We start from the raw sequence: 44,850 nt of genomic DNA, 5'->3' as shown, positions 1-44,850 counted from the left end.
GCGGCCATGCGTTCTGTACTCAGTCACGGGCTCTATCACCCCAGCGCCTACCAAACTGCACGGGCCGGTCTGGCCGCCTCAACGGCGTTCAGACTCTACCGCGCTGGTCTGGTTTAAAGATACAAGCACCGCGCACAAGCAGTTTCTGAGCGGGCTGGCGCGCGCAGAACCGGACTGGTCGCTGGTGCAGTGCCAGCACGCCGCGCAACTGCCGGCACTGCGCTGGAAGCTCGCCAATCTCGAAACCTTCCGCAAGCGCCGTCCCGACGACTTCGCAGCGCAATCCGCCGCCCTCGACACCGGCTTGGGCCAGAGCTGACGAACATCCCGCAGCGCCCCACTTGCCGGGATTGCCCCATGCCGCATTCATCGTGGCACCCGCGCAGCAGCGGCCCTATACCCAAAGGCTTCCGACAAAGGCCAAAGGGCTGAGAAGGGGCAAAGGAAGGGCGCCAAGGGGAAAGGCCCTATCCTGAAAAGGCCAAAAGGCGCCCCTGAGCAGCCCGTCATCCGGGGTTCGCCATGCTCTCGCTGTTCCAGCGCAAACGGGTGCCACCCACCGCCGGCACACCGCCCACCTCCGGCATCGAAACTCCAAAAGGGTCGATGCGGCCGGAGTCGGCCGCATCGCTGCTGGCCACGCCGCGCCGGCAGAAACTGCTGGAACACATCTGGCAGCGCACATCGCTCTCACGCCGACAGTTCGCCACGCTCTACCTCGCCCCACTGGAGCGCTACGCCGAGCTGGTCCAGCAGTTCCCGGCCTCCGAGAACCACCACCACGCCTATCCGGGCGGCATGCTGGACCACGGCCTGGAGATCGTCGCCTATGCGCTGAAGCTGCGGCAGTCATACCTGCTGCCTGCGGGCGTCACGCCGGAGGCACAGGCGGCCCAGGCCGAAGCCTGGACCGCAGGCACGGCCTACGCGGCCTTGCTGCACGACATCGGCAAGATTGCGGTCGATCTGCACGTCGAGCATGCCGACGGCAGCGTCTGGCATCCCTGGCACGGCCCGCTGCGAAAGCCCTACCGCTTCCGTTACCGAAAGGAGCGCGAGTACCGCCTGCACAGCGCCGCCACCGGGCTGCTCTACGTGCGCCTTCTCGATCGGGACATCTTCGACTGGCTCAGCGGCTATCCCGACCTCTGGGCCGCGCTGCTGTACGTGCTGGCCGGCCAGTACGAGCACGCCGGCACGCTCGGCGAACTGGTCGTGCAGGCCGACCAGGCATCGGTCGCCCAGGAACTCGGCGGCGATCCCAGCAAGGCGCTGGCGGCGCCCAAGCATGCGCTGCAACGCAAATTGCTCGACGGCTTGCGCTACCTGCTCAAGGAAGCGTTCAAGCTGAACCAGGCCGGCCCGGCGGACGGTTGGCTGACCCAAGACGCCTTGTGGCTGGTGAGCAAGACCGTCTCCGACAAGCTGCGCGCACATCTGCTGTCGCAGGGCATCGACGGCATTCCGGCGAGCAACACGGCGGTGTTCAACGTGCTGCAGGATCACGGCATCGTGCAACCGACGCCGGATGGCAAGGCGATCTGGAAGGCTACCGTCACCAGCGACGCCGGCTGGTCGCACGCCTTCACCTTCCTGAAACTCTCGCCGGCGATGATCTGGGATGCCGCCGACCGGCCGGCGCCGTTCGCAGGCCGTGTGCAGGTCGAGGAGGAACAGGCGGAGCCGCAGGCGCCGGCGGTGGCCGATGGGCCGCGCGCCGAAGGCATCGAAGCTGCATCCGCGAGCGCGGCGCCGATCGCATCCACAGCCACGGATGCCGGCGTGGCCGCGCTGCTCGACCTGCTGGGCGACACCGCTCCACCCGCGACACCGGAGATCCCGAGTTCCCCTGTTGCCGAGCCCGAGCCGGCCCCTTCGACCATGCCCCCGCCGCAGATGAGCCTCGCGTCTTCCCAGGATCGCGCGGAGCCCTCCGGGGCGCACTTCATGGCCTGGCTGCGTCAGAGCATCCAGACGCGCAAGCTCATCATCAACGACGCCAAGGCCCTGGTGCATACCGTCGCCGGTACGACCTACCTCGTCAGCCCCGGCGTGTTCCAGCGCTACGCGCAGGAGTACCTTCAAGTCGCCGCGCTGGCCAAGCAGGAGAAGCTGGAGGGGTGGCAGTGGGTGCAGAAGCGCTTCGAGAAGTTGGGACAGCACCGCAAGCAGCCGAGCGGGCTGAACATCTGGACCTGCGAAGTCACGGGGCCGCGCAAGTCGCGCCGGCTGCACGGCTACCTGCTCGTCAGCCCGGATGCGCTGTTCCAGGAGACGCCGCCAGACAACCCATACCTGCGGCTCCTCAACGAGGCCGCAAAGCGCGAAGATTCAGCCCTTGGGGCCAAGGACGACGATCAGGCGTAGGCATGCGACCGCTGTGCGGGCCGGCTTCAATCTGCGGATGGGGCCGACTCCGCCAGCTTGGCTTCGGTCAGAGTCATCAAGTGGGCGGAACTGCATTTCAGCGCACGGGCGATCTTGAGGATGAGAGGGAGCGTGGGGACGTGCTCGCCGCGCTCGATCTTGCCCATGTGCGACCGTTCGATGCCGGCCATGTGGGCCAGCGTTTCCTGAGCGATGCCCTGGTTGGTTCTTTCTTCCCGCACGGCAGCCCCAAACGCGATGGCTGGTTCCGCTTCGTAGGTAGTGGTGCCGGTGGGGCGGCCCCTTTGGATCGAACGCTTTGGCATTGCCAAGAGCGTCGAACACGGTCACGATTTAAACCACGTTAAACTTAACTCATCCAACGGCTTCGAGATCAGTTGCCACGAGTTCACCGCCTGGGGGAGCTGGACGTGGAATCGAGTGACATCACCGCCGAAATTCGCATGGCCGTCCTCGGCGAATGGGTGCCTCCCCAGCTCGCCGACGTGCTCGCCCTGCAGCGTGCCGAAGAGCCGGAGACTCATGCCGTCCTGGCCGGCTGGACAGATCCCGATCGAGGCGCGGAGCTGCCGGACGACGGCTTCGACTTCGCCTTGTCTGCGGTTGCCCGGCAGTGGCCTGGCTGGGTATGCGAACCGCTGTGGCATGACACGCTGGCGGTCGCCGTGGCCAAGCGCTCCCACCTGCTGGCCTACCGTGAAGTGCCGTGCGGGGAAGTGCTCAAGCAGCCCTTGATCTGCTCGCAGTCCACGACCGATGAACCATGGCGCATGACCGTGCAGCGTGTGTTCGAAAACGCGCTGCAAGAGCGAGAGCAAACGGTGGAGACATTCGATGTGGCGATGACGCTGGTTGCCGCCGGATACGGGATCGCCATTGCGCCTGCCGCGAGACTGGCGAGCTACCTACGCCGAGGCATCGCCGTGCGGCCGCTGGCCGGCGCACCGACGATCGTGATGGCTTACCTGCTCCGCCGCAACGCTTCCTTGTCGGACACCCAGGCAAGATTCGCCCGCCGCGCGCGCTTGGTGTCCTGACAGACGTGCGGGGATCGCGGTTTCGCCACGATCCCGCATTCCTGCTGCTAGGCGACTCCGACTCGCGGCGGGGTCCATTCGCTTTCCTTCACGGCTGTGCTCACTGCCATGACGAGCTTGTCGAGATTGCCGGCCGTCACGCCCTCCAGTGCCGAATGCCCCCGCAGCATCGAGCGCGGTTGCAGCAGTGCATGGTAGATCTGCCAAGGGTCCGCACCCCTGGTCAGCTTGAGGACGGACTGGATCAGCTCGTGCTTGAGTGGGTCGAGGTGCCAGTCCGGCACCCGCTGGCCGCGGTTGCCCACGTTCAACGCCAGCAAGTTGCCGGCCTTGATCTCGTAGCTGATCCACCTGCGGGACTTGCCCGCCATCTTGGCAAACGCCGCGACGGGAAGGTTGTGCGGCGCTTCGAAGACATCGAACAGCTCCATCCTCTCGCGCTGAATGTCCGAAGGCACCAGCGGCGCGGCCGATCGAGGGGGCGGAACCGCCGGTAGCCGATGTGCGGCGGCAGAAACCAACGGCATGGCGTCACCCGGCTTCGTCACGAGCAGGATTGGCGAAGCGGCAACCGGCGTGGAGGGTGCGCTTGCGGTTTGCTCATTCGGGAACGCGGGCACGCCTTCCAGATGCACGGTGAGCGGCATGCTGGCCGCCTCGACCTGGTTCTGCTCGAAGAGGTCGAGCCGATCGGCCCAGTCCTGCATCATGCGGCGACGCTGCTCCACGTACTCGGCATGGTTGTAGGTCGCGCTGACCTTGTTGGGATCGACATGCGAGAGCTGTGCATCCACCCAGACCTTCGGGTAGCCGATCTCGTTGAGCGCAGTGGACATCGTGCCGCGGATGCCGTGTCCGGTCAGGCGTTCCTGATAGCCCATGCGCTTGAGGGCACCATTGAGCGTGTTCTCGCTGATGCGCTTCTTCAAGTCGCTGTCGTGCCGGAACAGGTAGCGCTGGGCCGGCTTGAACTCATCCAGCAGGTGCCGGACGATCTCCATGGCCTGAATCGACAAAGGCACGATGTAGGGCGGGATGTCCTTCGGCTGCTGCCGCTTCTTGCGCATATCCAACTGGAGTTGCTTCACGACGTCGGGCGGGATGATCCACAACCCACGGTCCAGATCGAATTGATCCGGCATCGCCTGTCGCAGCTCGCCGGTTCGCACGCCGGTCAGCAGCAACAGCCGCAGCCCGAGCTGGGTCTGCCGCCTGCCGCGATAGCTGCGCAGCCGCTGCAACAGCGTCGGCAGCTCGGCCATGCGCAGGAACGGGTTGTGGTTGACGGGTGGCAGCGGCAGCGCCACCACATCGAGATCGGAGGCAGGGTTCTGCTCCAGGCCCGGCACGATCACCAGCGCGTAGCGGAACAGTTGGTTGAACCACGTCCTGACTTTCTCGGCGACGGAGAGCGCCCTGCGCTTCTCGATCTTGGCAATCACCTCCAAGAGGTCGGGACGCTTGATCTCATAGACCGACCGCTTGCCCAAGGCGGGCAGCACATCCTTGTCGAAGATGCGCGGAAGTATCGAAAGGGTCGTCTGCCGGCCTTCCTTGAGGCTGAGCCCGCGATGCTTGAGCCACTTGCGATACACCGCCTCGAAGGTGTTTTCGTCGGCGAGCCGGACAGCAGTGCGCTTCTGCTTGCGGTGAACGCGAGGATTGGTGCCTTTGGCTAGCAGGGCACGCGCTTCGTCGCGTAGGCTGCGGGCCTCGCGAAGCGTCACCTCCGGGTAGGTGCCGAGCGACATCCGCTTCTGCTTGCCCGCCCAGTAGTAGCGGAAGTGCCAAGTCCTGCCCCCTGCAGCCGTGACGGCCAGGGAGAGGCCATCCAAGTCAGGGAGGGTGTATGCCTTGCCTGTTGCCTTGGCCTGTCGAACGGCCAGGTCTGAGAGTGCCATGCTCTTGCTCCTGAACATGAGTCAGGAACCAGATGCTGGTCACGTCGACCTCGCCCCTCCATCAACAATCCGGAATCAGCTGCGCCCGCAAAAATGGACTTGTTTGTGGACTTAAAAGTCCCGGCTGTAGGCGGATCGCAGTGGACCACGGCAGAACGTCAAAGAGAGGAAAAGTCCTTGTGCGGCAACGACTTGCAGACTCTCTTGGACTTCTGCGGAAGTCCTCAGAATGATGCAGTGGAGCGGGCGATGGGAATCGAACCCACGGCATCAGCTTGGGAAGCTGAGGTATTACCATTATACGACGCCCGCTCGTGAGCCCGGGATTGTACGCATCGGCGCGGGCGAGGGCAACGGGGGGCGTGGTAAACTCGCGCCCATGACGACCCACACCACGACTTCCCTGCTGTCCCTCAAGATCAATGGCGAGGCCCGTTCGCTGGCGGCGCCGGCCACGGTGGCTGCGCTCCTCGACGAGATGGGGCTTACCGGCAAGCGGCTGGCGGTGGAGCGGAACGGCGAGATCGTGCCCAAGGGCCTGCACGGCAGCACCCAGCTCGCCGATGGCGATGCGCTCGAGATCGTCGTGGCGGTGGGTGGCGGTTGAGGCCGAGGGCCGTTTTCTGGCGGGCTGTCCGGCCCACTCCTGTTGTTTCCCGATCTGATTTGATGAGGCTGGCGCTTCGATGGACGATTTGCTGACGATTGCAGGCAAGAGCTATTCCTCCCGGCTGCTGGTGGGTACCGGCAAGTACAAGGATTTCGCGCAGACCCGCGAGGCCGTGGACGCGAGCGGGGCGCAGATCGTCACCGTGGCGATCCGCCGCACCAACATCGGGCAGGACCCGAACGCCCCGAGCCTGCTCGACGCGCTGCCCCCTTCGCGCTTCACCTACCTGCCCAACACGGCGGGCTGTTACACCGCCGATGACGCGGTGCGCACCCTGCGCCTCGCCCGCGAGCTGCTGGACGACCACCGGCTGGTGAAGCTTGAAGTGCTGGGCGATCCGCACACCCTGTTCCCCAACATGCCCGAAACCCTCAAGGCCGCCGAGGTGCTGGTGAAGGAGGGCTTCGAGGTGATGGTTTACTGTTCCGACGATCCCATCCAGGCCAAGATGCTGGAAGACATCGGCTGCGTGGCGGTGATGCCGCTCGCCTCGCTGATCGGCTCAGGCATGGGCGTGCTCAACCCCTGGAACGTCCAGCTGGTGCGCGACGCCGTGAAGGTGCCGGTGCTGCTGGACGCGGGCGTAGGCACCGCGTCGGACGCCGCCATCGCCATGGAGCTGGGCTGCGACGGCGTGCTGATGAACACCGCCATCGCCCTGGCGAACGATCCGGTGAAGATGGCCGGCGCCATGAAGAAGGGCGTCGAGGCGGGCCGCGAGGCTTTCCTCGCCGGCCGCATGCCCCGCAAGTACTACACCGCCAGCCCGAGCTCGCCGACCACCGGGATGATCGGCAGCTGACGCGGGAGCGCGATTGATCGACGGCGCGCTGCGGCGCGCCGTTTTCCTTGAATCAACCTGTAGGTCGGGTATTGGCCCGACATCCGCCTACCCTGTAGGTCGGACTTCAGTCCGACAGATCGCGTTGATCTCGCCGACGGATGTCGGACTGAAGTCCGACCTACAGGGATCACCACAAGCCTTGACCGCCATGAGCGACGAACAGCAACTCATCCAGTCCGACGACGAGCCGCAGGGCGGCAGCCGTCTCACCTCCCAGTCGATCCGCAGCTTCGTGCTGCGCCAGGGCCGCATGTCGGATGCCCAGCATCGCTTCCTCGACGAGATGATGCCGAAGGTGGGCGTGCAGTACCGGCCCGAACCCATCGACCTGGCCGACGTCTTCGGCCGCAAGGCGCCCCAGATCGTCGAGATCGGCTTCGGCATGGGCCAATCCACCGCGGTGATCGCCCAGGCCCGGCAGGGGGATGACTTCCTCGGCATCGAGGTGCACGCGCCCGGCGTGGGCAGCCTGTGCAAGCTGATCGACGAGGGCGGCATCACCAACCTGCGCATCGTCCAGCACGACGCGGTCGAGGTGCTGCGCGACATGATCCCGGAAGGCTCGCTCGCCGGCGTGCACATCTACTTCCCCGATCCCTGGCCCAAGAAGCGCCACCACAAGCGCCGGCTGGTGCAGGGGCCCTTCGTCAAGCTGATCGCCAGCCGCCTCGCCCCCGGCGGCTACCTGCACTGCGCGACCGACTGGGAGGAATACGCCCAGCAGATGCTCGAGGTGCTCGGGGCCGAGCCGCTGCTCGCCAACACCGCCGAGGGCTACGCGCCCAAGCCGGATTACCGCCCGCTCACCAAGTTCGAGAACCGCGGCATCAAGCTCGGCCACGGGGTGTGGGATCTGGTCTTCAAGCGGGTGTGACGATGGCCCTCAAGCGACTGCCGGCGGGCGCCTGGCTGATGGGGATTCCGGGCCTGGCGTGCCTGATCGCCGGGCTGTTGCTGCTGGCTGGCTTTGGCGAGGGGCTGCACCCGCTGCTGCAGGAATCCGGCGCTGGGCTGGTGCTGGTTGTATCGGGCGTGGCGCTGGTGGGGAGCGCGGCGTTTCCGCTGGTGCTGGCGGAGCTTGCCGCGAAGGATGGCCAGGACGGCTGAAGCCGTCACGGCCGTTCAGTAGATCTTCGGCTCGCCCGGCGGGCGGGTCTTGAAGCGGCGATGCACCCAGTAATACTGGGCCGGCATCGTGCGCACCTGGTCTTCGATGCAGGCGTTCATCCGGCGCACGTCGGCGTCCACGTCGGTGGTGGGGAAGTCGCTCCACGGTTCGCCCAGCTCCACCACGTAGCCCTGGCCGCCCGGCAGCATGCGGGTGATGCAGGGCATCACCACCGCGCCACCCAGCTTGGTGAGGCGCGGTAAAGCAGACAGCGTCGCCGCCGGCACGCCGAAGAACGGCACGAAGATGGATTCGTGCGGCCCGTTGTCCATGTCCGGCAGGTAGTAGAACGGCCGGATCTCCTTCATCGCCTTAATCGACGCCCGCACGCTCTCGTCCCGGCGCAGCAGCACCTGGCTGCCGAAGCGGCTGCGGCCGTGGTACAGCCAGTGGTCGATCACCGGGTCTTTCTGGCGGGCGTAGATGCTCACGCAGTCGAAGGACATGGCCATCCGCGTGCCGCCCAGATCCAGCCCCAGGAAGTGCGGCGTGAGCAGGATCACCGGCTGGCGGGCTTCCACCAGTTTCTTCAACCGATCTTCGCCGTCGATGCGGATCAGCTTGCGCAGGCGGGCTTCAGGGGCGAACCAGGCCAGCCCGCGCTCGATCATGCTGCGCCCGGCCAGCGCGAAGTGTTCCTTCGCCAGGGCCTTGCGTTCGGCTTCGGAAAGCTCGGGAAAGCACAGCCGCAGGTTGGTGAGGGTGACCTTGCGGCGGGCCGGGATCACCCAGTAAAGCAGCAGCCCGAGGCCGCGGCCGATGGGGGCCTGGACCGACAGCGGCAGCCAGTGGAGCAGCCACAGCAGGGCAACGAGGATTCGACTCATGGTTGGTTTTGAACTGGCGTGGAGGTGGGGGCCGGCGCGCCGTCTTTCGGGCGCTTGTAGCGGTTGTAGCCCCACAGGTATTGGGCGGGATTCTCGCGGATCTGGGCTTCCATCTCGCGGTTGATGGCGGCGGCGCGGGTTTCGGTGTCGCCTTCGAGGGGCGCGAGGGGCGGGCGCAGGCGCAAGTGGAAGCCCTCGCCGCCTGGCAGGCGCTCGGCCCAGGCGAAGATCGTGGACACGCCGGCCACCTCGGACATCCGCGCGGCCAGCGTCATGGTGTAGGCCGGGCGGCCGAAGAAGGGCAGCCAGGCGCCTTCTCCGGCGCCGGGCACCTGGTCGGGCAGCATGCCCACGGCTTCCTTGGCGCGCAGGGCCTTGATGAGCCGGCGCACGCCGCCAACGTCGGCCGGCGCCAGGTGCATGTTGCCGCGGCTGCGGCCGGCGTTGATGACGGGCTGCAGCACGGCCTTCTTGGGCGCGCGGTAGAGCACGGTGATCGGCCGGTGGGTCGAGAAGTACTGGGCGGTGATCTCGAAGCAGCCCAGGTGCGGCGTGATGAACAGGATGCCGCCGCCGCGGGCCTCGGCGGCCTCGACGTGCTCCCAGCCAGTCACGCGGACGACCTTGGCGACGAGTTCGTCCTGGGGGCGCAGCAGCATCCACGGCAGCTCCAGCGCCTGCTTGCCGGTTTCGCCCACGGCGCGGCGCCACACCCGGTCGGCGTCGGCCTTGCCCAGGGCGTGTTCGAGGTTGGCGCGCAGGCGCCGTCGGTAGGTGGGCGACAGGGCGTAGGTCAGCCAGCCGGCGAAAACGCCCAGTTTTTGCAGCGTGCCCAGGGGCAGGCCGGCGAAGAAGGAGAAGATCAGCGACGCCATCGGCAGTGCGGGACGGGTGTGTAGGGAATCGGCTTAATTGACGGCCGGGGGCGCAAAGTTATAATTGTGATTCCGCCGAGTTAATCCGACAACTTGCAGGGCGGAGGAGGTCCACGGCAACGCCGTGTCCCGGGCCAAAAAAATACTGCTAAAGCGTCGCCGCTCAGACGAATCCCCAGAGACGGCAACGGCGCCAGTCCCGGGGATTTTGTTTTTCTAGGAGTGCCTCATGGCCAAAGAATACCTGTTTACCTCGGAATCCGTCTCCGAAGGCCACCCGGACAAGGTTGCCGACCAGATCTCCGACGCCGTCCTCGACGCCATCCTGGCCCAGGACCCGCGCGGCCGCGTGGCCTGCGAGACCCTGGTGTCAACCGGCCTCGTCGTGATCTCCGGCGAGATCACCACCAAGGCCGACATCAACTACATGGACATCGCCCGCGAGACGGTCAAGCGCATCGGCTACGACGATTCCGACATCGGCTTCGACTATAAGAGCTGCGCGGTGCTCACCGCGATCAACCGCCAGTCCTCCGACATCGCCCAGGGCGTGAATGAAGGCGAGGGCCTCGACCTCGACCAGGGCGCCGGCGACCAGGGCCTGATGTTCGGCTACGCGTGCAACGAGACGCCCAGCCTGATGCCCTTCCCGATCTACTACGCCCACCGCATCATGCAGCGCCAGGCCGAAGTGCGTAAGGACGGCCGCCTGCCGTGGCTGCGCCCGGATGCCAAGAGCCAGCTCACCGTGCGCTATGTGGATGGCAAGCCGGTGGCGATCGACACCGTGGTGGTGTCCACCCAGCATCACCCGGACATCGCCCACACCGCGCTCTCCGAGGCGGTGATCGAGGAAGTCATCAAGCCGGTGCTGCCGAAGGACATGCTCACCGCCGACACCCGCTACCTCATCAACCCCACCGGCCGGTTCGTGATCGGCGGCCCGAACGGCGACTGCGGCCTCACAGGGCGCAAGATCATCGTCGATACCTACGGCGGCGCGGCCCACCACGGTGGTGGCGCGTTCTCGGGCAAGGATCCGTCCAAAGTGGACCGTTCCGCCGCCTACGCCGGCCGCTACGTGGCGAAGAACATCGTCGCCGCCGGCCTCGCCGATCGCTGCGAGGTGCAGGTGGCCTACGCCATCGGCGTGGCCCAGCCGGTGAGCCTGATGGTCGAGACCTTCGGCACCGGCAAGGTGTCGGACGAGAAGATCGTCGAGCTGGTGCGTCGCCACTTCGACCTGCGTCCGAAGGGCATCATCGCCAGCCTCAACCTGCTGCGCCCGATTTACTCGCGCACTGCCGCATACGGCCACTTCGGCCGTGACGAGGTGGACTTCACCTGGGAAACCACCGACAAGGCCGCAGCCTTGCGCGCCGACGCGGGGCTGTAAGCCGCGCCGGTTTTCGGCACCAGCAAAAAGGGCGACCCGCGGGTCGCCCTTTTGTTTGCAGCGATGCCGCGCTTACTTGTCGGTGCGGATCGGGCTGTATTCCACCGGCACCCAGGCGTAAGCCTTGCCTTCGGCGCGTACGTGGCCGATGCCCGGGAAGGGCAGGTGCATGCCGGAGACCAGCAGCTTCTCCTTCGCGGCCCAGGCGAAGAGTTTCTTGCGGGCGGCGATGGCGGCTTTCTTGTCGCTGTCGAACTCGATGGCGACTTCCGGGTGGGTGAACTGCACCGCGTGGGCGTGCACCGCGTCGCCGAGGATCAGCAGGCGCTGGCCGCCGGATTCGACGATGTAGCTGGTGTGGCCCGGCGTGTGGCCGTTGGAGGGCACGGCCTTCACGCTGCCGAAGTCGGCTTCGCCGGTGAAGGTCTTGTACTTGCCGAGGGCCTGGTAGGGCGCCACCGATTTGCGGGCGAGCTCGAAGAAGGGCTTGAAGTCCTTGGGCGCGGCGGCGGCGTTGGCTTCGGACAGCCAGAAGTCGCTCTCGGACTTGGCCACGTGGATCTCGGCGTTGGGGAACAGCGGCTTGCCGTCGGCGTCGAGGACGCCGGCCACGTGGTCGGCGTGGAGGTGGGTGAGGAGCACCACGTCCACCTTGTCCGGGCTGTAGCCGGCGGCGCGGAGCTGCTCGCCGATGAAGCCGAGGGTCGGGCCGAAGGCCTTGGCTGCGCCGGCATCCACGAGGATCAGCTTGCCGCCGGCGTTGATCAGGTAGGCGTTGACGGCGGTCTGGACCTTCTCGCCGGCGATGAACTGTCTGGCGAGCAGCTTCTGCACTTCGGCCTTGCTGGCGCCCAGCAGCAGGTTGGCGCCGAGATCCACGTAGCCGTCGTAGAGGGCGGTGATCTCAAGCGTGCCGAGGGCCATGCGGTAGTAGCCGGGCACCTGGGTGCCGATGGCCGGCGCTTCGGCCTGGGCAGCGGAAAAGGGGAGGAAGCTGGCGCCCAGGGCAAAGGCCAGGGCGGTGAGACTGCGTCGGATCATGGGGCGTTCTCCTGTGGGGGAAGGACAGGAGAATACGACAATCGGCCGGGATCTGTGTTGGGAGCCAGGCGTCAGCGGGCGACGTGCACCGCGAGCCACACGGTGTCGGGCCCGGTGGCGGCGACCCGGTGCCGGCAGCCGGCGGGGATCAGCAGCCAGTCGCCGGGGGCGAGCCGCTCGCGGCGGCCGTCATCGAATTCCAGTTCGGCAGAGCCCTGGGCGAGCATCACCCATTCGTCCTCGGCCTGGTCGTACCAGAAGCCGGGCGGGCTGGCGTGGCGGTGCGAGACGATGCGCTCGATGCGCACGTGAGGGCTGGCGAAGAGGGTGTCAAAGCGCTCTTCCGGGCCCGGTGGCGGGAGCGGCGAGAGGAGATTTTCGCGGGACATTGGGGAAAAATGGGCGCCGGGATGGATCTCTGTGGGTATTGGGGGGTGTTTTCTGTTTTTACCCCGGCGCGCCAAGTGCAGCTAGATCGCCTGACCTGCCCTCAGGAAGCAGTTTTGTCAGACGTCGGACCATCGTACGGCAGCGCTGCCGCGGCGCCAATTGTTTATTGCGATGCTCGGTATAGGCTGCGACTATTTATCGCGGCCGGCAGCCTGTACCGGGCCGAAATTACGGCACGACGCGGTCGATGCGCAGCCGGATGCCGCTGGCGCCGGCTTTCTCCGGGCCGACTTCGCCGGACAGGTCGCCCGGCGCGGCAATGGCGTTGCCGCTCTTGGAAACGCGGGCTTCGATGCGCAGCTCGCCGGCGGAGGAGAGCTTGAAGTCGGGGCTCATGGCCATGCTGTCGTCGAGGGTGAAATCCACCGGCAGGTCGGCCACCTTGGCCCGGACCACCGCCAGGGGCATCCGCGGGCCCTGGGCGGCGCGGGCAAAGATGAACACCACGTCGTCGGGGCTGGCCTTGGCTTTGAGTTCCGGGGCCAGCTCGACCTTGCCGCTGACCTTGCTGGCGGCGGGCACGTCGGCCTTGGCTGCCTTTGCGGGCTTCTCGGCTGCACGGGCGGGGGCGCCGGCGCCCATCAGGCTGCGGGCCTTCTCGATGCCGGCGGTGAGGTTCTGGGCGTCCTGGGAATCGGGCGGGACCATCGCCAGCAGCTTCTCCCAGTGCTTGATGGCGTCGGCGTAGCGCTGGCGCGAATAGGCGTCGTAGCCGGCGAGCACCAGCGCCTGCGGGTTGTCGGGCTGGTCGGCGAGCACCTTCAGCAGCAGTTCGCGGCCCTTGCCTTCGATCTTGCCGTTGTTGAGTTCGGCGGAGAGGTCGGCGAGTTCGAGCATCAGCTCGGGGTTGGTTTCCATCGCCGGGCCGGCCTTTTCGAAGGCCTTGGCGGCGTCGTCGAAGCGGCCCATCACCTTGTAGCTGCGGCCCAGCATCACCCAGCCTTCGGGGTTGTCGGGGTTCTGTTCGAGCTTGGTGGCGAGGGTGGCGACCATCTTCTCGACTTCGGCGGCACTGGGCTCGGTGGCCTGTTGGGAGGCGGCCGGGTCGAGGGCGGCGGGGTTGCCGAGGGCGAAATACAGCGCAACGGCGGCCAGCGGCACGCTGACGGCGAGGCCCAGCGCGGTGCGCGGCAGGCGGCGCGGGGCCTCCGTCGGGGCGGCGGGGTCACCGGCCACGTCTTCGAGGACGCGGCGCTCGATCTCGCTGCGGGCGCTGGCGTAGTCGGCCTGGGAGAGGGCGCCGCTGGCGAGATCCCGGTCGAGTTCGGCCAGCTGGTCGCGGTAGATGGCGGTGTTGATGGCCTGGCGGGAGGCGTGGGCGGCGGCCTTGTGGCGCAGCAGCGGCCAGCACAGCACGGCGAGGACGAGGGCGGTGAGCAGCCCGGCGGCAATCCAGAAGGCGGTCATGCGTCGTTCTTCGGGCGTTGGGAGGAGTCGGTGCCGAGGAGGGCTTCGGCGGCGGCGCGCTGGTCGGCGGTCAGGTCGGGGGCATCAACCTTGCCGGCACGCCGGCGCAGGTAGGCGATGAGGCCGACGGCGCCACCGGCGAGCAGCGCGAAGGGGCCGAACCACAGGAGCCAGGTGGTGGGCTTGACCGGCGGGCGGTAGAGCACGAAGTCGCCGTAGCGGGCGACGAGGTAGTCGCGGATGTCGGCGTCGGACTTGCCCTGGTGGATGAGCTTGCGGACTTCCTCGCGCAGGTCGTTGGCGAGCTCGGCGCGGGAGGCGGCGAGGCTTTCGTTCTGGCAGACGAGGCAGCGGAGTTCTTCGGAGATGGTGACGAGGCGGGCCTCGACCACCGGGTCTTCGGCCATCGGCGTGGCGTCGGCGGCGTGGAGGTTGAGGCTGGCGGCGAGGAGCAGGCCGGCGAGGGGCGCGAGCAGGCGGCGGGTCATGGCGTTCGTCATTCGGCGGCCAGCTGCTTGGCGAGCGGCAGGATCTTCTGGCTCAGGGCTTCGGGGGTGATCGGGCCGATCTGCTTGAAGCGGATCACGCCTTTCTTGTCGATCAGATAGGTTTCGGGCACGCCATACACGCCGTAGTCGATGCCGACCCGGCCGTCCATGTCGAGCACCGACAGCAGGTACGGGTTGCCGTGCTGGGCGAGCCAGGCGCCGGCGCGCTGGCGGGTGAGGGCGAGTTCCTGCTCCGGGGCGAGCTTCTTGGCGTCGAGACCACCGTCGCCGCGCACTTCCTTGTAGTTGAGCCCGACCACCGGCAGCTTGCCGTCCTTGGCGAAGGCCACCAGCAGCGGGTGCTCGGCGCGGCACGACACGCACCACGAGGCCCATACGTTGAGCAGCCACACCTGGCCGCGCATGTCGGCGGGGGAGAATTCCTTGGCCGGATCGGCCAGCGTGACGAGGCGGAATTCGGGCGCCGGCTTGCCGACCAGCGGCGAGGGCACCTCGTGGGGATCACGGTTGAGGCCGATGGCGAGGAACACGATCAGCACCAGGAAGATGCCGAGGGGGATCAGGAAACGTTTCACGATGCGGCTCCGGGGGCGAGCTTGGTGGCGGCGCGGGCGGCCGACTTGAGGCGGTAGCGGCGGTCGCTGGCGGCGAAGATGCCGCCCAGGGCCATCAGCACGGCGCCGGCCCAGATCCAGCTGACGAAGGGTTTGTAATACACGCGCACGCTCCAGGCGCCGTCGTCACCTTCGAGCGGGTCGCCCAGCGAGACGTAGATGTCACGCGTGAGGCCCGGGTCGATGAAGGCTTCGGTCATCGGCATGGCGGAGGAGAGGTACTTGCGCTTCTCGGGATGCAGCGGCATCACCAGCTGGCCGTCCTTGAGGAGCTCCAGGTTGCCGCGGGCGGCGGTGTAGTTGGGGCCGGGTGCGCCTTCGACGCCCAGGAAGCGGATCGTGTAGCTGCCCGCCGCGACGGTGTCGCCGGGGGCCATGCGCACGTCGCGCTCGGTTTCGTAGTGCTTGACCATCACGATGCCGACCACGGTGACCGCGATGCCCACGTGGGCCAGGTGCATGCCCCAGAACGACCGCGGCGGCATGCCGGACTTGGCCCGGGCGAGGATCTGCAGCACCGACGAGCCGACGATCCACACCGCCAGGCCGATGCCCAGCGCCACGCCGGCGCTCCAGTTGCCGGCCACGAAGGGCAGGCCGACGCCGGCCACCACGGCCAGCGCGAAGGCGGCCCGCAGGGGGCGGATGATGTCGGCGATATTGGCCTGCTTCCAGCGCGCAACGGGGCCGACGGCCATCAGGAACAGCACCGGCACCATCAGCGGGGCGAACACCGCGTTGAAATACGGGGGGCCGACCGACAGCTTGCCCAGGTTGAGGGCGTCGATCACCAGCGGGTAGAGCGTGCCCAGCAGCACCGCACCGGCGGCGCACAGGAGCAGCAGGTTGTTGATCAGCAGCATGGTCTCCCGCGACACCAGCGCGAAGGCGCCGCCCAGGCTGACCTTGGGCGCCCGCCAGGCAAACAGGGTGAGGGACGAGCCGACCACCACCGCCAGGAACAGCAGGATGAACACCCCGCGCTTCGGGTCGGTGGCGAATGCGTGCACCGAGCTGAGCACGCCGGAGCGGACCAGGAAAGTGCCCAGCAGCGACAGGGAGAACGCGCCGATGGCCAGCAGCACCGTCCAGTTCTTGAAGCTGCCGCGCTTTTCGGTGACCGCCAGGGAGTGGATCAGCGCGGTGCCCACCAGCCAGGGCATGAAGGAGGCGTTCTCGACCGGATCCCAGAACCACCAGCCACCCCAGCCCAGCTCGTAGTAGGCCCAGATCGAGCCGAGGCCGATGCCGAGGGTGAGGAAGACCCACGCGGCGGTGGTCCACGGCCGCGACCAGCGCGCCCAGGCGGCATCCAGCCGGCCCGACAGCAGCGCCGCGATGGCGAAGGCGAAGGCCACCGAGAAGCCCACGTAGCCCATGTAGAGCATCGGCGGATGGAAGATCAGGCCCGGGTCCTGGAGCAGCGGGTTGAGGTCACGGCCGTCGTCGGCGCCGGGCAAGAGGCGCTCGAAGGGGCTGGAGGTGGTGAGGATGAACAGGATGAAGCCGGCGGCGACGAGGCCAAGCACGCCCTCGACCCGCGCCACCATGTCGTCCGGCAGGCTGCGGGAGAAGGCCGCCACGGCCAGCGCCCACAGGGACAGCATCAGCACCCACAGCAGCAGCGAGCCCTCGTGGCCGCCCCACACGCCGGCGATGCGGTACTCGATCGGCAGGCGCGAGTTGGAGTGCTGGGCAACATACAGCACCGAGAAATCATTGTTGATGAAGCTGGCGGTGAGGCAGCCGAAGGCCACCGCGATGAGCAGGAACAGGGTGGCCGACGCGGGCCGCGCCAGCTGCACCCATGCCGCCACGCCCCGCTGGGCGCCGACGAGGGGCAATGTTCCCTGCACGAGGGCCACCAGCAGGGCCAGGACGAGGGCAAAGGAGCCGATTTCGGGGATCATGGTTTCTCCGGGGAGGAGGTACGAGTAAGGGGTGATGCGGTGACCAGGCGAATCGGGAGCGTACGAGGCTTGAGGCCGGCCTCCTCACTCGTTACCCTTCACTCTTCACTGCTTTAAGGTTCGGGAGGCCTCGTGGGCCTTGTCCACCGCGGCCTTGGCCTCGGGCGGCATGTAGTTCTCGTCGTGCTTGGCGAGCACTTCGGTGGCGGTGAACTGGCCGTCCGGCCCCAGGCTGCCCTGGGCGACCACGCCTTTGCCCTCGGAGAAGAGGTCCGGCAGGATGCCCTTGTAGGTGACGGGGATCTCCTTGGCGGTGTCGGTGACCACGAAGCGGGCGGTGATGTCGGTGCGCTGGAGGCTGCCCTCCTTCACCAGCCCGCCGACGCGAAAGGCGCGGCCCTTTGGGGCCTCGCCGCCGGCCACCTGGGTAGGCGTGAAGAAGAACACCAGATTGCTCTGGAAGGCGTTGAGGACGAGGGCCGCGGCGATGCCGAGGGCGGCCAGGCCGCCGACGATGATGGCGAAGCGTTTGTGACGTGGTTTCATCTCAGTCTTGATCGTTGCGGTCGGCCGCAAGTTCCCGGCGCAGGGCACGGCGGGTGTCGGCGACCCGCTTTCGGGCGAGCAGGGTTTCAATCAGCAGGGCGGCGGCGGTCACGCCGAAACTGCCCCACACGTAGAGGCCGTAGCCTCCCATGGCGAAGAATTCGCTGGCGCTGCCCCAGTTCATCGCTGCATCTCCGGCAGTTCGGCCACCCAGGTGGTGTGGCGTTCCCGTTCGAGGATGATGGCCCGCACCCGGTAGAGCGCGATGGCGATGCTGTACATCCAGAAGGCCAGGGCCATCAGCAGCATGCCCCACAGCATGGTGGTGGCCATGGTGGGCGCCTTGGTGAGGGACACCGACGCGCCCTGGTGCAGGGTGTTCCACCACTTCACCGAGAAATAGATGATCGGCACATTGACCACGCCCACCAGCGCCACGATGGCTCCGGCCTTGTCGGCCCGGCGCGGGTCGTCGATGGCGGCGGTGAGGGCGATGTAGCCGATGTACAGGAAGAACAGGATCAGCTCCGACGTGAGCCGCGCATCCCACACCCACCAGGCGCCCCACATGGGCTTGCCCCACAGGGCGCCGGTCCACAGGGAGATGAAGGCGAACAGCGCGCCGGTGGGCGCCAGGGCCGAGCTCATCATGCCCGACAGGCGGGTGTTGAAGGTGATGCCGATGGCGGCCCAGAAGGCCATCACGCAGTAGATGAACATGGACATCCACGAGGCCGGCACGTGGATGAAGATGATGCGGTAGCCCTCGCCCTGCTGGAAATCGGTGGGGGCGACGAAGAAGCTGATCCACAGCCCGGCGGCGCAGAAGGCCGTGGCGAGGGCGGCGAACCAGGGCCAGGCCTTGCCGGCGAGGGGATAGAAGCTGGCCGGCGAGGCGAACTTGAACCAGTTGATGAAGCGCTGACTCATGGGGATGAATCCGAAAAAGGGTGTGGCGGCGCTATTCGAGGGCGATGCGCAGGGCGGCGGTGGCGGCCCACGGGGCAAAGAACACGCCGAGCGCCAAGAGGGCGCCCAGCAGCGACAGGTGTCCGCCCACGCCGAGCCCGGCCATGTCGGCCTCGACCGCGCCGGCCCCGAAGATCAGGGCCGGAATATACAGGGGTAGCACCAGCAGCGACAGCAGCACGCCGCCACCGCGCAGGCCCAGGGTGAGGGCCGCGCCGATCGCCCCGATGAGGGACAGGATCGGCGTGCCCAGCAGCAGCGACAGCATCAGGATGCCCAGCGAGCGGGCGGAGAGATCGAACTGGATGCCCAGCACCGGCGCCAGCAGCACCAGCGGCAGGCCGGCGGTGAGCCAGTGGGCGAGGGTCTTGCCGGCCACCAGCAGGGCCAGCGGCGTGGGCGACAGGGCCATCTGCTCCAGCGTACCGTCGGCGTGGTCGGCGGCGAACAGGCGGTTGAGGGACAGCATCGCCGCCAGCAGCGCCGCCACCCACAGCACGCCGGGCGCGATGCGGCGCAGGAGCGCGGTCTCGGGCCCGATGCCGAGGGGGAACAGGCTGACCACGATCATGAAGAAGAACAGCGCGGTGAACACCTCGCTCTTGCGGCGGGCGGCCAGCAGCAGGTCGCGGCGGACGATGGCGAAGAAAGCGCTCATGCGCCCAGCCTCAGGCTGGAGGGCGTGCCGCCGAGCTGCACCGCCTGGTGGCTGGTGAACAGCAGCATGCCGCCCCGGGACAGGTGCTCGTCGAGGATCTCGCACAGCTGGCTGACGGCGGCCACGTCGAGGGCCACGAAGGGCTCGTCGAGGATCCACAGCCGGGCCTGGCTGCACAGCAGGCGGGCCAGCGCCACGCGGCGCTTCTGGCCCTGGGAGAGCACCCGGGTGGGCAGGTCTTCGCGGCCCTTCAGGCCGATCCGGCGCAGGGCGGTGAGGGCGGTGTGCTCATCCAGCGGACGGCCGGCCACGGCGGCGGCGGTCTGGAGGTTCTCGAGGGCGGAGAGGTCGTCCTTGATGGACGGGGCGTGGCCCAGGTAGAGCAGGCGGGCGTGGTACTCGTCGCGCACCTGGGCGACGGGCTGGCCGTCCCATTCGATGCGTCCGTCCGCCGCCGGCGCCAGCCCCGCGACGATGCGCAGCAGGCTGGTCTTGCCGGCCCCGTTGGGGCCTTCCACCTGCAGCCACTGGCCCGGGGCGACGGCGAAGTCCACAGCGGAAAACAGACGGCGGTCGCCGCGATCGCAGGCAAGACCGTGGGCAGTGAGCATCGGAGGGTTTGAGAGTCGGAGTCGGCGCATTCTGCCCGACCGACCCGGGCGGGTAAACCGGCTCGACCCTCCCTTTCCATGCCCGTTGGCTGGCTCAGGTGCGGAACTGGGCGGCGAGGGCCTGCAGCTTGCTGGCGAGGTGGCCGATCTGGCGGGCTTCGGTGGCCGACTGGCGGGCCATGTCGGCGTCCACTTCGGCGTTCTCGGCCACGGTTTCCATCTGATCGGCGATGTGGCGGGTGGTGGTGCTGCTCTCGGTGAGGGCCGCGCCGATCTGGTGCATGGCTTCGCCAGCCTGGACGACGGAGGTCTCGACCGAGGCTGCCACGTCACCGGCGTGCAGGGCGTCGCGGGCGCCGGTTGCCACCTGGCTGCTGCCGGCGGCCACATCGCTGGCCACCGCGTCGCTCACCGACTGGATGCGCTGGATCACCGCGGCGATCTCCTGGGTGGAGCTGCCGGTGCGCTCGGCCAGTTTGCGCACCTCGTCGGCGACCACCGCGAAGCCGCGGCCCTGTTCGCCGGCCCTGGCTGCTTCGATGGCGGCGTTGAGGGCGAGGAGGTTGGTCTGATCGGAGATCTCGCGGATCACCTTGACCACCCGGCTGATCTCGGCCGACATGTCGGCCAGTTCGCCGATGCGGGATTCGGTGCTGGCCACCGCGCGGGCAGCGTTGCCGATGGTCTCGGCGGCGCCGCGGCTGATGGTGGCGCTGTCGCGGGTGGTGGTGATGGCGTGCTCGGCGGCGCCGAGGGCCTCGCGGGCGTTCTCGCTCATCGCGTCGCTGGCGACCGACAGCTCCTCGACCGCCGCGGCGATGGTGGAGATGGCGGACGACTGGGTGGTGGTGGCGTCGACGGTGGCCTCGCTGGCGCTGGCCAGGCGGGCGCTGGAGTCGGCCAGCTCGCGGGCGCTCTGCTGGATCAGGCTGATCGCCTCGTGGAGGCGGTTCTTGAGTATGGCCACGTGGGTGAGGATCTCGCCGATCTCGTCGCGGCTGCCCGGGCAGATGGGCAGGGACAGCCGCCCGCCGGCCACGGCGGAGACCATCTCGCGGGCGCGGGCGGCCTGGCGGGCGGTGCGGGCCAGCAGGCCGGCGCCGAGGATCAGGCCAAGCACCACGGCGCCCAGCCCAAGGCCCAGGCTGCGCCGGATGCCGGCGTCGGATGCTTCCTTCAGCTCGGCCAGCAGGTGAGGCGAGGCTTCGTCGAGGCGCTTGATCTCGGCCAGCAGGAGGTCACGCATCTCCCGCCATTTCGGGGTTTCCTCCTTGTTGAGCATCGCCCGGGCGTCTTCGCCCTGGCCATTCTTGACGAGGGCGAACAGCCGGTCGTGGATCTGCCGCTGCTCGCGGCGCAGATCCTGGATGCGCGCCGGCAGGCCCGACGTGAAGGTCTGCTCGTCGAGGCTGCGCGCCTTGCCGGCCACACTTTCGAAGGCCTCGGCAGCCTTGGTGTAGTTCTCGTAGGCCTTGGGGTTGGCCGGGTCGAGCATGGCGTTGCGCAGGGCCTGACCCATCTGCAGGCCCTGGGCGTACATGCTGTAGAAGTCCACCCGGCGGGCGCCGTCGTGGGCGATGTGCGCCTGATAGCGGGCCTCGATCTGGCGGGCCGAGCGCTGGCTGTCGGCCAGGGTGGCGGCGAGCAGGACCATCACGATGACCATCACCCCGAGCAGGCGGCGGCCGATGGGCATGTTGTCGATCCGCGCCATGCCCCGCTCGATGACGCCGGCCACGCCGGTACGGCGCACCTTGCCCTCGTGGAGCCGGATCGACGGATCGCGCTGCATGCGCTGGTAGAGCGCCTCGGCGGCCTGCACCTCGCCGGCCGCCGGCTTGACCCGCACTGACATGAAGCCGCCGTCGGGCTTGGGCGTGATGGCGGCGCGAACCCAGTAGAAGTCGCCGTTCTTGCAGCGGTTCTTGACCAGCCCGGACCACGGCCGGCCGCGCTTGAGGGTGACCCACAGGTCGCGGAAGGCCTCGCCGGGCATGTCCGGGTGGCGGACGATGTTGTGGGACTGGCCGATCAGTTCGTCGCTGGAAAAGCCGCTGATCGCCACGAAGTCGTCGTTGACGAAGTTGATCCGGCCGGCATCGTCGGTGTGCGAGATGATGGCGATGTCGTCGCCGAAAGTCTGTTCCTTGCCGGTAACTGGCCCGTTGTTACGCATCTGATGAGTCTCCCCGTCGCCCTGGCGTGTGTCGCCTTGTTGACTGCTATTTCGGCGGGACGGAAGAAAACCTCAGTAAGTCTGTGGTTATTTTTTGTACAGGGGCGCAAGTGCGCTGCGGCCTTGTGCCGGCGGGCGGACAAAATGAAACGGCCCTCCGGGATGGGAGGGCAGTGGCGAGGAAGGGCGGGTTCAGTGCCGGGCGGTGCTGGCGTAGCCTTCGGGCATGACCGCCGCCGGTGGCACGGAGACTGCCGGGGCGTCGCGGCGGGCGCGCTGTTCGGCGTCCGCTTCGCCGATCTCGAGGATCTCCATCACCTGCCGGGCCAGGCTGCGGCAGGCGTTGCCGAGGTTGGAGGGCAGGCTGTCGGGGATCTGCTTCTGCAGCAGCAGCTTGGATGCGGACAGGCTGGCCACCGGGTGGAGCAGGCGGTCGCGGTATTCGCCGAGGAGCTGGGCCACGCTGCGGTCGGCGGCGTCCCGCTGCCAGGCGTTGGTGGGCCACTGGGACGGCAGGGCGTAGGCGTGGGGGAAGGTCTGCAGGTCACCGAGGGTGGTGCGCAGGTCTTCGTGGGAATCGCGGAAGGGCACGATCACGATGTCGGAGAGGCTGTCGAGCAGGCGATCCACCTCGGCCCGGTTGCCGCCGCCGTCGATCACGCCGACCCAGCCTTCCATGGTGCGCAGCTTGGTGACGATCTTCTGGAGTGCCTCGGGGGTGCGTCCGTCGGCGGTCACGTAGCGGCGGCCGTCGGGCGAGAGCGGTTCGCGGTGGGTGTCGGTGAGGACGCAGGCCGAACGCTGGCCCAGCAGGCCGAGGCCCTGGCACAGCATGTGGGACAGGGTCGTCTTGCCGGTGCCGCCCTTGTTGCCGATGACGCAGATGATGCGGGACATGGTTGAAATCCTCTCGCTGAACGCAAGGCGCGATGACGCCATTATTCCTTGCTTAACGGCAGCACGAGAGGCGGAATTGAGGGGGGATTCGGCCGCTTATCGGCGCCCAAAAGCGTTTGACGCCAAGGGCTTGGGCGTCGGCTCGGGGCCGGCGGGGCGGTAGCAGTAGAGCCGCGTGTGGCGGCTGTCGGGCACTTCGATCACCTGTTCCGGATCGACGCCCTCGACCGGGAAGCTGTTGCTCACCAGCAGCGCGCCGGGGCGCAGTTCGGCGCGGGCCTTGTCCCACACCGCGTTCATCGGCACCGGCGACAGGAAGGCATACACCAGATCGTAGTCGCCCCAGGGCATCTTGAAGAAGTCGCCCCGGGCCAGCGCGATGTTGTGCTGGTGGCGGGCCAGGATGCGCGACAGCAGGTAGGGCGCGGGGGCGGATTCGACACCTTCGCAGCGGCAATCGGGCCGCAGCCGGGCCAGCGGGCGCAGCAGCGAGCCGGTGCCGCTGCCCAGATCGAGCACCGACGGCGGTCGATCCCGGCGCAGCAGGCTGGTCACCGCTTCGGCGGTGCGCGGGTTGGAGAGGAACAGCGGCACCTGGGTGCGGAAGCTGCTCCAGTAGATCAGCGCAAACATCACAAAGGCCGCCAGATACCAGCCCGGGGCGATCTGCAGGGCCAGGGCGCCGGCCACCACCGGCATGAAGCCCAGGTGGATCCAGCGCCACCAGCGGGCGCTGCGCAGCAGTGTGGCGATGCCCGCGGCGGCGACGGCCTGGACGGTGACCACCGGCCACGCGCCGGGCGGCAGCAGCCCGGCCCGGCCCGCCGCGTAGGCAACAGCCACCCCGCCCAGCTGGGCCAGCAGGGCCTTGAGGGCGGGCGGCAGGGCGAAGGGTGGCAAATGGAGCATAGACGGGCATCGTGCGTGTTGCTCGGGGTGGGCGAACGGGCTGGTTGGTGCTCCGTTGCAGTTTGCGCGGAGATGGTGATCTGCCGGAAAAACTGCATCCGTATCGAACCCGCTCCTGTTCGTCCTTGGGAGGTAACCTTTGCTGCTGACCTCGGGTCAGTTGATTGCGCTTACGCTTGAAACGAGATTCAAGGTGAACTCGATACACTGACCATGTCGATTTTCCACTCTCCCCCCTCTTTTACCGCGATCACCCTGAGTTTGTAGAGTTCGCCCCCCTCCCCGAGTTGCACACGGAGCTGAGCGCGCTTCGCAGATTCAGATATAGGAATTACGGCAATGTACTTTATCCAGCTGTCAAGATAGTCTTGGGCTTGGATGAAATAGTCGTTATCCATGCCATCCGGACTGTTGAATTGCCTATTAAGTTTTCGAAGGCGGGCTGATGAGACGTAACGTTTTAGATCAGTCCCTTCAGACAGGGACGGGGGATCGTCTGCGGCAATGCGCCCCAGATACCATCCATAAAACTCTGCCACTTGCCCTTTGGCATCGGCAAATGCCACGGATGAGCAAGAACCCACCAGCATCCAAATCAGAGATAGGCGCAATAGTGCCACTGCGACGGGGCGCATACTCTTCTTCCCGTTCAGGCCAAACTATGATCGACCGCATACACCGGCGCAAAAATAAAAGTCTGCTCAGACTGCGATCCATACCTATAGATCGTCACTGGCGGCTTGATTTTTCTGTAGGTTGGGCCGGGATAGTAGCCGTGATTCTGCTTGAAGTCAGAAATCCATATCTTCCCGTTGAACATCGCCATATGCCCATGGGGGTGCCCCTTGATCGGCTGAATGATGGCGACGTCACCTGCTTTGAAAAGAGACACATCAGGCGAAAGCGTTGTGAAGCCGACTGCTAACAGGCTCGAACCGTAATCCTTGGCTGAGATATGTCTTTTAAGTACAATCCCGCCAGCCTCGATGGCGATACGTGTGTATTCCGCACATCGGCCCAGGCTATGATCCTTTGCCCGGCCATTCAGCATCTTCACCGCATCCTCAACGTTCCACGCACTCATTTCAAGACCTCCCAGGTCGTCAAGAGATAACAACAGGCTTAGGCTCGTCGTCGCCTTAATTGTGCTGTTTATACTAACTCATTTGCATGACATTGGTGGGGTTTGGAGACAATGATCCAAGCCAGCTAAGTTCCGTTGCTCGGGAACTCTCATGGCGGTACTGCATGGCAAGATGTTCGGCCCACCTCAAGAGATCATCCTAGTCCTGTGCAGTTTGTCGCGATGAAATCGCGTAGTGCCGTCCAGATCAGCACTCAGGCCACGTTGGCCGGTCGATGGCCGCCGGCGCGCCAGCGGGCCAGCAGCGCCTCGCGCTTTTCGGCTGCCCGCTGCATCGCCGCGGCCTTGATGTGGCCGTAGCCGCGGATGTCGTCCGGCAGGCGGGCGAGCTCGATGGCGATGGGCAGGCGCTCGGCGCCGAGTTCGCCGATGAGCTGGCCGATGTCGGCCTCGAACTGGGCGGTGAGGGCACGTTCGGCCTTGCGTTCGGCGTGGTAGCCGAAGACGTCGAAAGGTGTGCCGCGCAGGCGCCGAAGCCGGGCCAGCCAGCCGAAGGCCGTCTTTATCCACGGGCCGAACTTCAGCTTGTGGATGCGCCCGGAGTCCGGATCGGGCCGGGCCAGGAAGGTCGGCGCGAGGTGGAAGCTCACCGTGAAATCGCCTTCGAAGCGTTCATCGATCTGCTGCCAGAAAACCGGGTCGGCGTACAGCCGGGCGACTTCGTACTCGTCCTTGCAGGCCAGCAGCTTGAAATAGCTGTCGGCGACGGCTTCGGTGAGGCGCTGGCTGCCCAGCCGGGCTTCGGCTTCGCGCACCCGGGCCACGAAGTCGGTGTAGCGCCGGGCGTAGGCGGCGTCCTGGTAATCGGTGAGGAAGGCCGCGCGGCGGGCGATGCGGGCGTCGAGGCTCTCGGCGGCCGTAGTCGGGCGGATCGGGATTACCGGCGCGGGCGCCAGCAGGCGTTCGACCGCCACCTGATCCACCGCCGCGCGGCGGCCCCACAGAAACGCCTGGCGGTTCATCTCGACCGCCGCGCCGTTCATCACGATGGCCTTGTCGAGGCTGGCCTCGCTCACCGGCACCCAGCCCTTCTGCCAGGCAAAGCCGAGCAGGAACAGGTTGGTGGCGATGGCGTCGCCGAGGAGCGCGGTGGCCAGCGCGCCGGCGTCGAGGAAGCTGCAGCCTTCGCGGCCGACGGCTTCGACGATCGCGGCCTGCATCTTGTCGAGGGGGAAGACCCAGTCCGGGTTGCGGGTGAATTCGGATGTGGGCGTCTCGGCGCAATTGACCACCCCGTGGGTGGTGCCGACGGCCATCCGCGAGAGGGCGTCGGCGCTGGCGGTGACCACCACGTCGCCGCCGATCACCGCGTTGGCTTCGCCCACCGCGATGCGCACCGCGTGGAGCTGCTCCGGGTCGTCGGCGATGCGGATGTGGCTGAACACCGAGCCGCCCTTCTGGGCGAGGCCGGTCATGTCGAGCACGGTCACGCCCTTGCCATCCAGGTGCGCGGCCATGCCGATCAGCGCGCCGATGGTGACCACGCCGGTGCCGCCCACGCCGGTGACGAGGATGCCCCACGGCTGGGTGGTGGCGGGCAGCCGCGGCACGGGTAGCGCCGGCAGGTGGCTCGCATCCACCGCGGCGGCGCGGCCCTTTCGCACCCGTCCGCCCTCGATGGTCACGAAGCTCGGACAGAAGCCGTTCAGGCACGAGAAATCCTTGTTGCAGGCCGATTGGTCGATCTGCCGCTTGCGGCCGAACTCGGTCTCGACGGGCAGGATCGCCATGCAGTTGGATTCGCGCCCGCAGTCGCCGCAGCCCTCGCACACCGCCTCGTTGATGAAGACGCGGGTCTGCGGGTCGGGGTAGGTGCCGCGCTTCCTGCGGCGGCGCTTCTCGGCGGCGCAGGTCTGGTCGAACACCAGCGCCGACACGCCGGGCAGGGTGCGCAGCTCGCGCTGGATCACCTCCAGCTCGTCCCGGTGCCGGATCGCCACCCCGTGGGGGATGTCGGCCACGTGCCAGGGGCGGTCGGTGCCGTCGGTGACGAGCACGATGCTGCCCACGCCTTCGGCCTGCAGCTGGCGCAGCAGCCGGGGCACGGTGAGCTCGCCATCCACCGGCTGGCCGCCGGTCATCGCCACCGCGTCGTTGAACAGGATCTTGTAGGTGATGCCGCTGGTGGGCTGGCGCCCGTGGGCCGGGCGGTTGAAGGCCGCCACCGACTGGCGGATCGCCAGGATGCCGGAGTGGAAATAGGTGCCGTCACCCAGGTTGGCGAAGATGTGCGGCTCGTCGGTGAAGGGCGCCTGGCCCACCCACGGCACGCCCTCGCCGCCCATGTGGGTGAAGGGGCCGGTGCGCCGGTCGGGCATGAAGCTGGCCATGTAGTGGCAGCCGATGCCGGCGGTGGCGCGGCTGCCTTCCGGCACCTTGGTGGAGCTGTTGTGGGGGCAGCCGGGGCAGAAGGTGGGCACCCGGTCGATGGCGAACACCCGGTGGGCGAGGGTGTGATCCTTGGCCTGCAGGAAGGCCAGCCGGCTCTCGATGCGCGCCGAGGTGAAGAAACGCCCGATGCGCGCGGCGATCACCCGGGCGATCATCGCCGGAGAGAGCTCGCCCGCTGCCGGCAGCAGCCACTCGCCGTGGTCGACGGTGATGCGCCCGTCCGGGCCCGGCGTGGCGATCATCGCCCATTCGCCTTTCTCGTCGAACTTGCCCACCACCCGCGGGCGCACGTCCTCGCGCCAGTTGTAGAGCTCTTCCTTGAGCTGGTATTCGAGCAGCTGGCGCTTCTCTTCCACCACCAGAATCTCGTCCAGCCCCTCGGCAAAGCGTCGCACGCCCTCGGCCTCCAGCGGCCACACCATGCCCACCTTGTAGAGCCGGATGCCGATCTCGGCGGCGAGCGCCTCGTCGATGCCCAGGTCGTCGAAGGCCTGGCGCACGTCCAGGTAGCTCTTGCCCGAGGTGATGATGCCCAGCCGCGGTGCGGGCGAGTCGATCACCACCCGGTTGAGCCGGTTGGCGCGACAGTAGGCCAACGCGGCATAGAGCTTGAAGTGCAGCAGGCGGCGCTCCTGCACCAGCGGCGGATCGGGCCAGCGCAGGTTAAGGCCGTCGGGCGGCAGCGCGAAGTCGGTGGGCGTGACGGTGACCACCCGCTGCGGGTCCACATCCACCGAGGCGGAAGTCTCCACCGTGTCGGCCAGCGCCTTGAAGGCCACCCAGCAGCCCGAATAGCGCGACAGCGCCCAGCCATGCACGCCGTAGTCGAGGTATTCCTGAACGCCGGCCGGGGCCAGCACCGGCATCATCATCGACTTGAAGAAGTGGTCGGTCTGGTGGGGCAGGGTGGATGACTTGGCCGCGTGGTCGTCGCCAGCGATCACCAGCACGCCGCCGAACTGGCTGCTGCCCGCGGCGTTTGCGTGGCGGAACACGTCGCCGCAGCGATCGACCCCCGGCCCCTTGCCGTACCACATGGCAAACACGCCCTGCACCCGCGCCCGGGGCGACAGCGTGACCTGCTGGCTGCCCCACACGGCGGTGGCGGCCATGTCTTCATTCACGCCGGGCTGGAAGACCACCTCGTGGCGGGCCAGATGTGCCTGGGCCTTCCACAGGCTCAAGTCCAGCCCGCCCAGGGGCGAGCCCCGGTAGCCGGACACGAAGCCCGCGGTGTTGAGCCCGGCGGCCCGGTCGCGGTCGCGCTGGATCAGCAAGAGGCGCACCAGCGCCTGATAGCCGGTGAGATACACGCGGCCGGTGCTGGCGGTGTACTTGTCGTCGAGGGTGGCGCCGGGGGTGAGGCTGGGGAGAGGGTCCTGCTCGGCCATGGTGGTTTCCTCGCAAAATCGGGGTGCGACTGCGGGAGGGCGCGGCTTCGTGGGCAGCGCCCGGTCCGGGGCGGAATCTGACGTTTTGATACGAAGAAGCGTCCGGGGTTCCAGCGCCATGCAAGGCCGGTGCAAAGGGCGGGGGCTATCATCGGGGCTCAAGGACTGGCAGCGGAGGCCTTCGATGGCGCGAACAGGTGCGGGGCGCAAGTCCGGCAACCCCGACAATCCCGGCAATCCCCCCAAGGTGGCGGACGATCTCGTGCTCGGCCGGCTGGCCTTCGGGCCCGGGCCGCTCCCCGAGCGCCTGCATCTGCGCGACGTGGGCCTGCGGGTTTGGCTGGCCGAGCAGCTCGCCCCGCCCGAAGGCGACGACCCGGACTGCGCCGAGCGCCTCGCCGCCGCCCGCCTGCGCATCCGCTACGACGCGGGCAAGGCGCCGGGGCCGGAGTTCCCGGCGGTGGACGAGATGCGCCCCCTCGATTCGCTTGCCGCGCCCATCGCCCAGCTGTGGCCGCTCACCGACTACAAGCGCCCGATGGCCGGGCCGGAGCGCTTCCGGCCGCGCTCCGAGGTGGCCGTGGCCTGCCTGATCCGCGCGGTGCACAGCCGCTGGCAGCTGCGCGAGGTGCTGGTGGATTTCTGGCACAACCACTTCAACGTGGACGCCAGCCAGATGGTGCAGGTCAATGTCGCGCTGCCCACCTACGACCGGGACGTGATCCGCCGCCATGCGCTGGGCAACTTTCGGGACTTCCTCGAAGCGGTGGCCGGCAGCACGGCCATGCTGTACTACCTCAACAACCGCTCGTCCCGCGCCGGCGCCGCCAACGAGAACTTCGCCCGGGAGCTCTTCGAGCTTCACAGCCTGGGCCGCGAGCACTACCTCAACGAGTTCTACAACCGCTGGCGCGACGTGCCCGGTGCCCTCAAGGGTCAGCCCAAGGGCTTCATCGACCAGGACGTGTACGAAGCCGCCCGGGCCTTCACCGGCTGGGTGGTGGAGGACGGCAGCGGCCTTGGCGGCGCCGACCGCCTGCCCGCCAGCGGCCACTTCGCCTACGTGGAATCCTGGCACGACAACTACCAGAAGCGCGTGCTGGGCGTCGAGTTCGACCCCTTCCAGCCGGCGCTCGCCGACGGCCGCAAGGTGCTCGATCTGATCGCCGACCACCCGGCCACCGCCCGCCACCTGAGCGGCAAGCTGTGCCGCCGGCTGGTGGGCGATGGCGTCTCGCCGCGGCTGCTGTCTGCCGCCGCCGACCTGTGGTGGCGCGCCCGCCGCCAGCCGGACCAGATCGCCCGGGTGGTGGAGCTCATCGCCCTGTCGCCGGATTTTGCCCGCAGCAGCGGCGCGCGGCTGCGGCGTCCGCTGGCGCTGGCGGCGGCCTTCGTGCGCGGAACGGGGATGCCCTTCACCGCCACCGAGGGGCTGGTCGCCGGCCTCGCCAACGCCGGCCAGCGCCTGTTCGGCTGGGCGCCGCCCACCGGGCATCCGGAAGAGGCGGCCTACTGGATCAGCGCCAACGGCATGCGCCAGCGCTGGCAGTTGGTGCAGGGGCTGATGGAGAACCGCTGGGGCAACGGCACGGTGCAGCCGGCCGACATGCTCGAGGCGCCGGCCAGCAGCGCCGGGCAGGCGGCGGACGCCATCGCCACCCGCCTGCTGGGGGCGGGCAACGCAGCGGTGGGCCGCGCCGTCCTCGCCGGGCTGGCGGTGGACCCGGCCCGCGCGCTGGATGCCGCCAAACCCGCAGATGCCAACCTGCTGCGGCGCGTGATTGCCTTTACGGCGATGAGCGCCGAGTTCCAGACCTGCTGACGAAAGGCCCGCCATGACGACCCGCCGAGACTTTCTCAAGGCCTGCGCCGCCGCCGGGGCCTTCGCGCCCCTCGCCGGCCTGGGCCGGCTCGCCTTTGCCGCCGAGGGCGCCCCGACGCCGCTGCTGGTGGTGGTCTTCCAGCGCGGCGGCTGCGACGGGCTCAACCTCGTCGCTCCCGTCAACGACAAGCCCTACATCGACGCCCGCACGCCCGATCTGCGCGTGCTCGACAGCGGCGAGCGCCCCGGGCTGGCGCTCGCCAACGGCCTCGGCAGCGGGCTGGATTTCCGCCTGCACCCGGAGGCCAGGCCGCTCTTCGAGCTGTATGAAGCCGGCCGGCTGGCGGTGCTCCACGCCTGCGGGCTGATGAACGGCACCCGCAGCCATTTCGAGGCCCAGGACCTGATCGAGCGCGGGGTGGTGAATATCGCCGACTACGCCCGCAGCGACAGCGGCTGGCTGACCCGCTACCTCGCCACCCTCGGCGAGCGGGGCGGCGACGACCGGCGCATCGCGGCGATGTCGGCCAACGCCGGCATGTCGGCCTCGCTGCTGCGTTACGACGACGCGCTGGCGCTGCCCGATCTCTCCGGCGGCGTGCCGCTGGCCGGGGGCAAGGACGCCGCCGCCGTGCTCGCGCGGCTCTACCCGTCTGGTGCCACCGACCCGGTGCGCCAGGCCGGCGCCCGGGTGCTGGCCCGCACCGCGCTGGTGGACGCGCGCCTGCCCCGCCAGCCCGACGGCCGCCTGACGCCCTACGCGCCACCCGGCGCCAACTACGAGAACAACGGCTTCACCCAGGGCCTGCAGGCCATCGCGCGCCTCGCGCGGATGGACGTGGGCCTGCGGGTGGCGTGCATCGACCACGCCAGCTGGGACACCCACGACGCCCAGCCGGGCCGTTTCAATGGGTTGGTGGGCCAGCTCACCCGCGGGCTGGCGGCCTTCCACCGGGACATGGCGGCCGCCGGGCTGCCGGTGCGGGTGGTGGTGATGACCGAGTTCGGCCGGCGCCTGCGCGCCAACCGCAGCCAGGGCACCGACCACGGCCACGGCTCGGCGATGCTGGTGCTGGGCGACGGGGTGCGCGGCGGACGGATGTTCGGCGACTGGCCGGGGCTGGATACACCGCGCCTCGATCAGGGCGTCGATCTGGCGGTGACCACCGACCACCGCCACGTGCTGGCCGAAGTGCTGGCCCTGCCGGAGCGTGACCGGGCGGCGGTCTTCCCTGGCCTCGCGGCGCGGGCGCCGCTGGGGCTCACCGCCTAGAAGTAAAGCTGCCAGCCCAGCGCGATGCGGCGCGCCTGCGGCGTGTCGGCGGGCAGTTCGGCTCGGGTCCATTCGTACTCGGCCACCAGGTTGCTGCGCGGGCCGAGGCTGTGGCGCAGCAGGGCGCGGGCCTGGCTGCGTTCCAGGCGCCTGTCGTTGAACCACTGGTGGCTGGCTTCGAGCTGCACGCGGGTGGCCGGGGCCACATCCCACAGCAGGCCGGCCAGTGGGCCGGTGCCGATGGCCCAGCGCTTTTCGAGCCGGCCCTGGGTGAGTATCTGGTTCTCGAGGAAGACGTAGGCCATCAGGTTCCGCCACTCCCACGCGGCGCCGGGGCCGCCGGCCACCATCGGGCTGGGGGCGAGCGGGTAGCCCAGGCTGCGCTCCCAGCCAAAGCGCACTTTCCACGACAGGGGCTGGGTCCATTCCCGGCGCGGGGCGACGGAGACGATATCCACCGGCAGAAAACGGTCCAGGCGCCAGCCGTGGCCTTCGCGCTGGCTGGCGGCGATGTCGAAGAAGCGGATCTGGGCGCCGCGGCTGTAGCCGGTCTCCGGATCGAGCAGGTCGTGGTAGGCCGGGCGCAGGCCCAGGAACAGCGCCGGTGCGCCGGCGGCCCGCCCGGCCGAGAGCCCGACGCGGCCGGAGGCGTGGCCGGTCTCGGGGCGCGGTGGCACCGGCACGCTGCCGGTGTCGATGGCGGGCAGCCGGCTGCGGGTGGTCTGGATGGCCTTCAGGCGGGCGAGGGCGTCGTCCTGGTCGAGCTTGCCGGCGTGGCCGCGGAAGGACACCAGCCGGTCGGCGAATTCGAGCTGTTCGATGGCCAGCGGCGCGGTGCCCAGGCTCGCTGGCGTCTGCCTGCCGTCGGCCACGGCGATGGCGGCGGCCATGGCGTCGGGCGGCAGACGGCTGGCCCGGTGGGCGAGCTCGGTGCCGCCAGCGGGGCGGAAGGTGATGTCGGTGACCAGGCCCGGCACATCCACCACGCCTTTGACGGTATCCACCGGGATGGCGGTGAGGGGAAAGCGCTGGGACACCCGCAGGCCCGGCCGGGCCACGTCGAGCAGGCGCAGGATCATGTACGAGCAGTTCTCGTCGAAGAACCAGTAGTCGAAGCGCGTGGCGCCGATCTCCCAGGCGTGGCGCAGCAGCTGGCGGGTCTCGTCGGGCGTCAGGTTGAGCCGGTATTCCCACACGTCGCGGCTTTCCATGTCGCTGTATTCGCGCACCTTCACGTAGTAGGGCGAGCTGGACAGGGTGCCGGGGTAGAAGCCGAAGAGGCCCTTCATGGCGAAGGTGAAGCCGTCGGTGGCGTCGGCCTTGGCGGCGTAGTTGATGGTGTAGGCGAGGAGCCGGGTGGCGTCGGTCTGGCCCTCGGCGTCGATGCGCAGCAGGGTGTGGCCGAACATCGAGGCCGGGCTGTTCACGTAGGCCGACGGAAACACCAGGGTCGCGCCGGCCGGGCGGATCTCGGCGGCCCAGGCTGCCAGCCGCGGGCAGGGCTGGTCCGGGGTGGCCCGGGCGAGCTCGGGCAGGCGCGACTTGAGCCAGTGGAAGCGGGCCGGGAAGCGGCACTGGGGGTGCTCGTCGGGTGCGTCGGGGCGGGCCGGCTCGACGAGCCGGGCGAGGGTCGCGTCGAGTTCGGCGGCGGCGTTGGTGGCGCCGTCGGGGGCGTTGAAGAAGCTGGCGTCGTCGGCCAGGCTGCGCAGGCGGCCGTTGACCGGGGCGGGCTCGTACTGCAGCAGGTCGGCCCAGGCGGGGTCGTCGGCGAGGCGGGCTGCGCGGGCTGCGGCCAGCAGGTCGTCGATGGGTGCGGCCCAGGCGGGCAGCGCGGCAAGGACGAGGGCGGCGCCGAGGGCGGGCAGGGTCTTCATCGGGGGCGGGCAGACATGAAAAAGCCCTGTGCGGGCACAGGGCTTGAAGCGCGGCGGGTGGGCATCGCCAGCCCGCCGGAGAGGGGTTACACCGCGTCGGCGTACTTGGCCAGGCGGGCGTCGGACTGCAGCGCGGCCTTGAGCTGGGTGGCGATGCTGTCGGCGGAGTCGACCGAGGCGAAGATGTCGGCGTGGCGGGCCTTGGCGAGGCTCACGAAGGCGGCCTTGTCCTGGGCGTCGATCTTCAGCAGGGCGGCCAGCGCGTCCAGGGTTTCGCCCTGGCCGGAGGCGGCGTCGCGGGCCAGCTGGGCCTTGTTGCCGTCGATGAACATGGCGGTCTTCCAGGCGGAGGTCACGACGCCATCCTGGGAGCAGCCCAGGGTGCCGGAGGTGATGCCGAAGGTCTGGTTGCCGAAGGTGCCGTTGGTGGTGACGGCAAGCACTTGCGGGGCGATGCCCTTCTGACCTTCGAACACTTTGGAGCCCAGGCCGCAGGAGCCGACGTTGTTGGCGGCGGCAAAGGCGGAGGCGGGGAGGAGCACAGCCAGCGAAATCAGCAGTTTCTTCATAGTCGTTACCCTCTTGGTGCGTTGTTGGAAGTTTGTTCGTGCTGCCAGGTGATGCCGGAGGGATGGTAATGCATTCCGGCCGGTGCGGTTGTCGCTCGCTGCAATTGTTGTATTTGCGCACATCGGCGCGCTTGCTCCTTGCGCTGCAGGCCTGTGGGGCTGGGTCAGAACAGGTCGATCTCGCCGGCGCTCACCGCGGTCTGGCTGACCGCCTCGAAGCGGATCTCGGCCGATGAGCGGCAGGATTCGGCGAGCAGCTGGTGGAGGGTGCTCACCCGGCGCTGGATGCGCGCGAGGCCGTCCTTCTCGTCCATGTCCCGGTGGGCGTCGAAGAAGCCCTGGGTGTAGCGGCTCATGAAGGCGGTGTGCTGCTGCAGCTTGCCGAGCACCTGGCTCACGATGTCCTCGAACTGCATCGACAGGATGCCCTGCATCACCAGCCGGTGGATCGATTCGGACACCTCGTTGATGCGCTGCGCCTGGACGGCGGTGCGGGCGTTGAGTTCGCTCATCTCGGCCCACATGGTGTTCACGTTGTCTTCCGACGAGCGGGCCTTGCTGATGTCGGTGGAGGCCGACACATCCACCGCCACCCCCACGTCGTCGATGGCCACGTGGATCTCGCGCAGCAGGGCGTCGATCTGGGTGCTGAACACCTCGGTGCGCTGGGCGAGCTTGCGCACCTCGTCGGCCACCACCGCAAAGCCGCGGCCCGCCTCGCCGGCCCGGGCGGCCTCGATGGCGGCGTTGAGGGCCAGCAGCTCGGTCTGGTTGTTGATCTGGTTCACCTCGGTCATCAGCCGGGTGACCGCGTTCACCTTCTCGCGCATGGCCATGAAGCGGGCGGCGATGTCGGCGCCGCTGGCCTGCAGCGCCCCCACGGTGAGCACGAACGCCCGCAGCGCCTCGCGGGTCTCCTCGGCAAAGCGCTGCAGCCCGCTGCGCTGCCGGGCCTGGTCTTCGTTGGCGGCCAGGGCCACCAGCTCGTCCACCTGCTGGCGCAGCTGCTCCCGGTGGTCGTTGCCGCCCATGGCCTGGGCGGCGCTGGCCACCACCTCGTTCATCTGGGTGAGGGATTCGCCCAGCCGGGCGTAGTGGGCCTCGCTCTCGGCGGCGATGCGGTCGCACAGGGTGTCGTATTCGAGCACCCCGGAGTCGATGCGCTCGCGCTGCTGGCGGGCGTGCTCGCGGGCGCGGGCGCGGGCCCGGTGGCTGATGACGGTGGCGGCGATGAGCGCCGCGATCACCCCGCCGCCCAGGGCGTAGTGCAGCCAGGCCGGGGCGCCGGCGGTGTGGGCTACGATGCCGGCCAGGGCCAGCACGATGCCGGAGAGGGTGGCGATGTCATCGGCGCGGATGGAGGAGGCGGACATGGCGGATCGCGGGGGTGCGGTGGACGATCCCTCGGGTATCGACCCCGCCCAGGCCGACTTGATCGCCGGATTGTTAATTCCGGATAAATCTGCGGGCCGCCCCGCCACCCCCGCCGGCGGGCGGATCAGCCGATCACCTTGCCCGGATTCATCAACCCCAGCGGGTCGAGCGCCGCCTTGAGGCTGGCCATCACCGCCACGCCCTCGCCATGTTCGGCGAGCAGAAAATCCTTCTTCCCGATCCCGATCCCGTGCTCGCCGGTGCAGGTGCCGTCAAGCGCCAGCGCCCGCTCGACGATGCGCCGGCCCAGCGCCTCGGCGGCGTGCACCTGATCCGGGTTGTCCGGCTCGGTGAGGATCACCACATGGAAGTTGCCGTCGCCCACGTGGCCGACGATGGGGGCGATCAGCCCGGTGGCGGCGATCTCCTCCTGGGTGCCGGCGATGGCCTCGGCGAGGCGCGAGATGGGCACGCACACGTCGGTCGAGATGCCGCGGCTGCCCGGCTGCAGGTTGAGGCAGGCGAACAGCACGTCGTGGCGGGCCTGCCACAGACGGGAGCGATCCTCGGGGCGGGTCGCCCATTCAAAATCCTGGCCGCCGTTGTCGCGGGCGATCTCCTGCACCGTCTGGGCCTGCTCCTCGACGCCGGTGGGCGAGCCGTGGAACTCGAAGAACAGCATCGGCGATTCGCGCAGGGTGGTCTTGCTGTAGCGATTGACCGCCTGCACCGTGAGGGTGTCGAGGAGCTCGATGCGCGCCACCGGCACGCCCAGCTGGATGGTCTGGATCACGGTCTGCACCGCGCTCGCCACATCCGGGAAGGAGCACGTGGCGCTGGAGATCGCCTCCGGCAGCGGATGCAGGCGCACCGTGAGCTCGGTGATGATGCCCAGCGTGCCCTCCGAACCCACGAACAGCCGGGTCAGGTCGTACCCCGCCGACGACTTGCGGGCCCGCCCGCCGGTGCGGATCATCCGGCCATCGGCCAGCACCACCTCCAGCCCCAGGGTGTTCTCGCGCATGGTGCCGTAGCGCACGGCGTTGGTGCCGCTGGCGCGGGTCGAGGCCATGCCGCCGAGCGAAGCATCCGCGCCCGGGTCGATGGGGAAGAACAGCCCGGTGCCATGCAGCGCCGCGTTGAGCGTCTTGCGGGTCACGCCCGGCTGCACCACCGCGTCCATGTCCTCGTCGTGGATCGTGACGATCTGGTTCATCTCCGACAGATCGATGCTGATCCCGCCGTTGGTCGCCAGGATGTGCCCCTCCAGCGAGCTGCCCACGCCAAACGGGATCACCGGCACCCGGTGCGCGTGGCATAGCTTCACCACCTCCACCACCTCGGCGGTGGAATGGGGCCACACCACCCCATCCGGCAGCGCGTCCGGAAAGTGCGATTCATCATGCCCGTGGTGGGCACGCACGGCCTCGGCAGTGGAAAAACGCTTGCCGAAGCGCTCGGCAAGGGCTTGGGTAAAGGCGTCGGGCAAGGGCATGGCAGGCGTGGGAAATTGGGATTGGGAAGTGGGCGAGAGGGTAGCGCGGTTTGGCGCGGATCACTACCCGGGAAAGCCCCGCTCCCCACGACCCTGTAGGTCGGACTTCAGTCCGACACCCACCCCCGCCGCCCCGCCCCTGTAGGTCGGGCAATCGACCAACATCTCGCGCCATCCGGATCGCACGAAATGTCGGACTGAAGTCCGACCTACAGGGTCGTGGACAGCGGGAGGGTAGCGCTCACCCTCGATTGCCTAATCTTTAGGCAATCGACCCTCCCGATTACCCTCTGCTGCCTAAAGTTTAGGCAATGCCGCCTAATTTTTAGGCAGCGCTGCCTAAGATTTAGGCGACGTCGCCTAAAAATGAGGCGACCGAGGGTGCCGGTTACCCTCGGTTGCCTAAAAATCAGGCAGCGTCGCCTAAAAATTGGGCAACGGAGGGTGGCAATTACCCCTCGTCGATGAAAAACCACCCCCCACCCCCTCAAACCCCGGGCCGGGCTCAGGCCGCGCTATCGGCCTTGGCCGGCGCGGTGCGGCGCACGTTGGAACGCATGGTCTCCTTCAGCGGCGTCACATTGTCGGCCTTGCCGAAAGCCTTGAGCAGCCGGTAGCCGTCGTAGCTCGCCGAGAGGATGTCGCTGCCCAGGGCCACCTGGGTATCGGCGCACTTGGCCGCCAGCGCCTGCAGGCGGATCAGCCGCGGGCGCAGCGCATCGAAAGCCGCAAGATCACGCTTCAGCTCGCCCAGATCAAAACCCGGCGGCAGCGCCTGTTTGTTCTGGTCGAGGATCGCCAAGGTCTGCCGGCAGAAGGTCTCGCTCTTGTCCCCGATCTTGGTCAGCTGCCGTACCTCGTCCGGCGTGAGCGACACGAAAACGTCCATCAAACCCTCGATGGCATCCAGTGCTGCATCGAACTTGGGCAGGTTGTCGGTGAGATCAAGGGAGACGAGGTTTTGAGTCATGGTGGTGCTCCTGAGATTGATTGATGTTGTGTGAAAGTACAGTGGTGCGTTGTTTACGCGATTTCAATAATACATGATGGTAGGCGATATGGATTTGCAGGGTAAGGGGGCTCACCTGTAATCCGCCGTAGGGCGTGGTCTGAGGGCCGGGAGGCGCATTGCGGGCAGGTCGGTGTGTGCATCGATGAATGGCCATCGATGCCTGCGGCCTAGTCAGTGGTGGTATCGTCGGAGTCGGGGCATCCGTCGTTAGTGCTCACATGTTTTCAGGGGTTGCCGGGGTTTGACCCTTTGGTGGCGAGCCCTTCACGAGAACCCGCATTCAACTATTTGAGAGGCAGACATGACGCGTCAGATCGAGCAGATCGAAATCAACGGGCAGATGCTGTGGGTGGAGGCGGAGTCGGTTTCGCAGGTTGTCGGGGCCCCCAAAAAGAGCGGGCGCTTTGCCGATACATCGGCGGCAACAACGACAGCCGATGCTCTGAAGAAGGTGGATGTGGCTGCAACTTTGGCTGCGGTGGTCAGCCCGGCAAAGGACGCTCTCGACAAATTCAAGCCGGATGAGGTGTCGCTGGAACTAACCCTGGGTTTCAAGGCCGACATCGGGGTGTTCGTGGCCTCGGGCGAAGCCAATGCCCAACTGAAGGTCAATGTGAAGTGGAAGACGGCGGCTCCGGCATCGAAAGACTGAGGCGCACGGCATGGTCAAGGACGCACTGGTTTCCTTTTGGAACTCACCAAATTCAACGGATAGCGCGCACTTTGTTGGCAGCGGCTTCTTCATCGCTCCGGCAAAGGTGCTTACCGCAAAGCACTTGACTGACGAGGGGACCGGGCTCTGGTTGCGACCCGAAGCGGGCGCGACGGGGTGCTATCCGGTGAGCGCGGAGCGTTTGGCCATTCATCATGAGCTGGATGCCGCTGTGGTCACGCTGGATGCAATGCCCGCAGGCGCTGCCGTACTGCAGCCCCTCCTGGGTAAGACGCAGCCGGGCGAAGTGCAGCTCAACGGCTACTTCGAGGGGCGTCGGGAGGCGGCTCACCCCTACACCGTCACCCGCTTCGATGAGGGCGAAGCGCATTACCTCTTGTCGAGCAAGCAGCCCAAGGGCCACAGCGGAAGTGCCGCCTGCGTCGGCGCCCGGGTGTGGGGCATGACCGTGCGGCACTACGAGGACGCCAACATCCACCGCGGCTGCGCCATCGCGATCCATCAGCTGTGGGAATGGCTTTGCAGCGAGATACCCGATCTCGGCCGGATTCTCCCTCCGCCCAGCTGGGATGAGTGGGTGGCCGACATGCGGGGCCGGCTCAAGGCGAGTTTCGAAAGCCCGGTGTTTGCCACCGTGCTTGGCGGTCTGGAAGATGGCCTGCCAAGGCCCCTCGCCAAGGCGCTGGAGAAGACCGATTCCGCAACGCTCGGTGAGCGCTGTGTCGAAGCGCTGATTGACTCGCTCAAGCAGGCGGCAACCCGGCTCAAGGATGGTTCGGTCACGCTCGGGCAGACCGAGCGCAACACCGCTCGCGAGCGCCTCCTCGACGCGATGGGGTTGAGCGTGCGGCTATGCCTCGATCCGGAGATGCTGCCCTGCCGTGCGGCTACCGATGGCAGCGGGCTCGACGCGATCATCGAGCTGGAAGCGATGTCGCCGGCCAGCGCAGCGATCGTCACCGGCCTGAATCGCGGGCGATGCTGGGAGGCGGGCGCCACCCCATCGGGTATTCCCACCGTCCAAGACAAGCTCGCGCATGCTGCGGCCGGTTTCGAAATGGGGGAAGGGCCCGACCGCCAGAAGGAGATCGCCCGCCTGATCCACAAGATCGTCCTTCCGCTCAATCCACTGCCGGCCAATGTGAGCAAGGCCATGATGAGCCAGCTCAGGGCTTATCTCCGCAGCGAAGCCAGAGAGGGGCGGGCGCGCCTGCTGGTGCTGGAGGGTGAGATCTCGCCCGCCTTGCGGCAGGAGCTTGCCGACTGGCTGCAAAGCCAGCTTGGCATCAGCCTGCTGCTGCTCCGCGACCCCGAGGACGACAGCGCACCCTACTATCTGTGCGACGAAGCCGAACTGCTCGCGCGCATTCATGAGTTCGTGAAACTCGTCAATCAGCCCGAATGGAACCCCGCATGAAGCTGCCCTCCTACGACGTCATCGATCTCGATCTGCCCCCCATGGGCACCTGGCCCGCTAGCAAACACCGCTTCGACGAAAAGCAGATCAACGCCCTGCGCGCGGCCGAGGCTGCCGGCCGCCCCTTGCTGGTGCGCGGAGAGCCCGGCACCGGCAAGAGCCAGCTGGCCCACGCCGCAGCATGGGCCAGCAAGCGCCTGTTCCTCTCGGTGGTGGTGGACGCCCGCAGCGAGGCCAGCGATCTGCAATGGCGCTTCGACGCCGTGGCCCGCCTGGCCGATGCCCACCTCGCCGCTGTGCCCGGCGGCGAGACCCCACGGGACCTGGATGTATCCCGCTATGTCGAGCCCGGCCCCCTGTGGTGGGCCTTCGACTGGAACGGCGCGGCTGCGCAATTGCAGCACTACCGGCCCGGCGGCCCCTCTCCCGACCTGCCCCACGAAGAATGGACGCCCGCCGACGGCGCGGTGCTGCTCATCGACGAGATCGACAAGGCCGAGGCCGATCTGCCCAACGGCCTGCTCGAAGCCTTGGGCAACGGGCGCTTCACGGTGGGGCCGACGGGGCGGGTGGTGGCGCGGGGGAAAGGCGTTCCGCCGCCGCTGGTCGTCGTCACCACCAACGACGAGCGGGAACTGCCCCCCGCCTTTCTGCGCCGCTGCCTCGTGCTGACCCTCAAGCTGCCCGATGAGGGCGGGTTTATCGAATTTCTTGAGGAGCGCGGCAAGCTGCATTTTCCAAAGCTCTGCGCTGCCTTTCCGGAGGTGCCCACCGCCGCCGCCCAGATGCTCATCGAGGATCGCAGGGCAGCCCATGAAGCCGGCGTGTACAAGCCCGGGCTCGCCGAATACCTCGACCTGCTGCGCGCCCTCGAAGGCATCGGCGGCGATGCCGGCGAGCACATCGAGGCTTTGCGTGGCTTTGTCTTCAGCAAACAGCCGCCCGCATGAAGCCGCGCCGGCCTCAACCGCAGCCCGCACCGCGCAGCACGCTCGGTCGGGCCGACCTGCTCCGGCTGCTCGATACGCTCGGGCCGACGGCAACGGCGGATGTTGCCGGCTTGCTGGGCTACGAGCCCGTCAAACCGCCCGAACCGCCCGAACCGCCGAAACAACCCCCGCCCAAGCCCCCCAAGCCTCCCCTCCCCCAAGGGCAGCGTCGGCCGCCTCTGCAGGCAACCCACTTTGCGGTAGTGAGTCTGGAGAGCTTTCCTGCCCCGACCGACGATGACCTGCTGCGCACCGACGACCCTGCCGGCCCCATCATCGACAGTCTGGATGGCAGCGGCGAGGCGCCGCCTGCGAGCATCCCCCTTAGCCCCGAGCGACGTCTGGCGGTCTTCCTGCGGCGGCACTTGCGCCAACGGCAGCCGGGGCGCGCCCTGGATGTGCCCAAGCTGGTTGCGCAGGCGGCGTACATGCGTTTTCCCCGTCGGCTGCCCCGGCTCCGGCGCCCCCAGTGGAGTCGGCAGGCAGCGCTGGTCATCGACAAGAGCGTGCTTGCCCAGCCGCTCGACAGCGATCTCGTCGAACTCGCCGAGCTGGCCTACCGCCTCTCCCGTGGCAATCTGACCGTTCTTGCCCTCACTCCCGAGCACGAATGGCAAATTCGTGGCGATGGCATTCGCCCGGAGTGGAAAAAGACCGACGAGCGCACCCTGACGAACACGAAGCACTGGCTGCTTGCCGGCGATCTGGCCGTGCATGGTCAGGACTCGACTCGTCGCGCCGGTTGGGTGCGCCGTCTGCGCGAACATCTGGCGGCCGGCGGCAGCGCAACCGTGCTGGCAGGCGCCATCGATCCGGCTAGCCAGCGCGCCCTGCCCGGGCGGCTGCAACTGGTGCGCTGGGATCATGGCCGGCGGCTCGTGCCCGGCCGTGGGCGTGCGTCCGAGGCCGGGATGGGCGCGGAGGTGGAGCGGCTGCTTGCGGCCTTGTCCTTGGCAGTGCGTGTTGAACCGGCGCTGCTGAGGGAGATCCGGCTGTCACTGCAAATGCCGCTCGAGGTCGAGATGGCGGTCTGGAACCACGAGGACGTGGGGCAGTGCGAGCTGGGCATGTGGATACGCGCCGAGCGTGCGGCCCACCACCGCACTGGGGTGCGCAACCTTCCGCTGGATTGCCGGCAACGGGTTGCCCGCATCGTCGAGCATCACCACCGGGGCCTCTCCAACCTGATCCGCATGGAAGAGCGCGCCCTGGCTGCCGATCTGGCCGACTGGCAGGCCGACGCGGCCGACGACGATTGGGCGGCCGCCGCCCGCACCCTGGCCCACCACCCCCACAGCCGGGCTGCGCAGGCGCTGTCGTCCTACCTCGCCCGGCTGGGGCCTCGTGCCCACGAACGCCTGTGGGCGTCGGTGCCCCACTTGCAGGAAGCCTATGTGCGCGCCCGGCGCGACGCCCTGCGCGGTGGCGCGCCGGTGCCGGCCGGGGTGTCTGCCGCCGTGCTCAACCGGCTGTTGAGCGACCCCCGGCGGGGCAAGGACGCGGTGCCCCTGTGTCTCGCCCACCACGAAGGGCAGCTCATGGTCTGCGTCGACCCGCCGGAGCAAGGGGCGTGGCCGTTGGTACGCAGCCCGGACGATACGGGCTTTGAACTCAGCGCACCCGGCCAGCCGCGCCAGTGGCACGCGGTGGATGAATTGCCCCTGCCCCTTGGGCGACTGGTGTCTGGGGCCGGGCCGTGGACCATTGAGACCGCCTGGGTGCGGGCCACGGTGGCGGAGATTCCGCGGCCGTCGTGGGCGCTGGAATGGGAGTGCATGGGCGTGACGCTCTACGCCTATGCACCATCGCCAATTGGAAAGCCGGTACGGCTGGCATGGGTTCCGCCTGGGCGTGGCGATGACTACGTTTGGCCACCGTCGCCACGCGGCTTCAATGCAGAGGCCGAACATATCGGCGAACGCGTCTGGATGGGGGCCGACCTTGAGTTTGGCTTGTATATCGACGTCCCCTTCGGTTCCGCCACCCAGCGTTTCCGGTGGATCGAGCCGGGTGAGTTTGTGATGGGTTCGCCGGAAGGCGAGGTGGGGCGCGAGGAAGATGAAGGCCCGCGTCATGTGGTTCGTGTGACGGAAGGTTTCTGGCTGGCGGAGACGGCGTGCAGCCAGGCTGTGTGGTCGTCGGTGATGGGGAGCAATCCCAGTAACTTTACGGACGACCCTCAGAACCCGGTAGAGAAGGTGAGCTGGGACGATGTGCAAGGCTTCTTGAGGGAAGTGGAAAAGCGCCTGCCCGGTGTAAAGGCAGATTTACCGACGGAAGCGGAGTGGGAATACGCGTGCCGTGCGGGCAGCGATACGGCGTTCAGCTGGGGCGATGGGATTACGCTGGATCAGGCCAATTATCGGGCAACGGAAAGCTACGCCAACGGCCCGACGGGCGAGTACCGGAAAAAGACGGTTCCGGTCAAAAGCTACGCCCCGAACGCGTGGGGCCTGTACCAGATGCACGGCAACGTGTGGGAATGGTGTGCGGACGGCCCGCGACAATACGACGGCGCGCCGCAGGTGGACCCGCGCGGCCCGGCGGGCGACGAGGCTGAAGCCCTGCGCGCCCTGCGTGGCGGGTCGTGGATCGTCGACCCGCGCTGGCTGCGCGCTGCCTTCCGCGGCCACTGGCGCCGTGGCGTGCGCGACGGCTCCCGGGGTTTTCGCTTCTCCCTGAGGTCCACAAGTAGCGCGGAGCGCTCGCCGGAGGCGTCGGTGGCCCCGGAGGGGCCACAAGGGAAGAGCCCGGCCCCGGGAGGGGGCCGGGGCGAGGGCGTGCCGAAGGGCTCGCCGGCCCGGCGGGACGCCGGGCCGGCGCCGGCGACGATGTGGGATCGCGTCAAGGCAACGTTTGGTTTTTCGCCCAAGCCAGATCAATCAAAGAAAAAATAAACCATGCAACTCCGTTTCTTCTCCATCCCCGCCCTCGACCCCGCCGCGGCCGAAGCCGAACTCAACGCCCTCCTCGCCGCTGGCGGGGGGGCCGGGGTGGAGCGGCAGTTGGCGTAGGTCGGGTTAGCCCCGCGTAACCCAACGCTTCTCGTGAAATCCCGTCACGCCAACCTACCCGTCGGTGCTTCGTCCCCTGCCATTGTGGTGGGGCGTCGCATCGGTCAAGTCGATCCGGGGCCGGGTGCGCGGGGCCTTTGTTGTCGGGTTACGCTGCGCTAACCCGACCTACCCAACTTCGATGTGGTGGTACTTGTAGTGGTCAAGCAATACCGGACACCTCGATAGGGTGCTGTACAGCGGTTTTCCGTTCATAGGCCGTGGGCGGCAGGTAGCCCAGCGTCGAGTGCAGACGGACGTTGTTGTAGAACCCGACGATGTAATCGGTAATGTCACGACACGCCTCGGCGTGGTTGGCGTAGTCGTTTTGCCAGACCCGCTCCCTCTTCAGATTGAGGAAGAAGCGCTCCATGACGGCGTTGTCCCAACAGTTGCCTTTGCGACTCATGCTGCCCGTCAGGCCATGGCGGCTCAGCAAGGCACGGTGGGCTTCGCTGGCGTACTGACTGCCACGGTCGGAATGCACGATCAGGCCCGCCGGCGGTTGGCGCTGCGTAATGGCCATCTGCAAGGCCGAGCACACCAGTTCGGCAGGCATGTTTGGCGCCA

At 68.0% G+C, this 44,850-nt stretch carries 40 protein-coding genes, 1 tRNA gene and 1 pseudogene; 14 read left to right on the top strand and 28 right to left on the bottom strand.

Annotated elements, in window-relative coordinates; translation table 11 throughout:
* Both GH681_RS23795 and mobH read left to right on the top strand, forming a co-directional pair.
* Positions 1-319: pseudogene (locus GH681_RS23795) on the top strand (hypothetical protein); the annotation flags it as partial.
* 203 nt (positions 320-522) lie between these two features.
* Positions 523-2,367, top strand: a complete 1,845-nt coding sequence (mobH, locus tag GH681_RS20470) for a MobH family relaxase (RefSeq protein ID WP_153163402.1) — start codon at positions 523-525, stop codon at positions 2,365-2,367.
* 26 nt (positions 2,368-2,393) lie between these two features.
* Here the strand turns inward: mobH and GH681_RS20465 are convergent, their stop codons facing one another.
* On the bottom strand, positions 2,394-2,693 hold the full coding sequence (locus tag GH681_RS20465) for a helix-turn-helix domain-containing protein (protein WP_003282197.1): 300 nt from the start codon (positions 2,691-2,693) through the stop codon (positions 2,394-2,396).
* Positions 2,694-2,798: 105 nt separating this feature from the next.
* On the opposite strand from GH681_RS20465, the gene GH681_RS20460 reads away from it, so the two are divergent.
* Positions 2,799-3,425: a LysR substrate-binding domain-containing protein gene (locus tag GH681_RS20460; RefSeq protein ID WP_153163401.1), complete on the top strand. Its 627-nt coding sequence runs from the start codon at positions 2,799-2,801 to the stop codon at positions 3,423-3,425.
* 47 nt (positions 3,426-3,472) lie between these two features.
* On the opposite strand, the gene GH681_RS20455 is transcribed toward GH681_RS20460, so the two are convergent.
* Together GH681_RS20455 and GH681_RS20450 are read right to left on the bottom strand one after the other, a co-directional pair.
* Positions 3,473-5,326, bottom strand: a complete 1,854-nt coding sequence (locus GH681_RS20455) for an integrase arm-type DNA-binding domain-containing protein (RefSeq protein ID WP_153163400.1) — start codon at positions 5,324-5,326, stop codon at positions 3,473-3,475.
* A 238-nt stretch (positions 5,327-5,564) separates the two neighbouring features.
* Positions 5,565-5,638: transfer RNA gene (locus tag GH681_RS20450), tRNA-Gly, on the bottom strand.
* A gap of 91 nt (positions 5,639-5,729) precedes the next feature.
* Between GH681_RS20450 and thiS the strand changes: the two genes are divergently transcribed.
* From thiS to GH681_RS20430, 4 genes are all read left to right on the top strand, one after another.
* On the top strand, positions 5,730-5,933 hold the full coding sequence (gene thiS, locus GH681_RS20445; protein ID WP_153163404.1) for a sulfur carrier protein ThiS: 204 nt from the start codon (positions 5,730-5,732) through the stop codon (positions 5,931-5,933).
* A gap of 79 nt (positions 5,934-6,012) precedes the next feature.
* Positions 6,013-6,798 carry a thiazole synthase gene (locus GH681_RS20440; protein ID WP_153163399.1) on the top strand — a complete coding sequence of 262 codons (786 nt, stop codon included), beginning with the start codon at positions 6,013-6,015 and terminating at the stop codon, positions 6,796-6,798.
* Between the two features lie 190 nt (positions 6,799-6,988).
* Positions 6,989-7,714, top strand: a complete 726-nt coding sequence (gene trmB / locus GH681_RS20435) for a tRNA (guanosine(46)-N7)-methyltransferase TrmB (protein ID WP_153163398.1) — start codon at positions 6,989-6,991, stop codon at positions 7,712-7,714.
* A 2-nt stretch (positions 7,715-7,716) separates the two neighbouring features.
* Entirely contained in the window at positions 7,717-7,947 is a 231-nt protein-coding gene (locus GH681_RS20430) for a hypothetical protein (RefSeq protein WP_153163397.1), read from the top strand.
* 15 nt (positions 7,948-7,962) lie between these two features.
* Here GH681_RS20430 and GH681_RS20425 read toward each other — a convergent pair whose 3' ends face one another.
* Positions 7,963-8,835, bottom strand: coding sequence for a lipid A biosynthesis acyltransferase (locus GH681_RS20425; protein WP_153163396.1), 873 nt, complete (start codon positions 8,833-8,835; stop codon positions 7,963-7,965).
* Positions 8,832-9,710: a lysophospholipid acyltransferase family protein gene (locus GH681_RS20420; protein ID WP_153163395.1), complete on the bottom strand. Its 879-nt coding sequence runs from the start codon at positions 9,708-9,710 to the stop codon at positions 8,832-8,834. The genes GH681_RS20425 and GH681_RS20420 overlap by 4 nt, the downstream gene beginning before the upstream one ends.
* Positions 9,711-9,939: 229 nt before the next feature.
* On the opposite strand from GH681_RS20420, the gene metK reads away from it, so the two are divergent.
* Positions 9,940-11,106 carry a methionine adenosyltransferase gene (metK, locus tag GH681_RS20415; protein WP_153163394.1) on the top strand — a complete coding sequence of 389 codons (1,167 nt, stop codon included), beginning with the start codon at positions 9,940-9,942 and terminating at the stop codon, positions 11,104-11,106.
* 72 nt (positions 11,107-11,178) lie between these two features.
* On the opposite strand, the gene GH681_RS20410 is transcribed toward metK, so the two are convergent.
* From GH681_RS20410 to GH681_RS20330, 17 genes are all read right to left on the bottom strand, one after another.
* A complete protein-coding gene (locus GH681_RS20410) occupies positions 11,179-12,147 on the bottom strand; it encodes an MBL fold metallo-hydrolase (RefSeq protein ID WP_153163393.1) in 969 nt (322 codons plus the stop codon).
* A 71-nt stretch (positions 12,148-12,218) separates the two neighbouring features.
* Entirely contained in the window at positions 12,219-12,536 is a 318-nt protein-coding gene (locus tag GH681_RS20405; protein WP_153163392.1) for a cupin domain-containing protein, read from the bottom strand.
* A gap of 229 nt (positions 12,537-12,765) precedes the next feature.
* Entirely contained in the window at positions 12,766-14,004 is a 1,239-nt protein-coding gene (gene ccmI, locus GH681_RS20400; protein ID WP_153163391.1) for a c-type cytochrome biogenesis protein CcmI, read from the bottom strand.
* Complete coding sequence (locus GH681_RS20395) at positions 14,001-14,504, bottom strand: cytochrome c-type biogenesis protein (RefSeq protein WP_153163390.1); 504 nt, start codon at positions 14,502-14,504, stop codon at positions 14,001-14,003. Before GH681_RS20395 ends, ccmI begins: the two co-directional genes overlap by 4 nt.
* Complete coding sequence (locus GH681_RS20390; protein ID WP_153163389.1) at positions 14,501-15,091, bottom strand: DsbE family thiol:disulfide interchange protein; 591 nt, start codon at positions 15,089-15,091, stop codon at positions 14,501-14,503. Before GH681_RS20390 ends, GH681_RS20395 begins: the two co-directional genes overlap by 4 nt.
* On the bottom strand, positions 15,085-17,037 hold the full coding sequence (locus GH681_RS20385) for a heme lyase CcmF/NrfE family subunit (RefSeq protein WP_153163388.1): 1,953 nt from the start codon (positions 17,035-17,037) through the stop codon (positions 15,085-15,087). Before GH681_RS20385 ends, GH681_RS20390 begins: the two co-directional genes overlap by 7 nt.
* 105 nt (positions 17,038-17,142) lie before the next feature.
* The gene (ccmE, locus tag GH681_RS20380) at positions 17,143-17,583 is read right to left on the bottom strand and encodes a cytochrome c maturation protein CcmE (RefSeq protein ID WP_153163387.1); all 441 of its coding nucleotides are present in this window, start codon (positions 17,581-17,583) and stop codon (positions 17,143-17,145) included.
* Position 17,584: 1 nt separating this feature from the next.
* Positions 17,585-17,767 (bottom strand): heme exporter protein CcmD, encoded by a 183-nt coding sequence (gene ccmD, locus GH681_RS20375; RefSeq protein WP_153163386.1) that lies wholly within the window; start codon positions 17,765-17,767, stop codon positions 17,585-17,587.
* Positions 17,764-18,513 (bottom strand): heme ABC transporter permease CcmC, encoded by a 750-nt coding sequence (gene ccmC / locus GH681_RS20370; protein WP_153163385.1) that lies wholly within the window; start codon positions 18,511-18,513, stop codon positions 17,764-17,766. The genes ccmD and ccmC overlap by 4 nt, the downstream gene beginning before the upstream one ends.
* 31 nt (positions 18,514-18,544) lie before the next feature.
* The gene (gene ccmB / locus GH681_RS20365; RefSeq protein WP_153163384.1) at positions 18,545-19,210 is read right to left on the bottom strand and encodes a heme exporter protein CcmB; all 666 of its coding nucleotides are present in this window, start codon (positions 19,208-19,210) and stop codon (positions 18,545-18,547) included.
* A complete protein-coding gene (gene ccmA, locus GH681_RS20360; RefSeq protein WP_153163383.1) occupies positions 19,207-19,821 on the bottom strand; it encodes a cytochrome c biogenesis heme-transporting ATPase CcmA in 615 nt (204 codons plus the stop codon). The genes ccmB and ccmA overlap by 4 nt, the downstream gene beginning before the upstream one ends.
* A 94-nt stretch (positions 19,822-19,915) precedes the next feature.
* Complete coding sequence (locus GH681_RS20355) at positions 19,916-21,997, bottom strand: PAS domain-containing methyl-accepting chemotaxis protein (protein ID WP_153163382.1); 2,082 nt, start codon at positions 21,995-21,997, stop codon at positions 19,916-19,918.
* A 192-nt stretch (positions 21,998-22,189) separates the two neighbouring features.
* Entirely contained in the window at positions 22,190-22,894 is a 705-nt protein-coding gene (locus GH681_RS20350; protein ID WP_153163381.1) for a hypothetical protein, read from the bottom strand.
* 96 nt (positions 22,895-22,990) lie between these two features.
* A complete protein-coding gene (locus GH681_RS20345; RefSeq protein WP_228112006.1) occupies positions 22,991-23,803 on the bottom strand; it encodes a trans-aconitate 2-methyltransferase in 813 nt (270 codons plus the stop codon).
* 188 nt (positions 23,804-23,991) lie between these two features.
* Positions 23,992-24,438 (bottom strand): DUF3828 domain-containing protein, encoded by a 447-nt coding sequence (locus GH681_RS20340; protein WP_153163380.1) that lies wholly within the window; start codon positions 24,436-24,438, stop codon positions 23,992-23,994.
* A 14-nt stretch (positions 24,439-24,452) separates the two neighbouring features.
* Positions 24,453-24,887 carry a hypothetical protein gene (locus GH681_RS20335; protein ID WP_228112005.1) on the bottom strand — a complete coding sequence of 145 codons (435 nt, stop codon included), beginning with the start codon at positions 24,885-24,887 and terminating at the stop codon, positions 24,453-24,455.
* 254 nt (positions 24,888-25,141) lie between these two features.
* A complete protein-coding gene (locus GH681_RS20330) occupies positions 25,142-28,729 on the bottom strand; it encodes an indolepyruvate ferredoxin oxidoreductase family protein (RefSeq protein WP_153163379.1) in 3,588 nt (1,195 codons plus the stop codon).
* Positions 28,730-28,913: 184 nt separating this feature from the next.
* Here GH681_RS20330 and GH681_RS20325 point away from each other — a divergent pair, with 184 nt between their 5' ends.
* A complete protein-coding gene (locus GH681_RS20325) occupies positions 28,914-30,551 on the top strand; it encodes a DUF1800 domain-containing protein (protein ID WP_153163378.1) in 1,638 nt (545 codons plus the stop codon).
* 13 nt (positions 30,552-30,564) lie between these two features.
* The gene (locus GH681_RS20320) at positions 30,565-31,824 is read left to right on the top strand and encodes a DUF1501 domain-containing protein (RefSeq protein WP_153163377.1); all 1,260 of its coding nucleotides are present in this window, start codon (positions 30,565-30,567) and stop codon (positions 31,822-31,824) included.
* Here the strand turns inward: GH681_RS20320 and GH681_RS20315 are convergent.
* From GH681_RS20315 to GH681_RS20295, 5 genes are all read right to left on the bottom strand, one after another.
* A complete protein-coding gene (locus GH681_RS20315) occupies positions 31,821-33,698 on the bottom strand; it encodes a DUF4105 domain-containing protein (RefSeq protein ID WP_153163376.1) in 1,878 nt (625 codons plus the stop codon). The two genes, GH681_RS20320 and GH681_RS20315, sit on opposite strands and share 4 nt — an antisense overlap.
* A gap of 86 nt (positions 33,699-33,784) precedes the next feature.
* A complete protein-coding gene (locus GH681_RS20310) occupies positions 33,785-34,267 on the bottom strand; it encodes a DUF3015 family protein (RefSeq protein ID WP_153163375.1) in 483 nt (160 codons plus the stop codon).
* 164 nt (positions 34,268-34,431) lie between these two features.
* Complete coding sequence (locus GH681_RS20305) at positions 34,432-35,640, bottom strand: methyl-accepting chemotaxis protein (RefSeq protein ID WP_153163374.1); 1,209 nt, start codon at positions 35,638-35,640, stop codon at positions 34,432-34,434.
* 125 nt (positions 35,641-35,765) lie between these two features.
* A complete protein-coding gene (locus GH681_RS20300; protein WP_153163373.1) occupies positions 35,766-37,136 on the bottom strand; it encodes an FAD-binding oxidoreductase in 1,371 nt (456 codons plus the stop codon).
* 505 nt (positions 37,137-37,641) lie between these two features.
* On the bottom strand, positions 37,642-38,106 hold the full coding sequence (locus GH681_RS20295) for a hypothetical protein (protein WP_153163372.1): 465 nt from the start codon (positions 38,104-38,106) through the stop codon (positions 37,642-37,644).
* 343 nt (positions 38,107-38,449) lie between these two features.
* Between GH681_RS20295 and GH681_RS20290 the strand changes: the two genes are divergently transcribed.
* From GH681_RS20290 to GH681_RS20275, 4 genes are read left to right on the top strand one after another with little or no spacing between them, the layout of a single operon-like run.
* On the top strand, positions 38,450-38,800 hold the full coding sequence (locus tag GH681_RS20290) for a CU044_2847 family protein (protein ID WP_153163371.1): 351 nt from the start codon (positions 38,450-38,452) through the stop codon (positions 38,798-38,800).
* A 10-nt stretch (positions 38,801-38,810) separates the two neighbouring features.
* Positions 38,811-40,238 (top strand): trypsin-like peptidase domain-containing protein, encoded by a 1,428-nt coding sequence (locus GH681_RS20285; RefSeq protein WP_153163370.1) that lies wholly within the window; start codon positions 38,811-38,813, stop codon positions 40,236-40,238.
* Positions 40,235-41,188, top strand: coding sequence for a MoxR family ATPase (locus GH681_RS20280; protein ID WP_194271298.1), 954 nt, complete (start codon positions 40,235-40,237; stop codon positions 41,186-41,188). The genes GH681_RS20285 and GH681_RS20280 overlap by 4 nt, the downstream gene beginning before the upstream one ends.
* A complete protein-coding gene (locus tag GH681_RS20275) occupies positions 41,185-44,124 on the top strand; it encodes a formylglycine-generating enzyme family protein (protein WP_153163368.1) in 2,940 nt (979 codons plus the stop codon). Before GH681_RS20280 ends, GH681_RS20275 begins: the two co-directional genes overlap by 4 nt.
* A gap of 319 nt (positions 44,125-44,443) precedes the next feature.
* On the opposite strand, the gene GH681_RS20270 is transcribed toward GH681_RS20275, so the two are convergent.
* Positions 44,444-44,850: DDE-type integrase/transposase/recombinase (locus GH681_RS20270; protein WP_153163367.1), on the bottom strand; the 407-nt coding region annotated here is incomplete at its 5' end.

The organism is Zoogloea sp. 1C4, assembly GCF_009469605.1.
GTDB lineage: Bacteria > Pseudomonadota > Gammaproteobacteria > Burkholderiales > Rhodocyclaceae > Zoogloea > Zoogloea oryzae.
Note: the sequence above shows the minus strand (reverse complement) of the source record. Positions and strands in the feature narration are given on the sequence as shown.

Coding starts and splice junctions, on each gene's coding strand:
- mobH (WP_153163402.1), top strand. CDS start 523: ATGCTCTCGCTGTTCCAGCGCAAACGGGTGCCACCCACCGCCGGCACA.
- GH681_RS20465 (WP_003282197.1), bottom strand. CDS start 2,693: ATGCCAAAGCGTTCGATCCAAAGGGGCCGCCCCACCGGCACCACTACC.
- GH681_RS20455 (WP_153163400.1), bottom strand. CDS start 5,326: ATGGCACTCTCAGACCTGGCCGTTCGACAGGCCAAGGCAACAGGCAAG.
- GH681_RS20440 (WP_153163399.1), top strand. CDS start 6,013: ATGGACGATTTGCTGACGATTGCAGGCAAGAGCTATTCCTCCCGGCTG.
- trmB (WP_153163398.1), top strand. CDS start 6,989: ATGAGCGACGAACAGCAACTCATCCAGTCCGACGACGAGCCGCAGGGC.
- GH681_RS20430 (WP_153163397.1), top strand. CDS start 7,717: ATGGCCCTCAAGCGACTGCCGGCGGGCGCCTGGCTGATGGGGATTCCG.
- GH681_RS20425 (WP_153163396.1), bottom strand. CDS start 8,835: ATGAGTCGAATCCTCGTTGCCCTGCTGTGGCTGCTCCACTGGCTGCCG.
- GH681_RS20420 (WP_153163395.1), bottom strand. CDS start 9,710: ATGGCGTCGCTGATCTTCTCCTTCTTCGCCGGCCTGCCCCTGGGCACG.
- metK (WP_153163394.1), top strand. CDS start 9,940: ATGGCCAAAGAATACCTGTTTACCTCGGAATCCGTCTCCGAAGGCCAC.
- GH681_RS20410 (WP_153163393.1), bottom strand. CDS start 12,147: ATGATCCGACGCAGTCTCACCGCCCTGGCCTTTGCCCTGGGCGCCAGC.
- GH681_RS20405 (WP_153163392.1), bottom strand. CDS start 12,536: ATGTCCCGCGAAAATCTCCTCTCGCCGCTCCCGCCACCGGGCCCGGAA.
- ccmI (WP_153163391.1), bottom strand. CDS start 14,004: ATGACCGCCTTCTGGATTGCCGCCGGGCTGCTCACCGCCCTCGTCCTC.
- GH681_RS20395 (WP_153163390.1), bottom strand. CDS start 14,504: ATGACGAACGCCATGACCCGCCGCCTGCTCGCGCCCCTCGCCGGCCTG.
- GH681_RS20385 (WP_153163388.1), bottom strand. CDS start 17,037: ATGATCCCCGAAATCGGCTCCTTTGCCCTCGTCCTGGCCCTGCTGGTG.
- ccmE (WP_153163387.1), bottom strand. CDS start 17,583: ATGAAACCACGTCACAAACGCTTCGCCATCATCGTCGGCGGCCTGGCC.
- ccmD (WP_153163386.1), bottom strand. CDS start 17,767: ATGAACTGGGGCAGCGCCAGCGAATTCTTCGCCATGGGAGGCTACGGC.
- ccmC (WP_153163385.1), bottom strand. CDS start 18,513: ATGAGTCAGCGCTTCATCAACTGGTTCAAGTTCGCCTCGCCGGCCAGC.
- ccmB (WP_153163384.1), bottom strand. CDS start 19,210: ATGAGCGCTTTCTTCGCCATCGTCCGCCGCGACCTGCTGCTGGCCGCC.
- ccmA (WP_153163383.1), bottom strand. CDS start 19,821: ATGCTCACTGCCCACGGTCTTGCCTGCGATCGCGGCGACCGCCGTCTG.
- GH681_RS20355 (WP_153163382.1), bottom strand. CDS start 21,997: ATGCGTAACAACGGGCCAGTTACCGGCAAGGAACAGACTTTCGGCGAC.
- GH681_RS20350 (WP_153163381.1), bottom strand. CDS start 22,894: ATGTCCCGCATCATCTGCGTCATCGGCAACAAGGGCGGCACCGGCAAG.
- GH681_RS20345 (WP_228112006.1), bottom strand. CDS start 23,803: ATGCTCCATTTGCCACCCTTCGCCCTGCCGCCCGCCCTCAAGGCCCTG.
- GH681_RS20340 (WP_153163380.1), bottom strand. CDS start 24,438: ATGCGCCCCGTCGCAGTGGCACTATTGCGCCTATCTCTGATTTGGATG.
- GH681_RS20335 (WP_228112005.1), bottom strand. CDS start 24,887: ATGAGTGCGTGGAACGTTGAGGATGCGGTGAAGATGCTGAATGGCCGG.
- GH681_RS20330 (WP_153163379.1), bottom strand. CDS start 28,729: ATGGCCGAGCAGGACCCTCTCCCCAGCCTCACCCCCGGCGCCACCCTC.
- GH681_RS20325 (WP_153163378.1), top strand. CDS start 28,914: ATGGCGCGAACAGGTGCGGGGCGCAAGTCCGGCAACCCCGACAATCCC.
- GH681_RS20320 (WP_153163377.1), top strand. CDS start 30,565: ATGACGACCCGCCGAGACTTTCTCAAGGCCTGCGCCGCCGCCGGGGCC.
- GH681_RS20315 (WP_153163376.1), bottom strand. CDS start 33,698: ATGAAGACCCTGCCCGCCCTCGGCGCCGCCCTCGTCCTTGCCGCGCTG.
- GH681_RS20310 (WP_153163375.1), bottom strand. CDS start 34,267: ATGAAGAAACTGCTGATTTCGCTGGCTGTGCTCCTCCCCGCCTCCGCC.
- GH681_RS20305 (WP_153163374.1), bottom strand. CDS start 35,640: ATGTCCGCCTCCTCCATCCGCGCCGATGACATCGCCACCCTCTCCGGC.
- GH681_RS20300 (WP_153163373.1), bottom strand. CDS start 37,136: ATGCCCTTGCCCGACGCCTTTACCCAAGCCCTTGCCGAGCGCTTCGGC.
- GH681_RS20295 (WP_153163372.1), bottom strand. CDS start 38,106: ATGACTCAAAACCTCGTCTCCCTTGATCTCACCGACAACCTGCCCAAG.
- GH681_RS20290 (WP_153163371.1), top strand. CDS start 38,450: ATGACGCGTCAGATCGAGCAGATCGAAATCAACGGGCAGATGCTGTGG.
- GH681_RS20285 (WP_153163370.1), top strand. CDS start 38,811: ATGGTCAAGGACGCACTGGTTTCCTTTTGGAACTCACCAAATTCAACG.
- GH681_RS20280 (WP_194271298.1), top strand. CDS start 40,235: ATGAAGCTGCCCTCCTACGACGTCATCGATCTCGATCTGCCCCCCATG.
- GH681_RS20275 (WP_153163368.1), top strand. CDS start 41,185: ATGAAGCCGCGCCGGCCTCAACCGCAGCCCGCACCGCGCAGCACGCTC.